Genomic DNA, 52369 nt, shown 5'->3' on the forward strand with positions numbered 1-52369 from the left:
CTTAGAGGATTTACTTTACCTAACAAGAGGCAACCAACTATACACAGAAGATGGAAAAGAGTTGTATATTGATCCAACTTCTCAGAAAAGAACACTTCATACCCAATATGAACCTGGTTTTATTGAAGCAAGAGATAAATCTCCACTAGAGCTCTTAATTGAAAATAAGGAGCTATTAGATTAAATAAAAAAAGCGAGGATATCCTCGCTTTTCTATTGTAAAATCTTATTCTTCATTATCAATCATCAAACACTCTGCCTGTGAGTTGGTACATGAGGTAAATGTGCTCCAAGGTTTTGACAATTCGCGTCACATGAAGTTATTTAAGCATCTCCTTTTCTCTCATTACCATTTTCTGTTATAATAAATTGTACTTCTAGAATAGAAAGGTCTTAAGATGGCAACTCTTATTAAGCATAAACGTGTAGAATTTTCAGAACTATTTTATGACCTAGTGTTTGTTTTTGCAATTTCAAAAGCAACTGCTTTAATTCACCCTATTCATAACGGTGTTTTGGCTTGGGACTCTTTACTTGATTTCTTCATCTCTGTCATGGTTATCATCAATTCCTGGATGATTCAAACCATTTATACCAATCGCTATGGAACAAACTCGTTATTTAACATGGTAATCATGTTTATCAACATGGGACTTATGCTCTTTATATCCAATATGATTGGATACAATTGGCAACAATGGTACTATCATACCTGTTGGGCTGTTGGCACATTAACCCTTACCTTATTTTTTCAATATTTGGTTCAGTTTTTTAGAGGATCAACCGATAGTGCTGATCGGGAAAGTATCAAAGGTTTTCTATGGTTGACAGGTCTACAAAGCTTAGGAGTCTATCTGGCAGCTCTTTTTCCTATTTACGTTGGAGTCTATATCTTTATTGCTAGTATTCTGCTAACATTTATTGTGCCAATTTTCTTGATTACTAAAGATGAGCATTTCCAAGTAAATCTTCCCCATTTAATCGAGCGCGTCTCCCTTCTTGTCATTATTACGTTTGGAGAGATGGTTATTGGGCTAGTTAACTTCTTTACAGTTGAGAATTTCTCGATATATTCGGTTCTTAATTTCGTTATCATGCTTTCTCTGTTCTTGTTTTATTTTGGTGAATTTGACCATGCTATTGACGAAGGATCCAATCAAAAGGGATTATTTATAATTTATAGTCACTATCCTATTTTCATTGGGCTTATGTTGATGACAGTTTCGATGGGTTTTCTTCTGAATCCTGAGGCTAATCTTCTCGTTGCAATCAGCTTCTTTTATATCGGAATTGGCCTCTTCCAAGCTGCTGTCCTAGCAAATGGGCCCTATAACAAAAACTATCTTCGCTATTCGAGAAGTTACTACTGTGCTCAAGCGACACTCTATCTGGCTGCCTTGATTCTCTCTTTGGTTTTCGCTTCGAATCCTACAATAGTGCTGAGTATTGCAACCATCTTCGCTCTAGCTATAGCCATTCATTTTATTTATTTTTATGTGACACAGAATAAAAAATATTCCAAATCTAACTGGGGGTTCTTTTAATGAGTTTATAACATAAAAAAGCTTTGGGAACCAAGGCTTTTTTTTCATTAATTTGTTTTTCCATTTTATCCTCCAATTTGATCTCGCACTGACATTTATTTATAACAAAACTATATATCTAGAATAGCATAATCATTAGGTATTATAGGTTTTCAAACAAAATACGAGTCATTCGTTTTTGCCCCACTTTTGCCCCATTTTTAAATCCTGACATTGAAAACACCTAAAAGTATTTCCCTAAAATCAGCTATATTTCAACATTTTTGTTTATTTTCAATATGAAAAGTTCTTACAAATCCATGCAGGGGGCATCTAAAAAAACCAAAAGAGGATTCCAGACTAAGGAATTCTCTTTTGGTTAAAACACTTCAAAAATTGAGTTATTCAAAAACATAATCTTGATATTATCTTCATTAATTGATTTTTTAAAATTATATTTAAATTCTTCATCAATATCATTCGAAACTACTATTAGACATTTAGTTGCAACTTTTCCAGTATCTCTAAAATACTTTTCAGCATAATTATTTAAGATTTGTAACTTTTTATTAAGTTTTAACTTGTCAATGTACTTCAAAATGCTAATTTCAAATATAATATCTTTTCGATTTGGATTTTTACTAACAGCAAGAATATCCATTACATAATCAAAATTTGGTTTTAGATTTGTATATACATCATAGTCATCAACTAATAATTTTTTTAATAAATCTGTTACCTTTTTTTCAATTTCTATCGCACTACTGTTATATTCTGAATTTATATCATTTATTATTTCAGGATTCAAATTATACTTTTTTATATCTTCTATATTAGCTATAAAACTAGAAAAATCATCTATTTTACTAAATATCTTATTACCACTTTCTGAGTCTAGTAAGTCGCGTGTTATATCTTCTCTCGATACTTCCCCACTGTCAAATTTTGAAACAAAATCAGAATTTGATAGATGTCTAATAGTTGCTTTTCCAGTATAATTAATAAATTCTAATATCATTTGAGGATAAAATGAATTATTAAGAGTTTTATCTATCCAATCTCCCTTCTTTTTATCATCACTTACAATAATAAAATAATTTTTATCTGATATTTTTGCATAGTCCAAGGTTTCCAGCCATAAAAATATATCCCCATAATTAGCTGGAATTATTTTTCCGTTCCAAATTCTATTTCCTTTTGATAAATCTTCATCGGATATCCCAGGAAATTGTTTTTCTTTTATCCTTATTTCTATTTTTTCAGTATATTCTTTTAACTTTTCCTCGCTATATTCGTCTCCAACTATAATTTGATTGCTTTCTATCATATTATTTATGATTTGTAGATGTTCTTTTATTTGAGGGATATAATTGTCAAAAACCTTAAAATTTTCATGTTGTGATTTTTTCCATTCATCAATGTTTTCATCTAAAAACCTATTTATCAATTCTAGACTACTAACAAATTGTTTATTCTTCTTTAAATTGGATAAGATTTTATCTTTTTCATCTTGTAATAACTCTTTACCTAGACTATTGTCACTGTTTAAAATTTTTTTCTTAAAAATACTATCTATCTTGTCCTCAATATCTTTATCGTCAAGGCATATACTATGATTATCATCTAGTTCCGTTAGCATTGCTTTTGTTTGCTTTAAAAAAGTTTCTGTCCGAAAAATGACCCTTTGGAAATTATGTAAAAATTCTATCCATACAATAAAAGGTAAAAATATATTATTCGCATTCTTCTTTAAAGCATTAATATATTTTTTTGAATAATTTGGAGACTTTAAAGAATTTAGTAAAAAATTTGTATCTAAAATATAGATTATATCATCCTCATCAATTTTATCGTTTAATATATTTGTTAAAAGATTTTTACTCATCATTCATCCCTCTTAAACTTCTAAATGATTTTTGAATACATCCAATAAAAGTAGTGTCACTAAAATTTATCATTATAAGTAGTGTTCTCACTGTAATTATTTTGATTATTCCTTTACTTTATTATACCTTATATTAGTACTCAACAGCACATTATAATATATATTTAATTTCGCTTTTTTCAACTCAATCATCTCCTTAAATTCAAAGTAGATTTTCAACAAAAAATCCCCTTCCTTTAGGCACAAGAAAGGAGGGGGCATTGCATGGCAAAAACTACGAGAGAAGACTGAAGCAAAATATGTTTGACGAAAACCTGATAAAGATGGTTACACACCGAGCATATTCCTAAGGATGTCTTATAATTTTTTTGGTTTAGGAATTAAGAAAGATTATATATATCAAGTTTTGATGTACCTCACGCTTGCACATCAAAGCGGTCTTCCCCGTAGTTCTGAGCAACTAATTTGTTCTAGGAAACATCTTAGTTGCTTTTTATTTTAAAACAACTATATTACGGAACATCACAGTCTTGATTAACAAAAGGCTACAAGATAGTGACTGATTGTAAATAAAGCATTTTCTTGCTTTCTAAAAAATGGCTACAGCTAATCCGAGTTTGGAGTAAAAAATCTCTGTCCCTTAAGGGAACAGAGATGAAATTTATTTCTTCTTAGCACGGAAGACAATGAAGCCTACCAAGCCTACTAGAGCTACTCCAGCAGCAATCATGATCCAGCTAGCATTCTCACCTGTTTTAGGAAGAGCCTTCTTGACTACAGTACTACTAGAACTACTGCTTGAACTACTACTTGAACCTGGTGCTTGAGGTTTGCTTGGAATGATTGTATTAATAATATTCATGCCATCTACAGTAGTTGTATAATCATAAACACTATCTTCAGTTACAGAATATACGATATCGGTTCCATCCGCACTACTAGCAGGTAAATCAGTAAATTCATATTTCCATTCACCCTTTTCATTTGGACGAACTTCTTTAGAAGCAACTTCAGTACCATTGGCAAAGAGGTGAACAGTAATCTTATCAGGACGCTTACCAGCTTTATTGTTATCATCAACCCAAGTTTTGGTACCTGAAGCAGTAATCAAAGCTTGACGGTTAGTGAAGTCTTTGTAAATGACACCAGATCCATAAGTGTCAAGCTGAGCAGCATTGACTTGAATAGCTTCATCAGATAGTTGATAACCTGCTGGAGCTTTAGTCTCTTTAATGACATAATGTTCTTTAATCAGATTACTGAAAGAAGCCACGCCATTAGAATCACTCGTAGCTGTCTGAACAACTGTCACACCGTCTGCATCATAGAGCGTAAACTCAGCACCTTCTAAAGGTTTTCCATTTTCATCCTTCTTAGTTACTTGAACCCCATATACATCTCCATTCGCCAATCCATTTGCATGTTGATAACGAACGACTGCAGAAGATTTTTGATCCTCTATATTATCCGCCTTTAAAACAGCATCATTAGGAAATTGTGTTCCATTTAGCGGGGCAGCAGGAAATTTCACTCGATAGCGGATAGAAAAACCTTCATCTGCTGAGATATTACCCAAGTTTAGCTTGAATGAACGTTTATCTTCAGATAGTTCAACTTTATATTGAGCAGTCACATCTTCACGTTCTTTAGCGAGATGAAAAGAATTATCAGATGGGTCTACAATCCAACGACTCTTTATGATTTCAAAGCGATTCATATCAATTTCTCCACCTTCAAATCCAAGAGTGTCAGCAATTTGTACATTCTGTAATTCCTGACCATCTTGGTTGATGTTCAAGCAATAGGTGATAGACTTGATATCATCCGCATTATCCCAGCCAGATTTTATAAAGGTATGAGGCTTTTCTGGCTGGCCAGGAACACCTTTGAAATCAATCTTTCCGAACTCAATAATTACATTTTTTCCAATAGTAAGGTAAAAAGGTATAGAGTTCTTATCTTTGGCAACAGTATGATCTACACGAGCAATAAGATGAACTTTCCCTTCAATCCTAGACTTTGTTAACACATAATCTGTATAGGTCAAAGTTAGTTCCTTGGAATTGCTATTAACCGCTGCAGTTGCAACCAAATTGCCATCTTTATCCTTCACTTCAAAATCAACATCTTCTAAAATGAATTGCGCGGGAAGAGAAATACTCGTTGTATCTCCTGGCTGAACTTTCCCATAATTAAAAGCAAAGTTCGCATCTATTTGGAATCTCTCCCAAAGAGCCAATCCTTCAGTAAGTGCTTCTCCTTTTTCATTATAAACATTAACTGACGTAAAGACGTCATCTACTGTTGCTGCTTTCGCTTCTTTAGCACCTGTAAAAATGGAACCTGTACACAAGAAAACGAGTGATAATAAACTTGCAAATATCTGCGTCATTTTTTTCATTTTTGTCACTCCATAGTCACTTTTTATAGATTATGTAAAAAATATTAAAATTTATTTACATTTCCACTATACTACATATATTAGACTATCATACGCTTGACTATAAGTCAACTATTATACTTTACTAGTTGATAAAAAAGCTACAATCTGTAAACCTAGATTTTTCCCAAAAACCTTGTCATTTAAGACTTGGAAACACTTGCAGCTGTTATTTCTTTGTATTTTTTGAAACAAAAACGTAATATTTGACAACCAAACAAATGAACCAATCTAAACACTTCTCAAGGATATGAACATATATATAAATATATACTTGCTTAAAACAAAATTTTCAAGCACTTCCATATATAGTAATATAATCAAAAAAACTGAACAAATCTGCTCAGTTTTCTAATTAATAAATATAAGATAAAGATTATATCTAATTTATAGAAATATATAATCCCGTTATTTCCTACATCATACCGCCCATCATGCCTGGATCCATAGCTGGAGCTGGGCTTGCTGGTTCTGGTTGATTAGCCACTACTGCTTCGGTTGTCAAGATAAGGCTGGCAACAGAAGCGGCATTTTGCAAGGCTGAACGAGTCACCTTAACTGGGTCAATGATTCCTGCCTCAATCATGTTAACCCATTCGCCAGTCGCGGCATTAAAGCCTGTACCAACTTCAGAGTTTTTCAGACGGTCAATGACGATTGAACCTTCAAAGCCTGCATTCAGAGCGATTTGACGAACAGGCTCTTCCAAGGCGCGAAGAACGATGTTACGTCCAGTACCTTCATCCCCTGCCAACTCAAGACCTGCGACAGCGTCCAGTACATTGATATAGGCCGTACCACCACCTGAGACGATTCCTTCTTCTACCGCTGCACGAGTTGCATTAAGGGCATCTTCGATACGGAGTTTCATTTCTTTGAGTTCTGTTTCGGTTGCAGCTCCAACCTTAATCACAGCTACACCACCGGACAATTTAGCCAGACGTTCTTGCAGTTTTTCACGGTCAAACTCAGAAGTGCTGCTTTCAATCTGTGACTTAATGACTGCCACACGGTTAGAAATAGCTTCTGGATTGCCAGAACCTTCCACAATCACAGTGCTGTCCTTATCAACAGTGACTTTAGAAGCTTGTCCAAGCGCTTCAATCGTAGCGTCCTTGAGCTCTAAACCAAGGTCATCTGTAATCACTGTACCGCCTGTCAAGATAGCGATGTCTTCCAACATAGCCTTACGACGATCACCAAAGCCTGGTGCCTTAACAGCTACGACATTAAAGGTCCCGCGAATCTTGTTAAGAACCAGCGTTGGCAGAGCTTCTCCGTCCACATCATCTGCGACAATCAAGAGCGGACGATTGGTTTTCAAGATGTTTTCCAATAATGGCAGAATCTCTTGAATATTAGAAATTTTCTTGTCAGTAATCAAGATGTAAGGATTGTCCAGTTCAGCTACCATTTTTTCATTGTCGGTTACCATGTACTGAGACAAGTAGCCGCGGTCAAACTGCATTCCCTCAACTACATCCAGTTCCGTTTCCATCCCTTTGGACTCTTCGATAGTAATAACGCCGTCATTTCCAACTTTTTCCATAGCTTCAGAGATGTACTCGCCGACTTTCTCGCTGCGAGAAGAAACGGCAGCAACCTGAGCAATAGCTTCCTTGTTAGAAACTGGCACTGAGTTAGATTTCAGGGCTTCAACAGCTGTCGCAACGGCTGCTTCAATCCCGCGGCGGATGCCGATTGGATTAGCACCAGCTGTAACATTCTTAATTCCCTCGCGAACGATAGCCTGTGTTAAAACAGTTGCTGTTGTTGTTCCGTCACCAGCGATATCGTTAGTCTTTGAAGCAACTTCTGACACCAGCTTAGCGCCCATGTTTTCAAAATGGTCTTCCAGTTCGATTTCCTTGGCAATGGTTACACCGTCATTGGTGATAAGGGGTGAGCCAAAGGATTTTTCCAAAACGACATTGCGGCCTTTAGGACCCAAAGTCACCTTGACAGTATTTGCTAAGATGTCAACTCCACGAACCATACTGCTTCTTGCATCTGCTGAAAATTTAATATCTTTTGCCATTTTATTATTCCTCTCTTCTAATCTTACTCGACAACTGCTAGAATATTGGCTTCACTGACTAAGAGATAAGTTTCATCTCCGTCCTTGACTTCCACGCCTACGTGATTTTCTACGAGAACCTTGTCCCCTTCCTTGACACTCAGGGCTACCAGCTCACCGTTCAAAGTACGAATACCTTGACCGACTGCGACAACTTCAGCTGTCTTAGTCGCTGCTTGGCCGTTGCCTGCAATGACAAATCCGCCAACTTTCTGCTCTTTTTCTTCTACTTTTAAGACCACACGGTCTCCTAATGGTTTTAACATAGTTTTCCTCCAAAGATTGAATTTTTAGCACTCTAAACTATCGAGTGCTAATCTATAGTTATTATTTTATCACTTGGTCAGAAATAGTCAAGAAAAAAACCGACTAGATAAAAGAAAAATTTTATTTTTTTCTTCACTGCCTCCTGAAGTCGAAGAAAAAAACAAGTCCGAGCTAAAATCCTCTCAGACTTGTCTTTAGGGGGAATGTCTATCTTGCAAGTTTTAGTTTTGCTTCAAAATCATCAATCACTTTTTGCAGATTTAGGAGTCCTCTATAGATACCATAGCCAAACAAAAGCATGGCTAAGATTCCTAGTAGAGCTAGGACGATTCCCGCAATCAGCGCTAGGAGATTGGTCTCATGAAAGAGATAAATCAGAACAAGACCGATGCTGGCAATGGCAAAGAAGAGACTGAACCAGCGTCCTAGATTTTCAATCATATGCTTCTGGTAGTGAATTTCTGTTTCATAGCCTTGAATCAATTCTTGTTCTGTCATGATTTTCTCCGTTCTTTCTTTTATTCTGCCTAAGCAAATTTGTATTAGACTAGCAGCAAATCGGACTTACTGCCAGCCTAAAATTGAGTGAGAATTAGTATTTCAGTTGAGGGTCAAAGATGCCAAGCGCTACACCAATCAAAGCAATGACAACCAAGAGGAGCATAACGAGGTTTGGTGATACTTTTTTCTTGGCCATCAGCCACCAGCAAAGGGTGATAAAGCCAGCTGTTAAGAGACCTGGATAAACACCGTCAATCTTTTCTTGCAGCTTCAGGAAGGCTTCGCCATCAGCATTTTTCAACTCTAATGAAGTCGTTACAGATACCCAAGTTGCAGCAACTGCCCCGATAACCATACCACCAATGACACTGATTGCCTTACGAAGCGCCTGTCCTTTAGGTCCTACAAGGAATTCTACCGCCTTGTCCCCTAATTCATAGCCTTTGAAGTAGGCAAAGCGCATACCGCCATAGATGAGAACATTCCAGACAAGGATGTAGAAGAGAGCGCCGATAGGATTTCCACCTTTCGAGAGTCCAAGGGCAATCCCCAGCAGAACTGGAATCAAGGTTCCAACTACCAAAGAGTCACCGATACCCGCGATAGGTCCCATGAGACCGGCACGCATACCATTGATAGTTTCGCCATCAACAGCGTCACCATTGGCACGCGCTTCTTCCAAACCAGCTGTAATCCCCACTACCAAAGCTCCGAGCTGAGGTTCTGTGTTGAAGAAAGCTGTATAGGTCTGCATAGCTTCTTTCTGCTCTGCTTTGTCTTTGTAGAGTTCTTCCACGATTGGCAGCATAGAGGTCAAGTAGCCGAAAGTCTGCATGTGCTCTTGAGAGAAGCAAGTCAAATGACCATAGTACCAATGGTGGAATGATTTCGCTAAAGTCTTTTTAGTTATTTTCTTTCTTTCAGCCATCTTAGATATCCTCCTCATCGTCATCAAAGTCAGCCCCACCAGCTGGCGCAGTTACTCGAGCTGATTTGATTACTTCCAATTCATAGTAAATTACTGCAAAAATCAATGAAACAACTGCACTTGCAACCAAATTAAGACCAAGTGACTTAGCCAAGGTGAAGCCCACAAAGAATGGGATAAAGTCAGCAGCCTTGGTAACGATTTGTTTCAAAAGAATGGCAATACCGACACATGGGAGAAGAGCTCCGACTGTAAAGAGCGATTTCATGATGAAGCCATCCATTGGCAGGTGAGTCTTCATCAGTTCAACCATATTCGGACCAAACTTCGTGATGATCATGGTTGGAAGGAAAGAAAAGACAAAGTGGGAAATCCAAGGATAGACCCAGTCAACAGCGTAAAGCTTTTTGAATTCGCCTTTTTCAACAGCTTTCCAGCCAATGTGCTGCCAAAGCAAGTTTGTAGTGGCTGTTCCATAGAAGAGGACTGTACCGATAGTACCAACTGCTGCTCCGATTGGTGCAGCTGCTGCAGCGATAGCAGATTCAGAGGTGATTCCTTTAGAATGAACAAACAAGATTGCGAGAGGAATCCCAATGTAAGAGATTGCCCGCACGTCAGCGGAAACTGTACCACCTGGTGTTACCAGAGCGATATAGAGGACCTGAAGGGCTACCCCAACCATAATCCCTGTTTTTAAATCTCCAAGAATCAACCCGCTAATCAAACCTCCGACCAGTGGACGTCCCAGAGTGTAGTTACCAATACTAGAACCACCCATACCAGGCATAGAAGCTAAACTAGCAAAAAGACCCAGTAAAGCGGCTTGCAGCCAAGAAATTGTCATAATAGACTCTCCTTTTCATTATTGTAATTAAAAACCAAATTTAGACTTGAAATCGCTCCAGTAACCGATGGAAACATCTGGCAAGAGCTGGAATTTGACTTTGTAGCCAGCTTTTTCAATCGCTTCAATCGCTTCTGCCTCTTCCTGAGTTATGGACTGGTTGTTGCCCAGCTTAACAGCTCCCGGACGGTCATTAGCAGGACCGACGATGATTTCCTTAACATCCCCAGGTACAAAACCTTGATCTACTAGGATTTCCTTCATGTCCACGGGATTTTTTGTAATGAGGAAATAGCGACTGTCTGACTCTGTGACCTTGCCTGATTTTTCCTTGAAGGCTTCCTTGGTCCAAACAAAAGTCTTCTTGTCAGAAGCTCCCTTGTAGGCCTGAATCAAAACCTTGTTTCCTGCCGCAGCATTATTAACTGCAATCAGGCCATCACAAGGGTATTCCTTAGCCCAGCGAGTGACTGTTTGACCGTGGATCATGCGGTCGTCAATCCGTACAAATGATACTGTCATCTTTAAAATCTCCTTTTATCTTTTATAATGTATAGCGGAAGCACTAAATGTCGTCTTCATCTTCGTCAGCTGCATCGCTTACGACTTCAAATTCCTGCAAAGCAGCTGTGGCCTCGGAAAGGATAGCCTGAGCCAGCTCTTTTCCGTCTAAGATGTCTTTCATAACCAAGCCAGTCAGTCCCATGGTCAAGTTCAAACCTCCCAAGATAACTGCTGAGTCGAGCTTACCCATGTCAGCTAAGACGCTAGCTGCTGTCGTCAGAGGACTGCCTCCTACAATATCAGCCAGAACTAAGACACTGTCATCAGCGCTTAAGCCAGACAAGGCCTGAGTAAAATCAACTGCAAAATCATCAACTGACTTGCCCTCCTGAAGACCGACCGCAATCACCTGATCCGTCTTGTCTCCGGCAAACATCTTCAAGGAACTCTGCACGCCTGCAGCCAGTCCCCCATGGCTGACCAGTACAAGGTATTTCATCTTTCCTGCCTCCTTTATCCTTCAATTTCTTAGCCAAGTCAGGCTTTAGATGACGAAGGATTTATTGATGATTTTATTGTACAGAATATGGAACCGGTTTCATACTGTCAAATGTCACTTTGCCCAGATGACATTTGTTAGGAAAAATATGACATTTGTCATATTGGTCTAGTCAGCTGTGCTTTTTCTGGCTTAATTAGCAATAAAAAAGAAAGCAGATTATTTTCCGCTTTCTATTTCTCTTTGAATGCTCGGCAAGGCACTGTCAATCTCTTGATTCTGCATAGCATTTTGAATCAGATAGTCCATCCGGTCCATCGTATGACGGTCCACTTCCAGACTGATGTCAATGATAGAGCGATTCATCATGTGATCTAGCCTCTCAGAAGTCAAGGAATCCAAGCCAAAATCATCAGCTTGTAAGATTTCTCTAGCCTGTTGACTTTTCACTACAGATGGTAAAACTGAGGTCCCCTGCGACTTTTCAAACAAGGCCTGCTGATTTTCTTTGTCCTGTGACAGCAAAAGCATAAATTCCCAAGCCAGCTTCTCTTGCTTGGTATTGAAAGACATGGCAAAGAGCGAGGTCTTAACCTGCGTTCCCATCACCTGGCTATTGGCTGTCGGCATCGGGATACAGGTCCAAGAAAAGCTAGAATACTTGGCAACATGGTAAGGGTAAGGCTTGTAGGTCCGATACTGGGCTAAACTCATAGGATAGAAGGCCACCCGTCCCTCATCAAAATCATTAGAAGTCACCTTATAATGCTGGCTGAGCATGTCTAGCTTGCTCATAAAAGCCAAGGCTTGGTGCATCTCTGAGCTGTCTACATTGATACCGGATTTATCGATAAGATGGCCGCCATAAGCTACCAGAGCCTGCTGCCAAGTGTAATCTGTAATACCGTACTGATCCACCACACCATCGCCATTGGTATCTTTGGTTACTTTCTTGCAAATCTCATAGAAATCCGCCAGGGTCCAACCTGACTCAGGAATGCTAATTCCTTCTTTTTCAAGCAGGTCTTTATTGACACACATCATGATGGGATTGCTCTCAACTGGAAGAGCATAGCTGACTCCCTGATATTGCCCGGCTTCATAAGCCACCGGATAAAAAGCCTTTCGTTCATCATCCGTTAGGAGGGTATCCAAGGATTTAAGCGCGCCAGTCGAAGCCAACATGCTAAAGTCGTTTTCCGGTACCATAAAGAGATCCGGCTGTTCGCCTTTCAAGACTTGCTCTGCCAGCCAGTCAGCGTAATCATCCTTGGGAATACCGCTTTCATAGACGACCTTGACATGAGGATGCGTCTTTTCAAATTTTTTAATCAGGCTGTCCAAGACCTTGTTTTCGCGGCTATTAGGCACATCCCAGCTAGAACCAGCATAGACACCAATACGCAGGACTTTTTCCTGAGCTGAAGCCCAAAAGACAAAAGCCAAAGCAACAGATATGATCAGGACAACCAGCAGGGCCAAATGTCTCAGTCTCCACTTCATTTGTCGCTTTCCTTACTAAAATCTCTCTGGGTGACTCCAGTCTGCACAGCCCAGATAGCCAGCTGGGTTCGGTCGCGCAAGTTGAGCTTGGCTAAGATACCTGACAGGTAATTTCGGACTGTCCCTTCTGATAGAAAGAGCTTGGCAGCAATTTCTTTATTCGAAATCCCGAAGCCAATCTGCTGAATAATCTTCCACTCCGTCCGGCTCATGTCCTCTATATTTTCCTCCGTCACTGTAATAGCAAAATTGGACTGGGCCATCTGTGAAAAGATTTTGAAGACCTTGGTGGCAATATTAGGATTGATCATAGCTCCGCCCCGATAGACTGTCTGAATGGCTTCGTGAAGTTCTTCTGTCGAAACCCCTTTGAGAATGTAACCAGACGCACCGTATTTGAGAGCGGAGAAGATAAATTCATCGTCATCAAAGGTCGTCAGAATGATAATCTTAACATCCGGATACTGCTCTTTGACAGCCTTAGTACAGAGAACACCGTCCATGACTGGCATGCGAATATCCATCAGAATCACATCTGGGCGTACCCGATGAAGCTTTTCCAGCACTTCCTTGCCGTCTCCGACCGTCCCGACCACCTCAATATCTGCGTGGGCTGACAGGATGATTTGCAGAGACTCGCGAATCAAGGCCTGATCGTCTGCTATTAAAACCTTAATCATGTCTTCCTCCTATTTTTGGGATTTCGATATGCGTGTAGAAACCGTCCCGATTTTCAAATCGGACGCTTCCGCCAATAATCATTAGACGCTCCTGCATCTGCTTGAGGCCATAGCCATAGTGGAGTTCATCAAAGCCAATACCATCATCCTGAATGGTCATTACATAGGACTCTTCCTCCAGCAGCTCAATCCAGATAGTCTTGGCATGACCGTGGCGGACAGAGTTTGTAATAGACTCCTGAATCACCCGAAACACAATGTCTTCCTTTGCAATATCCAGGTCAATATTATCCCATTCGTAGCGGAGATGAATCTCCAAATTGGAGATGGCTTCATACTCACGGATAATCTTAATCAGAGCTTCCTTCAAAGTGTTATTTTCCAGAGCTCCCGGCCGCATCTTATTGAGCGAGCCGCGGACATCACGGATACCATCTCGAACGACGACAGAGACATTATTGAGCTGCTCCTTAGCCCGATTGGTATCAATATCAACCAAGACCTTGACCGCATCAATACCCGCTGAAATTCCCGTTAGGGCATGGCCCAATGTATCATGAATTTCTCTGGCAATCCGCTTTCGCTCTCGATCTTCTGCTATTTTTTCGGACAAGGCCAGATAAGAGTTCAACTCGCGATTGGCCTGAGAAGCCATGCGCAGCTCTTCCTCAATCCGATGACGCTCTGTAATAGCCGACAAGATGTAGAAGAGCAAGGAAATCATAAAGACAACGATATTGAGGGAGTAGAGAAAGTTCTTGCCAAAAAGCAGCAACAACCGGACGGACTCTGGGTAAAACCGAATATAGGTATCCAGCGAAGGCAACTTGATAAAGAGCGACATGAGGTCATAGTTGGACAAGAGCAGCATGCCAAAGCTCAAAATAATGAAAGAAAACCAGTACTTCTTGTCCTTGGAAGAATTGAACTCCTTAGAGCCATAGAAAATATCCGCAAACACCAAGAGAATCAAGCCATTGTAGGACGAGTGCAAGACGGAAAAGATGACCAGCATGAGCAGGATTTCAATAATAGTCGCCTTGTCATAGACGGACAGCTGATTGGGGTGGCGCTCCCGGTAGTACATGACCAAAAGCAGACAGGCATAGAGGCTAATTGATACCCAGAAAATCAAGCTGGGAGAGCCCGGAATAGCATCCAAACGCTCCAAAAGCGAATGACTGAAGCCCTTAGCAGCTACATAGTTGGTCGCAAAGAGATAGATGGACGCATTATAGACAATGGCAACCAGATTGATGACCATCAAGGCTATTTTGCTGTAAAATATACTTTTTTGAGGTCTCATTATTGCCACCCTGTAACTGTGTATTGACTGATATTATCCCTGTTGACTAAGTGAACTGGAATCAGGTATTGGCTGTCGTAGGATTTCCCCTCTTGCATCAGCTCAATTACCTGCGCTACCTTGCGTCCCATCTGAATGGGCGATTGGGCCACGGTCCCCTCTATGTCGCTAGTCGTAGCCAGAAAGTTTTTGATATCTGGTGATCCATCCACACCATAGATTGAGATTTTCTTATCAAGACCTTGATTTTTAATAGCAGCCAAGGCTCCGATGGCTGCTCGATCATTGAGCGCCATAACTACATTAAAGTCCAAACCTTCGTCTAGAGCCCCTTTGACCTGTGGCATGGTTTCCTCAGTCTGGCCTAGTGTTTCTTTCTGGGAAATAATCTTGTAGCTAGGCTGTTTTTCAATCGTATCAATAAATCCCTGAATCCGGTCCATAGCAGAGACGGCATTGCGATGCTCTAGAAGGAGAATATTGGCAGAAGGCCGACGCTTCATCATGTCCTGGGCAATCAGGACGCCTGCTTGGTAGTTATCAGACACAATGGTCGTATCCACTTTTACATCCTGACTGATAGGCGCATCCACTACGATAATTTTAATCCCAGCTTTCTTGGCCTTTTGAAGAGAGGAAATGATACTTGGACTATTGCTTTTCACCGGATTGATGACAATGACATCAACCTTTTCTCGGACAAAAAAGTCAATCTGCTGGCTCTGCTTGCCCTCATCCAGCTCAGGATCCCGAACGTAGAGCCTGCTGCCCTGCTGATTGGTTTTCTTCTCCAGCTCCGCATTTAAGGTTTTGTAAAAGTCATTGTTCATGGTCATGTAAGTCACCCCAATCTTGACCTGCCTCTCATCTGGCAAAACGCCCTTGAAATAAACAAAAAGCAAACCCGAGATAAGCAGAATAAAAAGCGGCCAGAGAGCCTTCTTCTGATAATGCTGTATCCTTTTTTTGATCTTAGCTGATACCATTTTTTACCCCCTATGCCGCAAGCGCCTTTATGAAACATATAGGATTATTATATTACAAAGCCGGCAAAAAGCAAAATCTTTCCAGAAATGACTATAATAAAAGAGGCGAGACAGAATCTAAAAAATCCATGATTTTTGATTCTTGGTCCCACCTTGATGATCATAATTAAACTTTTAAAATCTTGATAGAAAGAGACTTTCACTCACACAGATCTTGCATCCTGCAAAACTGAATGATGAAATTTTAGAGCAAGGTCATTTCCCAGTCTTTGCTTCTTGCTTAAAAGGGAAGTTCCTCTTCTTCCAACACTAAATCTGCCAAATCAGCTCCGCTATTATTTTCACGCAGAGCGCGCTGGGCCCGACTTTCCAGCAGCTGGAAGCTATGACAGAGCACTTCTGTCACATAATGAGTCGCCCCCTCCTTCTCATAGCGACGAGTCCGTAGCTCACCATCCAGAGAAATCAAGCTGCCCTTACTTGCATAACTGGCTAAAGTCTCAGCTAGACGCCCCCAGACAACCACATTTACAAAATCCGCCTCACGCTCACCGCTCTGAGATTTATAACGACGATTAACTGCGACCGTTGCACGAGCCACAGATTTTTCATTCGCAGTCTTGTGCAGTTCAGGCGTAGCCGTCAGCCGGCCGATTACAATTACTTTATTATACATTTTATATCCTCCTAACTTATCATTCGTAATAGGAGGCAAAAAGTGAAAAAAATGTGGTATAGTAAAGATAAAAAAGAAAGTTGCAGTTTCTGCCCCTTTTCTACTAGATTTGTACGACGGAGGCTCCGATGACCATTAAACATTCGCCTGTGAAAAATATTCTTTTTATCTTAATCTCTCTGTGGTTCGGAGGTTTTTCTGTCTGGGCTGCCGTAGACTACCTAACTAGCTCCAACCCCTACAAAGACACTAGTTTCTTTGTCCTTAGTCTGCTGGTTGCTGCTTTCTTCTTACTGCTCCTTATCTTTGCTATTCGCAGACTAACCATTCATGCGACTATCCTCTCCTTTGACCACGACTATGTGACCTACCGTTATAGCGGACTCTTATCAGCAGCCACCTACTGCATTCCCATGCAGCAGATTAGTCATGCTCGCTACAGCCGAGACAGTGAAGAATCCGAGATTAGTCTTTGGATGGAGGATGGCCTCCATGACTTTGCAGCCTTTAACCATCCCCGCCACAAGATTTATGCCTATCCTGACAGCCAACTCATCGGCATTGTTTTCAAGAGAAAGCGCCTCAAAGCATTGGAAGACCACAGCCTAAACAGCCTTATCTACCAATACAAATACAGCACTCCGAGCCAAATTCCCACAGCCACTCCTCAGTCGACAATCGACTCGCAAAGCAATAGCGACAGCGTCTTCTTTTGAGACAATGTGGTGATTGGTAAGACAAATCACTTTAGATTACGGAGGATATCTAATGAACTATATAGCTTTTATTTATTCCATTCTTTTATTATTTTCAACCTATTTTGCTTATAAAAAGAAGATTGGCAGCTCCAAAATCTCATTAATCGTAAGTTTATTTTTATTTTTCCTAACTCTTCTGAATCTATTTTTCTTCAATTTTTTACTGAAAACTTTAATATCTATACTTTTAATTTTGACCTCGGTAAGTTTTTTCTATGACAGAAAAATGAGTAAGAAACAAATTCATTATTCTCATCATTGTGTTAGATTGATTTTTCATCTGTTAATCATTTATTTTCTCTACCATTAGCATGAGATAGATTTATAACGCTAAATTTATTGCAACAAAAATAGAGTGAAACGACTTGTATAGTCGTTTCGCTCTATTTTATATTTCGGCTGTTATAGGATACCTCGCCTATTTCTGAGCTTTTTAGAATGTTAAATCCTCTCCCTTATCCCTGCCAATGTTTGGCTGGGTCAAAGGCAGTCCCAACTAATTCGCTATCGGCTAATTCAATGATGCCACGTTTTTGAGGTGCATTAGGCAACTGAAGTTCTCGTGGGCTGCACATCATGCCAAAACTCTTTTCGCCTCGAAGTTCTCCTGGGAAAATCAAATTCCCTTTAGGCATCATGGCACCTGGCAGAGCTACAATTGTTTTGAGGCCAACCTTAGCATTGGGAGCACCAGCCACGATTTGAACAGTCTTATCAGCAGCTACCTGCACTTGGCAGATATTCAGGTGGTCACTATCTGGATGAGCTACCATATCAACGATTTCTCCAACCACAAACTTTGGCTGGCTGTCATTGACCAAGTCCGCTGGGAAGCCTTCCTTGCTCAGCTCCTGATTGAGAATAGCCACTTGCTCATCTGTCAAAAAGACCTGTCCGCGCTCTGCAATTTCAAAAAGGTCAGACTGCTCAAAAATATTCCAAGCAACTGTCTGGCCATTGTCTTCACGGTAAACACGCGCTACCCGTCCCTTGCGCTCAGCTGCCAGTTTAGCTCCTTGATTGTCCGCAGCAATAATCATCAGCACGTCGCCGACATACTCTTTATTATAGGTAAAAATCATTTTACGCTCCCTTTTTCTCTTATACTCGCTAAAAATTCATTGATTTGGCCCTTGGTCTTGCGGTCACGATTGACCAGACGGCCAATTTCCTGTCCCTTTTCCAGCACTACTAAGCTGGGAATCCCGTAAATGTCCCACTCTTTGGCCAGATCCAAATAGGCATCACGGTCCACTTGGATAAAGCGATAGTCAGGATTTTCCCCTTCTATCTCTGGCAGAAAAGGTTTGATAAATCGGCAATCTCCGCACCAGTCAGCCGTGAAAAAGAAGACAGTCTTCTCCCCATCATTGACATAAGAAGCCAATTCCTCTATATTTACAGGAAAAATCATGCTTCTTCCTCGTAGCTTAGCTGACCATTTTCATAGACAAAAGCAAAATGACGGTCGTCCTCTAAGACCAGACCTCCAACCAAGCGGTCATCTGTGGACTCGTAGAGCTTGACATAAAGGCAGGAAATAGTACCCTGACTGGAAAAGAAATCTCGCACAAGCTCGACGATTTCCTCCCGATTACGCAGTCGTTTCTGCTCCTGTACGACTTTGGCTGCCCCAAAAGCCAGCGCTCCAGCCCCCAAAAGGGCGGTTGTGGTTAAAATGATTTTTTTAGCTTTCATGTAGAATATTTTAACACAAAAGAGCAGAGGCGACAAACAATATTCCAGATTTTCCTGGGAGAAGCTGGATTCTTGAATGGGCAGTCCTCTTGATTCATACAAGCCACAAGATTTCTCTACTCATTTACCGTAAAAAGTGATAAAATAGGGGGCAGAAAGAAGGTAAGTTTATGACAACATTATTTTCAAAAATCAAGGAAGTAACAGAGCTTTCTGCTATTTCGGGTCACGAGGTACCTGTTCGCAGCTACCTACGAGAAAAAATCACTCCCCATGTCGATGAGGTTGTCACCGATGGCCTGGGCGGTATCTTTGGGGTACGCCATGCAGAAGCTGAAAATGCTCCCCGTGTATTGGTAGCGGCCCACATGGACGAGGTTGGCTTTATGGTCAGCGAGATCAAAACTGACGGGACCTTCCGCGTAGTGGAAATCGGCGGCTGGAATCCGCTGGTCGTTAGCAGTCAGCGCTTCAAACTCTTTACCCGTGAAGGTCGGGAAATCCCTCTTATCTCAGGCTCTGTCCCTCCTCATCTAACGCGCGGATCTGGCGGACCAGTTATGCCACAGATTGCTGATATTGTCTTTGACGGTGGCTTTACGAATAAGGCGGAAGCCGAAAGCTACGGCATCCGTCCAGGAGACACTATTGTGCCAGACAGCTCTGCTATTCTCACCGCTAACGGTAAAAATATCATCTCCAAAGCCTGGGATAATCGCTACGGCGTCCTTATGGTCAGCGAATTAGCTCAAGCCTTGTCTGGTCAACCACTAGGCAGCCAACTCTATGTCGGCGCCAATGTTCAAGAAGAGGTTGGCCTGCGTGGTGCCCATGCTTCAACGACAAAATTTGCCCCTGAGGCCTTTCTGGCTGTGGACTGCTCCCCAGCGGGCGACATCTATGGCGGTCAAGGAGCCATCGGCGACGGAACGCTGATTCGCTTCTTTGACCCTGGTCATCTCATGCTGCCAGCTATGAAAGACTTCCTCTTGACAACTGCTGAGGAAGCAGGCATCAAGTATCAATATTACTGCGGCAAGGGCGGAACGGATGCTGGTGCTGCCCATCTCCAAAGCGGTGGCGTGCCGTCTACTACCATTGGTGTCTGTGCCCGCTACATTCATTCCCACCAAACTCTCTATGCTATGGACGATTTCCTACAAGCCCAAGCCTTCTTGCAAGCGTTGGTCAAAAAGCTGGATCGCTCAACGGTGAACACGATTACCAACTACTAATTTTAAAAGGCAGCCCGTTCTTCATTCGGGCTGCTATCTCTTTTATCTGACACTTCCCCTTTCAACTTTCCAATTTGAAGAAAATTTTGTTATAATGCTTAGCAGAGGTGAAAATATACATGAAAAAAATTGCTTTTGATTCTGAGAAATACTTAAACCTGCAGCGCGACCATATCTTGGAGCGCATTAATCAATTTGAGGGCAAACTTTACATGGAATTCGGCGGTAAAATGCTGGAAGACTTCCATGCTGCCCGCGTCTTGCCAGGCTATGAGCCGGACAATAAAATCAGACTGCTCAAAGAGCTCAAGGACCAAGTAGAGATTGTCATTGCTATCAATGCCAACAACATTGAGCACTCTAAGGCGCGTGGTGATTTGGGCATTTCCTACGACCAGGAAGTTCTACGACTAATCGATACCTTTAACGAGCTGGATATTTATGTAGGCTCAGTGGTCATCACCCAGTATTCCGGTCAGCCGGCAGCTGATCTCTTCCGCAGCCAGCTGGAAAAGAATGGCATTGCCTCCTATATCCACTACCCAATCAAGGGCTATCCGACCGACATGGACCATATCATCTCACCTGAAGGTATGGGGAAAAACGACTACATCAAAACCAGCCGTAATCTAGTCGTAGTGACCGCACCTGGTCCTGGTTCTGGTAAATTAGCTACTTGCTTGTCCAACATGTATCATGACCAAATCAATGGCATCAAATCAGGCTACGCCAAGTTTGAAACCTTCCCCGTTTGGAATCTGCCCCTACACCATCCGGTCAATTTAGCTTATGAGGCAGCGACGGCAGACCTGGACGATGTCAACATGATTGATCCTTTCCACCTGCAAACTTATGGCAAGACTACAGTCAACTACAATCGTGATATTGAAATTTTCCCAGTCCTCAAACGTATGCTGGAGCGCATCCTTGGAAAATCACCTTATGCTTCTCCAACGGATATGGGCGTCAACATGGTCGGCTTTGCCATTGTAGACAATGATGCAGCTATCGAGGCATCCCAACAGGAAATCATCCGTCGCTACTACCAGACGATTCTGGACTTCAAGGCAGAGCGCGTTCCTGAATCTGCTGTCAAGAAAATCGAACTTTTGATGAACGACTTGGGCATCACACCGCTGGACCGTAAAGTAACAGTTGTTGCGCGCGATAAAGCTGAAAGCACTGGCGAGCCAGCTCTGGCCTTGGAATTGCCAAACGGTGAAATCGTAACTGGTAAAACCTCTGAACTCTTTGGCCCTACGGCTGCTGTATTGATTAATGCCATTAAGAAATTAGCCAATATTGCCAAAGAGACCAAGCTGATCGAGCCTGAGTATGTCAAGCCAATCCAAGGCTTGAAAATCAATCATCTGGGTAGCCGTAATCCGCGCCTCCACTCAAACGAAATCTTAATAGCTCTGGCAATCACAGCCATGGAAAATCAAGATGCGGCAAATGCCATGCAACAACTCGGCAATCTCAAGGGCAGCGAGGCCCACTCCACTGTCACTCTGACTGATGAAGACAAAAACGTCCTGCGTAAGTTGGGCATCCATGTAACCATGGACCCCGTTTACCAGTATGATCGACTCTATAGAAAATAAAAACAAGCTCTGTTAAAATCTTGTTGAGGAAGCTGGCTCTGCCAGCTTTTTTTGTTAATAACGCTTAGACAAGAGAAAACGCAAGAGATAGTAAAGTCCCAAAACCAGGATAATGGTCAAGGTCAGAAACTGATTGAGACTTAAGATGATTGGGAAAATCATGGACAGGACACTCAAGCAGGCTGCCAGCAGCAAAAGGATATTAAAAAGCAAAGTGCGAGTCTTTTCGTCAATCATACGATTGCGCTCATCAGTCACCTGAATGTAGAGCTTCTCAAAATTTTCCTCCCGTCTTAGGACCAGATTATACCGAATGGTCATCAAAGAAAGCCCTAGCAGGATGCCAACCATGACTCCTTCCTGCTGATCATCCAGAGAATGAAAGTGGCTCCAGGCCAGTCCTACCAAGATGATTAAGATTAAGATACGCCCCACGATAACTTTCCTTTGAAGTTTTTTTCGAAATTCTTGTTTAGTTAATGTTTCCATGTCAGCCTCCTATTTTTCATACGCTTGAAAAATTTTCAAAATCACCACAATCAAGATAACTCCCACAAAAGGCAGGATCTCCTTAGGGATAAAATTGGCTTGCAAATGCAGATAAGATAAGCCAACCACCACCAAAATAGCCAATATCCATTTACACAAATAAGTCCATTTCATGATTCATCCTCCTCAAAGAGAAACACTTCTTCAATCCTTAAATTGAAAAAGGATGCAATTTTATGAGCCAAAAGCAGCGAGGCATTGTAGCGGCCCTTTTCCAAAGAAATAATCGTTTGTCTCGTAACCTCTAGCTTCTCAGCCAGCTCCTCCTGGCTGAGCTTTTTTCTTTTTCGTAATTCTTGAATTCGATTTTCCAAGGCTGCCTCCTTTCTATAATGTAAAACAAACTTTACTTTTTAGACATAGTATAGTCTCCTTTACATATTTTGTCAAGAAGAAAGCGGCAAAAAAGAACTGAAAGTTTAAACATTTCAGTCCTTTTATCATCTTGAATTTTCCTTTGTTATTTGCTTTCCAAAGCCACAGTCAACTCGACACAGGCTCCTCCTTGGTCTGGATTGAGCAGGGTCAGACGACCACCGTGCAAGAGAGCTACTTGCTTAGAAAAGGCTAAGCCGATACCATGATGGGGATTAGCTGAATTGCGGCTTTGGTCACTCTGATAAAAGAGCTGTTCCGCTCCCAGCAGCATCTCCTCTGAAAATGCAGGGCCATTGTTCCAGATAGAAAAAACCAACTGGTCCTGCTGCACTGATACCGTTAGCTTGACTTCCTTTTGATTCTGGTCTGCATGTTCAAGCGCATTCAGTAAAATATTGAGCAAAGCCCGTTTGAGATAGTCCAAATGAATTGACAAAATCAGACTAAGATCACAATCTTCTTGGAGATAGAAACGATAGCTTTCCTGTTTGCTGAACAGTGCCCAATCGTCCTGGAGATAAGCCAAAAAGTCCCCTAAGGAAAGCTGACTGAACTGATTAGAATCAATCTGAAAGGTCTTAGCGTAATCAATCAAAGAGCCACAATACTCTTCCATCTTGTGACTAGCCTGCAAAATCTCAGTAGCATAGTCTGCCTGTGGCTGGCCCAACTGCGCCAATTCCAAGAGCTCAGCATTCCCCTTAATCACAGTTAGGGGTGTTTTCAAATCGTGCGATGTCGCTGATAGCTGTAAAATCAACTCCTGATTATGCTGCTGCTCTTTTTCTAGAAGACGAGCATTTTCTTGATGGCTGCTCCGTAAATCGCTATAAACTTCGAGCATTTCCTCGATCCGAAAAAGCTGACTTTGATTTTCTTCTAAAAGCTTCTCGCTTGTTAGCATTTTTATTTCCCGATTGATTTTTCGGAGCAATTTCAAAATATGATAAAAAGTAATCAGCAGCAAGCTCCCCGCCCAAAAGAACAAGGTGAAAAGAACGTGATTACTTCCTTGCGTAAATTCATAGCCTATAAGTACAAAAATCAAAACATGAAAAAAGACGATTTTTAAACTGGTTGTCCAGACTAGGCTTTTGAAATTTCGGGTTCTAATTGCCATCTATAGCCTACTCCTCTCACTGTCGCGATTGCTTGCAGCCCTTCTTGTTTGCATTTTTGACGAATCTGATATACGTATTCTGAGATGGAGCGAAGCTGTGTTTCTGAGCTTTCTGGGTAAAGCAAGGTATGCAGGCGTTCAGCTGAAAAGGTCTGCTTGGGATTGCTAGCAAGTAAATGCAGTAACTTAAACTCTCGCTCTGAAAATTTCAAGACTTTACCAAAACAGGCAACTTCATAACGCTCAGGATAAAATTGACAAGAAGCAATTTCAGAATATCGCTCCTCCCGTCTTTCCTCCCGCCGAAGATGAGCTCTGACACGTGCCAGCAATTCTTTGGTCCCAAAAGGTTTGACAATATAGTCATCTGCTCCGCGAAAGAGGCCTTCCACCTTGTCCGTCTCCAATTCCTTAGCCGTCAGAAAGATGATTGGGCACGAAAGATGAGGACGAATGTAAGAACACAGCTCAAAACCATTAACAGGCTCCATCATCACATCCAGCAGAATCAAGTCATATCCGACAAAATGCGTCAATTCTAGCTCTTCTATCCGATCAAGCGTCGTCACATCATAAGCGTCGAGCTCTAGGACATTTTTCACTAGCTTCAAAATGCTCCGGTCGTCATCAACCACCAAAATACGATACTGTCTCATAATTTCCATTATAGCATACCTCTAGCGAACATCTCGTTTCAAGGTTAAGAATATAGCAGAGCTCCAAACCAAAGCTAGCCAGAACAGCTGTATCCCCAGACCTGATAAATCTATTGAATGCTGAAGCCCTTCATACTCAAAGAGATTTAGGGTAGCCAGATCGGGCAGGTATTTTGCTTCTTTGATAAAAGTTGCCAATAAACGGCTAAGACCAATCAAGAGAGGAAAGAGCACCGACACCGGCACAACCCAAGATTGAAATAGCAAAGCGAGGCCGGCAGTTAAAAAAGCCAGAAAAAGATTGCTGAGAAGACCAAAAAAGCTGTAATAAAGGAATTTCCCCAGTAAGGACCAGCTAAAGTCTAGGTCAAAACGAGCCAGCATAACAAGGAAACAGCTGCCTATCATGATACTATAGAGGATCAAGAGCAGCAAGACCAGAAAAAGGAATTTCCCAGCCAACCAAGCCTTTCTATTTGATACGGTTAGAAAATTCGTTCGCATCCCTGACTTGACAAACTCCTGGGCAAAATAGAGCGAAGTAAAGATGACGATGACAGGCTGCGCCAGATAGAGAGCATGCAAAACCTCGCTCAGAGCCTTCGTCTGGCCAACTGCTGTTTGACTGTAGTCAAGATTCATCAGAAAAAATGGAACGATTACCAGAGCCACCAAGGCTGCACCAAGAGCGAGATAGTAAGAACGGAACTTAATCCATTCACTTCTAAGTAGAGCTTTTATCATCAGTATCGCCCTCCTAAATCCGTCTTCAAAAAGCGCAGAGAGGTCATGCCGCCGATGACTAGTAACCATACGCCAAGTATCAACAGTCCTTGTAAGGGATTGTTGGCATATTGGGAAGTTGGCGTTGCCGCAAACAACTCTCCTGCTGGTTGTGGCAGATAAGCTCCCCAACTCGTGTGAGCAGCTAGGTAGTTTCCTAAATTATAGATTTGGGGTACGAGAAATAGCAGAGGAACTAGCATGGTTCGAGCCAATAAACCTAACAAAAATGAAAGGATTCCCAATAGGGTTAGAGATAAGGTTTTCCACAAAATCAGACTCCAGGCTGTCTGATTGAGCAGAATCGAATCAAGTCCTTCCTTTCCTAAAGCCAGATGCATGACCATATAACTAAAGTAGATTGATAAAAAGCTACTGGCAAGAGAAAAGCAAGCAAAGGTCATGAGTTTCCCCACAAGCAACTTCAGGCGGTTATTACAGGTCAAAAGACTGGTTCTCAAGCTATGAGACTGAAATTCCATAGCTCCCAAAATTCCAGCTAAAATGACCAAAACCATGCCTGCCATAGAGGCACCATTGAGGCCTAGATATTCCAGCGGGTCAATGGCTTCTGCCAGGCCGGGAACCGTCTCAGGCGTGGCATCCAAGCCGACAGATAAATACTGTCGACCCTCCAGCCAGGATACGGCAGGCACCAAGAGCAGCATGAAGGCCATACTCACTTTGAAAGCCTTGGTTGAGCGAATTTTCAACCATTCTGAATGCAATAAAGACATCGTTTCTTTCATCTTAAACCTCCTCTGTCAAATCAAAGAAGATCTCTTCTAGACTGTCTGAATCTTCCAGCACCTCTTCCAATCGTCCCTGCTCAATAATTCGCCCATGATGAATCAAGACTACATCATCTGTCACCATTTGCACCTCTGATAGGATATGAGAAGATAGAAGTACCGTTTTCCCTAAATCAGCCTGCTGACGGATGAACTTTCTAAACCACTTAATCCCACTTGGATCCAGGCCATTAGTCGGCTCATCTAATATAAGAAACTGAGGATCACCCAGCAAAGCTGCGGCCAAACCTAACCGCTGACCTTCTCCCAAAGACAGGCTTGACAAGAGGTCCTTCCTCTTATGAGCGATTCCAGTCATCTCCAAAACCTCATCGATCCGAGACTTGGGAATAGCATTACTCGCCGCAATAATCCTCAGGTGGTCATAAACCTTTCGATTTGGCAGACCGCCAATGCCGTCAAAGGCTGCACCTACCGTTCTGAGCGGATAGGTCATTGACTGATAGGTTTGCCCATCAAAAGTCGCCGTCCCTGCTGTCGCCCGATCTAACCCCAAGAGAATCCTCAAGGTCGAGCTTTTACCAGCACCATTTGGGCCCAGAAAGGCTGTAATCCGCCCGCTTCTAGCTGTAAAAGAAATATCTTCTAAAATCTGCTTGCTGCCATGCTTTTTGCAGACTCCTTCTATTTTCACCATATGTTCCATATTGAACTCCTTTTGATTTTTCTTTAGTATACAGGGGCAAGTTCAGAGAAAGTTCAGACAATAAAAAAACTTGCCTTGCGACAAGTTTCTTTTCTCATTTTTCAACCGCATCCCAGAGCTGACGGATGCTTTTTTTCTGCACGGGATCGACAAAGTGTGGGGCGATTTCTACCAAAGATTGCAAGACAAAAGCTCGCTCAGCCACATAAGGATGAGGAACAATCAAGTCCGGACTGTATAGCTCTTCCTGACCTATGTAAAGAATATCCAGGTCAATCACACGCGGACCCCATTTGATCTCCCGCACGCGCCCTAGATCCGCTTCGATAGCTAGCAGGGTCTGCATTAACTCCTCAGGATTGAGCCAAGTCTCAACTTCAACAACTTGATTGAGAAACGGATCCTGCTCAACGCCACCCCAAGGCTCTGTCTCAATGCGGCTTGATGCCTGCAAAACTCTTATATTTTGCTCTGCTATTTTTTCCAAAGCCGCATCCAGATTGGCAGTTGGGTTGCCTTGATTGCTCCCCAGAGCGATAAAGGCTTTCCGCTTTTGACGTACTAGCTTGACCGAGCAGGTCTCTAAAGGCAGAGGCACCGGTGCCCAAGGCTTCTTGACCTCCAAGCTGACTTTCTGCACCAAAGGATGAGTCAGAAAAATCCGATCAATCAACTTGTAAGCCAGCGTCTCAATCAAGTCCTCCTTGCTTTCCTGACACCAGTGGGTCAAATCCTGAGCTAATTCTCCATAGTGGATAGAAGCTGTTAGGTCGCCTGTTTTGGCAGCCCGAGTCATATCATAGTCCAAAATCAGATCCAGCACAAAACGCTGGCCCAACTCCTTCTCTGCTCCAAACAGACCATGATAAGCATACACTTCCAAATCCTTAATGCGCAGCTGATCCATTTTCTTATCCTTTCTGATTCAAGTTTCTGCATTTTATCCTTGATAAAACTATCTAACCTTTCCTAACATGCTCCACCACTTATAAGATCAATGTCCCATCAGCTTGTAAGCTTCATTTTTCAGATCCTTGTCCGTCGCTAAAACGCCGCGTGCCGCTGTAGTAACCGTTGCAGTGCCAGGCTTTCTGACTCCGCGCATATTCATACACATATGCTCAGCTTCCACCCAGACCAAGGCTCCTTGAGCACCCAGATAGTCCATCAAGGCCTCAGCAATCTCTACGGTCAATCGCTCTTGAATCTGCGGTTTCTTGGCATAGACCTCTACCGTTCGGGCAAGCTTGGACAAGCCTGCTACCCGACCATTAGGCACATAGGCGATATGAACCTTCCCGTAAAATGGCAGGAAATGGTGCTCACACATGGAATGAAAGAAAATATCCTTCTCCACTACCATATTATTGTCAATGATTTCAAAAGACTTGGCCAGATGCTCCTCAGCAGTCTCGCCCAGCCCAGCAAAAATTTCCTGATACATCTTTGCAATGCGCTGTGGCGTCTCCTGCAAGCCTTCGCGGCTTCCGTCTTCTCCAACCGCCTCAATAATCTGGGCAACTGCTACTTCAATTTTCTTCGTGTCCATATATGCTCCTATGTTCATTTTTATTTTTTGATCATTTACTTGACTGAGAAGGACGCTCAGCAAAGTCTAACTCGCGATTCTCAAGGATTGATTTTCTAACCTGAGCCAGAAAATAAAGAGAACCCGTAATCAGCAAAAGCTCATCCGGCTCATGCTCTACTGCTAAATAATCTGATAAATAATCCGGCCATTCTTTGTAAGACAGACCTTGCTGCTCAGCCAAGGCTTGCATGCTCTCTTCAGAAAAACTCCGCGGATCAGCAAAAGCTGTCAAGCTTATAGCAGCTTTGGGAATCTTTTGCAACAGCTCCACCATATCATCCAAGGCTTTGGTTTGGATACAAGCAAATAAAATGTGCTTCTTATAAGTCGGATAATGCTGGTCCAATGTCGCTGCTAGCGACCGCAGGGCATGAGGATTATGGGCTCCATCCAAAAGGATGAGCGGCTGATCCGATATTCTTTCCAAACGCCCTGGCCATACAGCAGCAAGCAAGGCCCTCTCAACCTCTGCTTTTGTCAACAAGGGCAGCGACTGCAACTGGCAGTATAGGTCACACAAGTGCAGAGCCAATCCAGCATTGTCCGCCTGATGCAGTCCCATCAGAGCTGTTTGATACGAGTCTTTGGCCCGATAGACATTCGAAAAGGAAAAGCACTCCCCTTTCTCTGACTCTTGATGTTCCACTTGATAGTCTTGAGACCAAGAAAAGAGCGGAGCATCTTTTTCAGCAGCCTTCTGCTCGACTACTGCCAGAGCCTCTGGCTCTATCCTACCGGTCACAATGGGAACTCCAGGCTTGATAATGCCAGCTTTCTGCTGGGCAATAGCCTCTAGACTGTCCCCCAGCAAGGCCACATGATCCAGACCAACTGTCGTGATAGCAGTCAGTAAGGGCTGACAGACATTGGTACTGTCCAAAAGCCCACCCATGCCGACCTCGATAATAGCCACATCCACCTGCTGCTGGACAAAATAATCATAAGCTAGAGCAGTTACAATCTCAAACTCAGTCACCCCTTGCAAGCTAGAGTCTGTCGCATGCTGGGCCAAAAGCTCTTGGTAAATAGAAAGTAATATCTGAAGGTCTTGGTCGGAGATCGCATTGCCATTAATGGCAATCTGCTCATTGTAGCTGACTAGATAAGGAGAGGTGAAGGTGGCAACCCGCAGGCCGCTCACCTCCAAGAGTTGGCGCAGATGGGCAATGGTTGAGCCCTTGCCATTAGTCCCTGCAATATGAATGACTGGCAGCCGCAAATGTGGATTTCCCCGCAGCTCCAGCAAACGCTCCATCCGCTTCAAGCCAAAATGGGGACTGGCTGTCCGATAGGCTTCCAGCCAGCTTAAATCAGGTAATTCTTGTTTTTTCATCTTACTTGTACTGACCTAGATTGAGATCTTCTGTCTGCTGCGCTAGACGAATCGCATCGCCAACGGCAGCAGCCATCCGGTGCTTAGCCACTTCGTGCACTCTGACAACTTCAACGCCTCTGCTAGCCGCAAGGGTAGTCAGATGGGCTGAAGCTGTATCACGGTTTTCGAAGCCTTCCTGAGTCTCAGGATTGACCTTAAAGCCGTTTTCTTCTAAGATACTAACAAGAAACCGCTTACGAGAAACCCCAAGAAAAATAGGGAAACCAGCCTGATGGAGACTATCCAGCTCCTGCAAAAGGAGAAGATTCTCCCGCTTGGTCAAACCGAAACCAATCCCTGGATCCAGCATGATATTATCACGCGAAAGGCCGGCATGTTCCGCCAACTCCAAAGATTTCTCAAAACACTTCCACATCAGTTCTGTAATTGGCAAGTCTGCAAAAAGAGATAACTCTTCCTTTGCGAAGGCTGGACCAAAGCCAAATTCTGGGAAAATCCTTGAGCTAGCATGTTGAGGACGAGCTATCACCGGATTAAACATGACAATGACTGGCGCGCCATATTTCGCTGCTGTCTCTGCCATCTTTTCATCGCCTAAAAGACCGGTAATATCGTTGATAATATCTGCACCCGCAGCCAAAGCCGCTGCAGCAACTTCCGACTTCCAAGTGTCCACAGAAATCACAATGTCACTTTCCCGACGAATAGCTTCAATGACTGGCACTACCCGCTCTATCTCTTCTTGAATAGCCACAAAATGACTGCCTGGCCGAGTAGACTCACCACCAATATCCAGCATGTGAGCTCCCTCAGCAATCAGCTTTCTAGCCTGAGCCAATGCCGTCTCAACCGTGTTGTAGCGCCCACCATCTGAAAAAGAATCCGGCGTCGCATTAATAATACCACAGAGGCCCGTTCGGCCATCTGGAGCAATTGCTTTTAGATTCACCATTTGACTTTCATCTCATTTCTATTGCTACCCTGCTCTTCAACAAAAAAGGCACACTCATCTAGTGTACCGCAAAGCTCTCAGCAGATGCAGCATTCAGTCCTATGAACTGCACTCGACTTCACAAGAAGACCTTATCTAGTCCCTTGTTTCATTTACCATTTTACCATAATTCTTCTATTTGACAAAACACTTTCTAAAAGCAAAAGGGTAAAAGGCTGAGAATAATCATATTTCGGAGAATATGGGCCAGCATAGACAGCTCCAAACGCTGAAAATAAGGCCTGAGGAGATGGGCAAAGACCAGTCCCAAAACTAGATAGGACAGAAAACACAGAGTTTCCTGAGGATTTTTCGCAAGGGAAAAGCAGAGCAAACCTAGTGCAATCCCCCAGCTCTTCCGATAGCGAAGAGAGGAGCCACTATCAACAAATTTCGGTGCCGCAGGGGATAAAACGGCGATGTCAATCCCCAGAAGCAAAAGAGAAGATGACAGAAAACTCTCCGTCAGCATCTGATCCACCGCCTGGCCCGACTGCACCTCCTTACCACACAGCAGAAGAACCCCCACAGCATTGACCAAAATCATCAAAAAATACAAGAAAAGCAAGTTTCGATAGTTGCTTGACTGACGCAGAGAACCTTTGATTTCCTGCAGTTCTCTGGAAAAATAAAAGGCGCAACAAAAAAGCAACCCCAGCAAGCCCACCATAAAAAGCAGATTAGCCTGACTAAAGACCAAGCGATGAGGCATTGGATGAATCATGAGCAGCAGTCCCGTCTGAGTCAACATAGCCAGTAGTAACAATTGGATGATTTTCTCTAATTTCAGCATATTCTCTCCATTCTTCTCTTATCATTATAGAAGAAGTAAGAGCAAGCTGGGGGAAATCCCCTCAAATGTCCTAATTTGTGCCTCAAATGACAAAAAAGCAGATATTCTCTGCTTTCCTACTTGTTCACCAAACCTGTCAGTATCATGATGAGTACTGCAACTCCATTTCTCAGCATGTGTGCCAAAATAGACATTTCCAAACGCTTAAATATGTAAGCAACCGCGGCTAAAACAGCACCCATACCTGCATAGATAACAAAACTGCCGATATTGGTTGGACCATGAAAAAGACCGAAAAGAATGACTCCTACAACCAATCCCCAAACATAATGCTTGGTAAAAATCTTCTGAGGAATCAAGCCGCGAAAGACTACTTCCTCCAAGATAGGAGCCTGAATCACAGCACCTACCACTAATAGAATCTTGGGTACATGCTGAAATAATTCATTCAAGGCATCCTGATTAGCAGTGGATATGGCCTGACCTTCCAGCAGCATGATAATTGCTCCCAGCATGTTGACGCCAATCATGACAACATTAGAAACAGCTAACCAGCCAAACGAAGACCATTTGAAAAAGCTAAAGTCTAAGCTCAGCAGTTCTTCTTGCTTAGCCATTCTCAGAACAAAAAAGACAATCAAAAGATATACCACCAGCACAAAGATAGTCTGTCCAGCTGAAAAATTCTTCTCAGAAGCAGTCATCTGTCGGATAAATATAAATGGTATCTGGCTGAGAAATAAGACAAACAGAGTCAGTAGAATGTACTCTAATTTTTTTAGAATTGCTTTCATATCTTCCTCCTTTTCCTTCCTAGTATAGCTCAATTTTCTTATTTTGTATAGACAATTCTTAACTGCAAGCATTTCATATATCACGTATTGAGAGCCAATACTGATAGTGACTATGAGAACGAATCGCTCAATGTTTTCAAGGGCAACAACCAAGAAAATCCTTTCTTAAAGCATATAAAAAGCCCAGTCAAACTGAGCTTTTGGATTTATTGATTTTTGAAACGTTCGACATCACGCGCGATGACCAATTCTTCGTCAGTCGGGATAACCAAGACTTTGACCTTGGCATCAGGACTGGAAATCACGCCTTCTGCACCACGCACATTCTTTTCTGGGTCTACATCACAGCCAAACCAAGAAATACCATTAATAACCAATTCACGAATGGTCACAGAATTTTCACCAATTCCTGCGGTAAAGATGATAGCATCAGCTCCATTCAAAACAGCAAGATACTGACCAATGTATTTTTGAATCCGATCGACAAAAATATCGTTGGCTAATTGAGCCTTGGCATCACCTGCCCGCATCGCCTCATGGATATCACGCATATCACTTGACTTCTCAGAAACTCCAAGCAAGCCAGATTCACGATTCAAAACGCGGCTAATATCTTCGGGAGTATTAAAGTCATCTGTGTATTGCATCAGGTAAGGAATGATAGCTGGGTCGATATCCCCAGTCCGCGTTCCCATCATGACACCGCCAAGTGGTGTGAATCCCATAGAAGTATCTACAGAAACGCCCTTGTCTACTGCTGTGATAGAAGCTCCGTTACCAATATGGCAAGTGATAAGTTTGAGTTCTTCAATTGGACGTCCCAAAATTTTAGCAGCTTCCTTGGCTACATACTCATGGCTAGTACCGTGAGCTCCGTACTTGCGGACCTTGTTTTCAGTGTAATATTTAGTCGGAATCGGATAGCGATATGCTTTTTCCGGCATAGTTGTATGGAAAGAGGTGTCAAAGACCACCACGCTGGTAATGTCTGGCAGAATTTCTCTAAAAGCACGGATGCCTGCAGCGTTGGCTGGATTATGCAATGGAGCCAGAAGAGACAACTCCTCTACCTTTTGAATCACTTCTTCATCAACGAGAGCTGAATCCTTAAAGTATTCACCGCCAGCCACAACACGATGGCCCACACCGGTAATTTCATCATAAGATTCAATGATATTAAAGCGTTTCAAATCATCCAGCAAAATTTTTACGGCCTGCGTGTGATCTGCAATATCAAGAACCTGCTTCTCTGACCGACCATCAAACTTCACTGTTGAAATAGAATCCTTGAGACCAATCCGTTCCAGCAAGCCCTTAGCCAAGACCTTTTCTTCCGGCATCAAGTAGAGTTGCCATTTTAAGCTTGAGCTTCCTGCATTAATAGAAATTGTTTTCGACATTTCTTCACCTCTTTAAGCGTTTTCAAAATCATTATATCAAAATTTTGTTTGAATTTCACTATCTTTGTACCAGTTTTGAAAACTTTGACGGAATTTAAACATTTCATCATGATCCTGCAAATCCCGAAGAGGATAGATAAAGGGCTGAATGTTATTCGCTTCTTGCTTCCTCAAGACAAAAAGAGTTTTGGCATGCTTGCTGCTTGAGAAAATAGATTCTGGTAAGGTTATCATCGCAATAAACTGAGCCTTGGCTAGGAGCCATTTTTTCAGAAGAGGAGCTTGAGCGCTGGTCAAGAGATCATTTGGCGCCAGAAATATAGCATAACCACCTGGCTTCAGATATTTGAGCGATTGCTCCATCAGGAGATGATGGGCATAAGTGTGCTCATCCGGACTAGCCACTTCATAGCGAGAGGCGATACTGTCGTCTGGATAATAACCGACCGGTAAATCACTGATAATGATATCACTCTCTTTCAGAACCTGAGGCCGAACCGCATCACCCTGAGCAAAGTGAGCCTTAGAGTTCATAACCTCTGCAATGCTGGCAGAAAGGTCAATTAATAAATCATCTAGCTCCAGACCTAAGTAGTCTATCTTCTTTTGGGTATGATTGAGAATAGTCTCAGCTAAATTTCCTGTTCCGCTGCCGATTTCTAATACATCAACTTCCTCTCCGTGAGCCAGCTGGTCCAGCAGGAAAGTAATCAAAAAACCAATTGTATCAGGTGTGAATTGATGATTGACCTGCATGGGCTCCGTCTGGGCAGCCTTCATCAAGATAAACTGATAAGCTCTCCGCCACTCTTCCTTGGTCAAATGCAGAGCGCGGATTTTTTCATCTTTGGTCAGAACCTCTTGTAAATCAGTATCTCCATCTAGGTAAATGCCATTCTGCTCAATCAGAGCATCGTAAAAATTGGTCGCCAGAGCGTTTTGGATATTCTGGACGTTTTCGAGAATCAGAGTATAAGCTTGTTCTATCTTTTCAAAATTCATGGAATCCTCCGTTCATCCTATCATACCAAAAATAAGGCCCCTTTCCAAGATATATAAAATTACAAAGATTTTACAGTTATATTAGTCCGACTTACCAGCTTTGTCCGAAACCGCTCTCTCCTTTTTGTCAGTTGCTTTCTTGTCTTCCTTAGCTTTATCCTCATCCTTCTTAGAAATGACAAAAGTAAAAGAATAGGAATGACCGCTGCTGAGCCGACTGCTGATTTCCAGTTCCTTCCCTTCCTTACGGTAGGCCGCCTTGCCTTGCTCAAACTCCATCTCACCGCTATCATCCTTGGCTGTAGCTTTTGTCAGAACTGCCATTGCATAGGCTTCCGTCCTTTCCCTGTTGAAAAGCTGCAAACGCTGACTGCTGACTTGACGGTTGAGATAAAACTGCAGGAGCAGGCTAAAGACAGCAGCCATCAATAGCGCATACAGTAAAATACCCGCCTTAACTTTCTTCTTCCACACGATAGACGAACTCCCTCTCTAAGCCTTTTTCAAAGCGAAAATGAAGATGGACAAGCTTACCGTCCTGACGCACATCAGCTGCTTCCAAACCATAAATCATCGGCTGGTAGCCGCGACCACTCTTATCTGTTTTACGGAAATCATCGCCCTTAGATTTACCCAAGGCCAGGTCCCTGCCATCTTGTCTGATGTAGATTTTATTGTCTTCTACCTTGTCAAATTGACTTCGCGAAAGCTCCGTCTCCAGTTGGTCGGTAAACAAAAGCCACTCTTGCTGCTGATTGTTTTCCTGCTGATGCAGTTCTGAAGATAAGAGCTGGGTCATGGCCTGAAAGACTAACACACCGCCACTGAGAACCAGCAAGGCTACTAAAGCCTCCAAGAGAGTAAAGGCCTTGACTTTAAGGTTTTTGGACACGAATAACTACCTCCCCTTCGTGATAGACCAGCAGCTGCTTATCTGTCTTAAGCTGACGCACTGCAATTCCATTGATATGAAGCTCTTCTTGTCCTGTTTGCAGGGCCATACGAGCTACCCGAAGCACCTCTTCCTGCTGCAGAAGGATCTGCTGCTCCTTACGAGACTGGCTAATCTGTCCCAGAAGCAGACTGGCAATAGCCGCAAAAATTGCCATGGCAACCAGAGCTTCCAGCAGAATGCTAGCCTGAAGCCGTTGTCTTTTTAAACTTGCCATTTCCCATATAAAGCTGGTAAACAACTGTCCTGTCCTCCGTCTGAAAAGTAATTTTGCTGAGTGATGAATTCCCACCGGATCGGTCAAACTGAATGACCTGCTGCTCATGTTCCTGCAAAGTTTGTGGAAAGTCCAGCTCTTGATAGCCATTGGAAATCTGACGTCCTGAAATCTTGAGAGAAAGCTTCTCATGACCGGCTAAGCTCAACCTCTGCGTCTCCTGGTAGAGCCTCTCAAACTCTAAAAAGAAGAGTTGCTCTTGAACCTGATTGAAACCAGCCCTGACCGAGCCAGACAAGCCCAGTAAGAGAAAACTCACAACAAAAAGAACGAGGAGACTTTCCAGCAGTGTAAAAGCCTTAATTGGCAACCGCTTGAGTTTCGCCACTGTGTTTTCCATAGTAAGTCTTATAAGAATCTGCCTGTTTCTGGCTGATATTTCCTGCGCTGACTAGCTTGCTCAGACTAGCCTTTTCATTGGTATTCTTCAGTTCATACAGCTCCGCCTGGCTTTCTACTACCTTGACTACCGCTGCAGTTCCTGTATCTGAAACAGCATCTTTTTGCTTGGTCAGATTAGGCACAAAGAGCAGCAAGAGAACGCTGATAACTAGCAAGACAATCAGCATTTCCACAAGGGTAAATGCTTGAACTTTTAAGGTATTAAGTTTTTTCATTACAAATGAACCTCCATATTCTGATAAATGGGCAAGAGCATTGCCGCATAAAGTAAAACAATCACTAAGGCAACAAAAATAAATACTAGGGGCTGAATGAAATTCATGGCTCGATTGATACGTAGGAAAAATTCCTCCCAAGTCTTTTCAGCATAGACTTCCAGTTCACTCCCCAACTTGGACTTGACCTCACCATACTCGATCATCAGGGACAATTCTTTCTTAAAGAAAGGGTAGCTTGCCACCTTGTCCGCATAGCCCTGACCGCCCTGCAAAGCTGCCGCCATATCTTCTCCGATTTCTTTAAAGAGCTGGGAAGGCTGCTCCTGCATAATCGCAAAAATCTGACTCAGTTCCAAGCCCTGGCCAATCATATTTCCCCATTCACGAGCATAATAAGCTGTCAAGTAAGCCTGTACCAAACGTCCAAAAAAGGGCAGAGCTGCTAGTTTGCTGAAAAAACGAATCTTGGAAGACTTTCGATAGTAAAAGAGAGCCACTGAAACCAAGGCGGCCCAAGCAAGGCTGCTCCACAAAAAAATCTGAGGCAGGTGATTAATCAGCTGAGTAGCTAGATTCTGGCTGTCTAATTGAGGCAGAAGATAGTTGCGTAATCCCAACATGATAAGGACCAAAAAGCCCAGCAGCATGAGAGGATAGGTCCCTACCTCTATCAATTTTTTCTTAACCTTGGACAGATTTTCCAGATAGGTCTCAATCTTGCCCAGACTAAGTGTCAGATTGCCATGTAGCTCAGATAAGGACAGCTGGGTTACAACGCTGTCGGAAAATCCCAGTCGACTGACAATCTCTGAAAAGGACTGACCAGCTGACAAGCCTGCCCGCATTTCAGTGACATATACTTCCTCCAGCAAGGCACTTCGTCTCAGAAAGTCTACAATCTCTGTTAAGTGAAAACCGCTGCTAAAGAGATTATGAAAGAGCTCAATAATCTTTTTCTGCTTAGGCGTAGACAATTTTTTCGGTCTGCCTTTGCTCAGCACTGATATGTCCTTCTGCAAAAAGCTGATCAATCTGCTGATTCCAGACTTCGGCTTCGTGCTCTTGATAGTTTTGACTGACAAAATCAACGACACCTCCTCCCCCAATTAAACGCTGGTAACAAACACCTTGCAGCACCATTCTTAGCTCATCCTCGCTAACGCCCAATTCCAAAAGCCGCTCATAGACACCGCGAACACTCTTGGCATGAATCGTTGAAAAGACCGTAGCTCCGGTCAGACTTGCCCGAACCACTGCCCTAGCTGTCTCTCGATCACGGATTTCCCCGATAATCAAGAGATCAGGACGATGTCGCAGAGACAGCTTAATCAGACTGTCATAAGTCATGCCAATGGTTTCGTTCAGCTGCAGCTGCAGCATAGCCTCTTGCTTAATCTCAACCGGATCTTCAATCGACATAACCTGCTGACCAGAAAATTTGAGCTGAGCCAAATGGTACATCAAGGTCGTCTTGCCGCTGCCGACCGGACCCGAGAAAAGATAGAGACCGCGAGCCTGAATTTTCTTTCGCAGCTCCGGCAATTGCTCAAACCAAAAGCGCAGCTCCCTGTCTTCGTCATGAAGGAGTCGGATAACCAGACTTTCAAAACCACGGTAATCCCCAACTGTCGACAGCCGGATTGAAACCTTGGCTTCCTCACAGTCATAATCGCAAGACCCCAGCTGACTGCGGCGCTTCTCTCCAACATTCATACCTGCGACAAACTTAAAATGGCTGATAACAGCTGACAGAATCTCAAAATCATAAGTCTTTATAAAGCGGCGTTCATCACCGATTCTCATATAAAGCTCATAGCAAGTAGTCTTAGGAATGAGGTAAATATCCTGCGCTCCTTCTTGCCGAGCCTGCCTAATCATTTCTTTTGCAATTTCTTGAACCATACATCCTCCTCACCTTACTATTCGCAAAAAATCCAGAAAAAGAAAAAACAGCGGAAGAAACTTAACTTCTAACAAGTTAGGTCTCTTCTGCTGCTCTATTATCAGATTTGCAAAATATATTCTATCGATTTAAAGAGGCTTAGCGGATTTTAGTTTGACTGAGCAAGCTCGGTGCTTTTCAAGGCCGTTCTGCTTAGTATAGCCTGGCCGATACTTGCTCTTAGGAATCTTGCATTCATTCTCCAGCAAAAACAGCGAATGATACTGCTGAACATCCTCATCGCACTCCTCGCACCATCGCTGATCCTCCGGATCCCAAAAAATTGTCATTAAATCACTGCGGCTCTTATACAAAGGTGACTGCTCTTCCATTTGCAGCCAGCGGCTTTTATAATACTTAAGGGCTTCATAATAATCATCAAACTGCTTCTTTGCAACGATATCATCTTCCCAGCCATCTAGGAACCACCACGGTTCATAGTCCCCGTACATCTCAATTACACAATACATACTCGTCCTCTCTTTGTACCGTATATTATATATAAATTCCTTTGATAACAAAACTATTTTGCTCAAAATCAGAAAACAAGAATTTTATTGGAACGGAAGCAAGCAGATTACTCTTCATAATATGAAGAGTAATCTCATGGATAGTGTTCTTAACCATGCAAACAAATAGTGTCAGACCATTTATACATAAGACAGATTTATCAGCATCTTTCATATTATAGGCTATATTAAGGTTAATTGATTCAACTCTATTCTTTAAGTTTTTACGAAGTCAAAATGCACTTCATAAAAAAGTCCTATCTTCACCTGGAGATAGGACTTTTTTATTAGTTCATATTAGTAGATGTAATATCTACATTTTCCTCTATATAAGGAGCTTCGTCGATAATTTCAACTTCATTGACAGCCTGAGGCTCCAGATTGCGGTAGCGGGCCATACCTGTACCGGCCGGGATAATCTTACCGATGATAACATTTTCCTTAAGGCCAAGGAGATGATCTTTCTTACCACGGATAGCAGCATCTGTCAGGACACGAGTTGTTTCCTGGAAGGAAGCTGCAGACAGGAAGCTGTTGGTTTCAAGGGAAGCTTTGGTAATTCCCATGAGGACTGGACGAGCTGTCGCAGGTACACCACCTGAGATAACCACATCACGGTTAGCATCTGTAAAGTCTGTAATATCCATGAGAGTTCCCATGAGGAGATCTGTATCACCTGGATCCATGACGCGCACCTTGCGAATCATCTGACGAACCATTACCTCGATATGTTTGTCGCCGATTTCTACCCCTTGGCTGCGGTAAACTTTTTGTACCTCAGCAAGCAGGTAAGTTTCAACAGACAAGACATCGCGGACAGCCAGCAAGTGTTTAGGCTGGATAGAACCTTCAGTCAAGGCAGCACCACGAGAAACTTGGTCACCCACTTCAACCTTCATGCGGGCTGTAAATGGTACCACATATTCACCTTCGCCAGTTTGGCCTTTAACAAAGACCTTCTTGGTACGAGTAGATGCATCTTCTTCGATAGCAGTAACTTCACCCTTGACTTCAGTGATGACCGCTTCCCCTTTCGGATTACGGGCTTCAAAGATTTCTTGGACACGAGGAAGACCTTGCGTGATATCGGTATTAGAGGCAACACCACCCGTGTGGAAGGTACGCATGGTCAGCTGTGTACCAGGTTCCCCGATAGATTGAGCAGCGATGGTTCCGACTGCTTCACCGACTTCAACCGCATCACCAGTTGCCAAGTTGATACCGTAACAATGACGGCAGACACCGTGGCGGGTGTTACATGTAAAGACAGAGCGGATTGTCACTTCTTCAACACCAGCATTAACGATTTCACGTGCCTTATCTTCTGTGATCAATTCATTTGGACCAATGATAACCGCACCAGTTTCTGGATGTTTAACCGTCTTCTTAGTGTAACGACCATTGAGACGCTCTTCCAGAGACTCAATCATTTCCTTGCCTTCTGTGATAGAAGTGATGAGCAAGCCGCGATCTGTACCACAGTCATCTTCACGGATAATCACATCTTGGGCAACGTCAACCAGACGACGAGTCAGGTAACCTGAGTCGGCAGTCTTAAGGGCCGTATCTGTCATACCCTTACGAGCACCGTGGGTTGAGAAGAACATTTCCAGAACGGACAGACCTTCACGGAAGTTAGACAAGATTGGCAATTCCATGATACGTCCATTTGGCGCAGCCATCAGACCACGCATACCGGCCAACTGGGAGAAGTTAGAGATGTTACCCCGCGCTCCAGAGTCCATCATCATAACGATAGGGTTCTTCGGATCCTGGTTGGCAACCAGACGTTTTTCCAATTTCTCACGAGCTGCCCGCCACTCAGCAGTAACTGCATTGTAGCGTTCATCGTCAGTGATCATACCACGGCGGAATTGTTTAGTAATTTGTTCAACACGCTTGTGGGATTCTTCAATAATCTCAGCCTTGTCTTCGACAACTGGGATATCAGCGATACCCACTGTCAGACCAGCCAAAGTAGAATGGTGATAACCCAAGTTCTTCAAGCGGTCAAGAAGAGCAGATGTTTCTGTTGTACGGAAGCGTTTGAAGATTTCTGCGATAATGTTCCCCAGATTTTTCTTCTTAAACGGAACATTGATCTCAAGCTGTTCAATGACTTCCTTGATGTCTTGTCCTGACTCCAAGAAGTACTTAGCTGGCACACCTTCTGTCAAGTTAGCATTAGTTGGCTCTTGCAGATAAGGCAATTCCTCTGGCATGATTGCGTTAAAGAGAATTTTACCAACAGTTGTAATCAAAATCTTATGCTTCTGGTCTTCTGTCCAAGGCTTATTAAGACTATCGGTTGCAATACCAACACGAGTATGCAAGTGAACATAGCCGTTACGGAGAGCCATCACCGCTTCATCCATATCCTTGAAAATCATGCCTTCGCCTTCGCGGCCAGCCTCTTCCATGGTTAGGTAGTAGTTCCCCAAGACCATATCCTGAGATGGTGTTACAACTGGTTTACCATCTTTCGGATTCAAGATGTGCTCAGCAGCCAGCATGAGGATACGAGCTTCAGCTTGGGCTTCCTCTGACAATGGTACGTGGATGGCCATTTGGTCACCGTCAAAGTCGGCATTGTAGGCTTCACAGACCAGCGGATGCAAACGCAAAGCTTTACCGTCAATCAGCACTGGCTCGAAGGCCTGAATTCCCAAACGGTGAAGGGTCGGTGCGCGGTTGAGAAGCACTGGGTGTTCCTTGATCACTTCTTCCAGAATATCCCAGATACGCTCATCTCCACGCTCTACCAAGCGTTTGGCAGCTTTAACGTTCTGCACGATATCGCGAGCAACGATTTCCCGCATGACAAACGGCTTGAAGAGCTCAATCGCCATTTCACGCGGCACACCACATTGATACATTTTCAATGTAGGACCAACGGCAATAACGGAACGACCTGAGAAGTCAACCCGTTTACCCAGCAAGTTTTGACGGAAGCGGCCTTGCTTCCCTTTGAGCATGTGGCTCAGAGACTTGAGTGGTCGGCTGCCTGGTCCCGTGATTGGACGACCACGACGACCGTTATCAATCAAAGCGTCAACCGCTTCTTGAAGCATCCGCTTCTCGTTTTGAACGATAATACCAGGGGCGTTGAGTTCCAGCAAGCGAGCCAAACGGTTGTTCCGGTTGATAACACGGCGATAGAGATCATTAAGGTCAGAAGCCGCAAAACGACCACCGTCCAGCTGAACCATTGGACGCAAATCTGGCGGAATAACCGGCAGGATATTGAGGACCATCCATTCTGGCTTATTGCCAGACTTGTAGAAGGCGTCCAAAACATCCAAGCGACGGACAGCCTTGATCCGTTTTTGACCTGAAGCAGTTTTCAATTCTTCTTTGAGGACAGCAATCTCAGCTTCCAAGTCCACTTGTTTCAAGAGGTCTTGAATAGCTTCGGCTCCCATTTTGGCTACAAATGAGCCTGCGCCGTACTCGCGTAAACGCTCACGGTACTCACGCTCCGTCATGATGGACTTGTGCTCTAGCGGTGTATCCTTAGGGTCAATCACCACATAAGCCGCAAAATAAATGACTTCTTCCAAGGCACGTGGGCTCATATCCAAAGTGAGCCCCATGCGGCTTGGAATTCCTTTAAAGTACCAAATATGTGAAACAGGAGCCTTCAATTCGATGTGGCCCATACGCTCACGGCGAACCTTGGCGCGGGTTACTTCAACACCACAGCGGTCACAGACGATTCCTTTGTAACGAATCCGTTTGTATTTACCACAGGCACATTCCCAGTCCTTGGTTGGACCGAAGATCACTTCGTCAAAAAGACCTTCGCGTTCTGGTTTCAGGGTTCGGTAATTGATTGTTTCAGGTTTCTTCACTTCCCCATAAGACCATGAACGGACCTTATTTGGAGAAGCTAGGGTGATTTGCATACTTTTAAAACGATTTACATCAACCACTATTTCTTACCTTTCTTCATTTTCTAATCAGTGTGTATTCTTATTCTTTTCCTTCAGCCTCAAAAGCTGCTTTCGCTTCTTGAGCTGCTTTTTCACGCGCTTTTTCAAGATCGTCAACGTGAATCACATCATCATCTTCACCTTCGTCTAGGTCACGCAGTTCTACTTCATTGTCATCTTCATCGAGAACGCGCATATCCAGACCAAGAGACTGCAATTCTTTGACAAGAACGCGGAAGGATTCTGGCACACCTGGTTTTGGAATTGGTTTTCCTTTGGTAATAGCTTCATAAGCCTTCAAACGTCCATTGACATCATCTGACTTGTAAGTCAGGATTTCTTGCAGAACGTTAGAAGCACCGTAAGCTTCCAAGGCCCAAACTTCCATCTCACCAAAACGTTGTCCACCAAACTGAGCTTTACCTCCGAGCGGCTGTTGGGTAACCATTGAGTAAGGTCCTACTGAGCGGGCATGGAGTTTGTCATCTACCATGTGGTGGAGCTTGATCATGTACATGACACCGACAGATACACGGTTGTCAAACGGCTCACCGGTACGTCCATCGTAGAGAATGGTTTTAGCATCACTATCCATACCAGCTTCGCGCACTGTATCCCAGAGGTCTTCTGAGCTTGCTCCATCAAAGACTGGTGTCGCAATATGGATGCCCAAGTTACGTGCTGCCATACCAAGGTGAAGCTCCATAACCTGACCAATGTTCATACGAGATGGTACCCCGAGTGGATTCAACATGATATCAACTGGTGTTCCGTCTGGCAAGTAAGGCATGTCTTCCACAGGAACGATACGGGATACAACCCCCTTGTTTCCGTGACGACCGGCCATCTTATCTCCGACCTTGATCTTACGTTTTTGAGCGATGTAGACGCGAACCAGCATATTAACGCCAGATTGTAATTCATCACCATTAGCACGGGTAAAGATCTTCACATCACGAACCACTCCGTCGGCACCGTGTGGCACACGCAGAGAGGTATCGCGGACTTCACGAGACTTGTCTCCGAAGATAGCGTGCAAGAGACGTTCCTCAGCAGAAAGGTCTTTTTCACCCTTAGGGGTCACTTTACCTACAAGAATGTCGCCTTCTTTAACTTCCGCCCCGATGCGGATAATACCCATTTCGTCCAGATTGCGTAGGGCATCTTCCCCTACGTTTGGAATTTCGCGGGTAATTTCTTCTGGGCCAAGCTTAGTGTCGCGCGTTTCTGATTCGTATTCTTCCAAGTGAACTGAGGTGTAGACATCGTCTTTCACCAGACGCTCACTCATGATAACCGCATCCTCGAAGTTGTAACCTTCCCATGTCATGTAGGCAACGATTGGGTTTTGTCCCAGAGCCATTTCTCCATTTTCCATAGAAGGTCCGTCAGCGATAAAGTCGCCTTTTTCAACGACATCGCCAACTTTTACCAAGGTACGTTGGTTGTAAGCAGTTCCTGAGTTGGAACGGCGGAATTTTTGAATTTGGTAAACATCAAGAGAACCATCTTCACGGCGGACTTCAACCTTGTCTGCATCCGCATAGGTAACCTTACCATCATGCTGGGCAATGACCGCTGCACCAGAGTCGTGGGCAGCCTGGTATTCCATACCAGTACCAACATAAGGTGCTTTTGGATCAATCAAAGGCACAGCCTGACGCTGCATGTTGGCACCCATGAGGGCACGGTTAGAGTCGTCATTTTCCAAGAAAGGAATACATGCTGTCGCTACGGCAACTACCTGCTTAGGTGACACATCCATGTAATCTACTTGATCTGATGGGAATTCTTGGTTATTACCTTGGTGGCGTCCCATAACGATAGGCTCAGCAAAGCCGCCTTTTTCATTCAGCTTAGAGTTGGCCTGCGCTACGATAAATTCATCTTCCTCGTCAGCTGTCAGCCAAACGATTTCGTTGGTTACCACGCCAGCTTCACGGTCTACCTTACGGTAAGGCGTTTGAATAAATCCGTATTTATTAAGGTGTCCATAAGAAGACAAGTTATTGATCAAACCAATGTTTGGTCCTTCAGGCGTTTCAATCGGACACATACGACCGTAGTGAGTATAGTGCACGTCCCGCACTTCATAACCAGCACGGTCACGTGTCAAACCGCCAGGTCCCAAGGCAGACAGACGGCGCTTGTGAGAAAGCTCAGACAGCGGATTGTGTTGATCCATGAACTGTGACAATTGTGAAGAACCAAAGAATTCTTTAATAGCTGCAGTCACTGGACGGATGTTGATGATTTGCTGTGGAGTTAGTACTTCGTTATCCTGAACAGACATCCGTTCACGAACATTACGTTCCATCCGAGAAAGTCCCAAACGGACTTGGTTGGCCAAAAGCTCGCCAACCGCACGAATACGACGGTTCCCCAAGTGGTCAATATCATCTACACGACCAATACCTTCAGCCAAGTTGAGGAAGTAGCTCATCTCAGCCAAGATGTCAGCTGGTGTTACAATCCGTACCTTGTCAGAAGGATTTGCGTTACCAATGATGGTCACAACGCGGTCTGGATCAGTCGGTGCCACAACCTTGAACTTCTGCAATTCTACAGGATCTGTCAAAACAGCTGAGTCGTTTGGAATATAAGTGATTTTGTTCAAACCATTGTCCAACTGCTCTGCAATGCTGTCAATGACACTGCGAGTCATAACTGTACCAGCTTCAACCAAGATTTCCCCTGTTTCAGCATCTACCAATGGCTCAGCAATTGTTTGGTTCAGCAAGCGTGTCTTGACATTGAGTTTCTTATTAATCTTGTAGCGACCAACTGCTGCCAAGTCATAACGATGCGGATCAAAGAAACGCGCTTCAAGAAGGGAACGAGAACTTTCAGCCGTCTTAGGCTCGCCTGGACGAAGACGCTCATAGATTTCTTTCAGGGCTTCATCTGTACGAGAGTCCATTGGGTTCTTGTGGATATCTTTTTCAATGGTATTGCGCACCAAGTCGCTGTCACCAAAGATGTCCAAGATCTCATCATCACCTGAGAAACCAAGCGCACGCACCAAAGTGGTAAATGGAATCTTCCGTGTCCGGTCAATACGAGTGTAGGCAATGTCTTTTGAGTCTGTTTCCAACTCTAACCAAGCTCCGCGGTTAGGAATAACCGTTGAACCGTAGCCAACTTTTCCATTTTTGTCAACTTTATCGTTAAAGTAAACCCCTGGAGAACGCACCAACTGGGATACGATAATCCGCTCACCACCATTGATAATGAAGGTTCCCATTTCAGTCATGATTGGGAAATCACCAAAGAAGACTTCCTGAGTCTTGATTTCACCAGTTTCCTTGTTAATCAGACGGAAAGTCACAAAGATTGGCGCTGAATAGCTGGCATCGTGGATACGTGCTTCTTCCAGCGTATATTTAGGCTCACGGATTTCATAGCCGACAAATTCCAATTCCATGGTGTCGGTAAAGTTTGAAATAGGAAGTACATCTTCAAAGACTTCCTTCAGACCATGATCCAAGAAATCTTGGAACGAATCCGTTTGGATTTCAATCAAATTTGGTAAATCAAGAACTTCCTTAATTCTTGAAAAACTACGACGGGTACGGTGTTTACCGTATCGAACTTCATGTCCTGCCAAGTTTTTACTCCTTTATGATAAGATACTAAGCCCTTGATAAAGCGAGAAGAAGCGTATCTTTACCTCACGCTTTTTAGAGCGAGTTCTGTGAAATGTTTTCAGAGGAAAATCCTCTGTCATTTACAATGCTGCAAAACAGCCACAATCAGTCCCTTTTGTTTAATTTTCAGAAAAATTAAATTATGATTACATAATTCGTTTTTCCTAAAAATAGGCACAAAAAGAGCAGCTAAATCTGACTTATTCAAGTTTGATTTAACTGCTGTAAGCTTCTATTTGGACAATATTTCAAATAAAGCACACGACAAATTATTGTTATCATTATACCTTATTTAGCTAGAAATTGCAAGGATTTCATCCGCTTTCTGAAAAGTTAAAAACTGTTCCGGATGAGCTAGTTCCTCATCGATTAATTCTAGAATTTGAACCAGAATTAGAACCACCCAAAATAACTGACCAAGCCTTCTGATAATCCGCATCTGACGCCCCAATACCAAAACGGTAGGTCGTGGTTGGAGCACCGTTTTTAGCCCAATAGCTAGGCACTGTAGGACCACTGAGATTAACAGATCTGCCGTTTACCGTTACTGTACCTGGCTTTTCTCCTGTAGACTTGAGTACATCAGACTTAATCACACTCGGATCAAGAGTGAACTTATCACCAACACCCCAGGCATTTGGATCTGCCTGATAGATGGCATCTACCATATAAGCCATGTAGGAGGCGTTATTGTTATAACCAGTCAACGCCGCCATAGAACTATTATCATCATGACCAATCCAGCCTCCCAAAGTCATCTTTGGAGTAGAAAGCATCAGCCACATATCACCATTACTATTAGTCGTCCCAGTCTTACCAATCCAGTCGGCTCCAGCCAAGGTTCCGTTGACCTGACTGATTCTGGATTTATAGGTCGTAGTCGCTCCAGAATTGATAACCCCCCGCATGAGGTCCTGCATAATCGTAGCTGCTGCCGGGCTGTATACCTGAACAGGATTGGCCTTATGCTGGTAAATCACCTTGCCGTCTCTGTCTGTGATTTTTTCAACCATGTATTTTTTCTGGTAGGTTCCATTATTAGCCAAGGTTTGGAAGCCATTGGTATGCTGAGCTACAGATACTTCGATTCCGCCGCCCATCGGGAGACTCTCAATGCTGTAGTCATCGATGTAATAGCCCATTTTTTCCATATAGCCACGGACATTGACACCTTTTTCGCGTAATCCGCGGTAAGTCCAATAAGCCGGGATATTCCAAGAAGTATTAAGCGCTTCTTGCAGGTCCATCATGGCTGTACCACGGCTGTCTACGTGCATGATTGGATCGCCGCTTGAAAAGTTAGTTGGATAATTAGAAAGAACGCTGGCGCTGCCCATCAGACCTTGGTCAATAGCAATCCCATAAGCCAGAATCGGCTTAATAGTCGAACCTGGTGAGCGCTCCGTATCAAAGGCGTGATTATTCTGATTGGAAGCATAGTCTCTGCCTCCTACAAAGCCAATCACAGCACCTGTCTTATTATCCAAGAGGACATTTCCCACTTCAACTGCACCAGTCCCGTCATCCAAGACGCCACCATAGTTGGCTACTGCATTTTGCATAGCGTTATGGATTTTTTTATTGATAGTAGTGGTAACTGTGTAGCCACCTTCACGTAATTCCTTATCTGCTAACTCCTTATAAGATTTAACTGTAGCATTATTCTTCAATTCTTGTTGAGAAACATTATCTCGTTGAACCAGATAATCGTACATAACAGACTGGGCTTCTTCCAAAGCTGTGAAATACAGATAATTATGTGTGTTTTTTTCCGAACCTTCAGAAGGCTTGAAATCCTTAGTCAGATCGTACTCTTTATATTCCTTGTACTCTTTCTCACTTAGATGGCCTGTCCGATACATATTATAGAGTACATCCTTGGCACGTTCCAATCCCAAAGCCATATCCCCAGCACTCTTGAGACTACCATCGGCTGCATAAGGCGAATAAACAATCGGACTCTGTGGCAAGCCGGCAATAAAAGCAGACTGGGGCACAGTCAAATCCTTAGCAGAAACACCAAAAATCCCTTGAGCAGCTTCTTCCACACCGGCGATATTCTGCCCCTTATTGTTGCGCCCAAAAGGCGAAACGTTCAAGTAGGTGGTCAAAATATCATCCTTGGACATGTAGCGCTCCAAAGCCAGCGCATCAACAATCTCCGCTGCTTTCCGCTTGAAAGTCGGTGCATCGCCCACCACCTGCTGTTTGATCAACTGCTGGGTAATGGTTGACCCCCCGCTAGAAGAACCAACTCCGACAACAGATCCGAGCGTAGCCCGAAGCACAGCCTTGGGCACCACTCCGTTATGCGTTTCAAAGTTCTCATCCTCTGTAGCGATAACGGCTTTTTTTACATTTTCAGAGATGGCGTCACTCTTAACTGGGATGCGGAGTAAATCATTATCCACTTCTGCAATCAAACTGCCATCGGCATAGGTAAGCTTAGAAATACCAGAAATATTATTCACCTGCTTGACCAACTCTTCCTGCTTGGGCACTTCCACCTTACTGAAAAGACTAGCTGCATAGCCTATCCCAATCCCAGCACCGATTACGCCACCGAAGAAGATAAACACAAAAGCCATATTCATCAGAAGTTTAAAAGTCCGCAAGAAAACAGCAAAAACATCACCGATAGACCAGCCGTTGTTGCTACTAGCGATTTTCTTGCTCCATTCTGGAAGATGTATTTTTTTGGTAAACTGCTGGGTTTTTCCCCAGAACTCTTTTAATTTCTCTATTAATTGTTCCAAGTTTGATTCTCCTTGTTATCTTCCCATTATACCAAATATCTATGATTTATTTCAAGGAAACATTGCTATTTAAAAGCTTTATGATACAATAGAGTAACATAAATTTAAAATATAGATAAGCCAATTTCTTGGCTTTTAGAATAGGAGAGACATGATGCACATTTTTGATGAGCTAAAAGAACGTGGCTTGGTATTCCAAACTACTGATGAAGCAGCTTTACGCAAGGCCTTAGAAGAAGGACAAGTCTCTTATTATAGTGGATACGATCCGACCGCTGACAGCCTGCACCTTGGCCACTTGGTAGCCATTCTGACCAGCCGTCGCTTGCAACTAGCCGGACACAAACCCTACGCTCTGGTCGGAGGAGCAACTGGATTGATTGGCGATCCATCCTTTAGGGATGCAGAACGCAGCCTCCAAACCAAGGAAACTGTGGAAGGCTGGGTGAAATCTATCCAAGATCAGCTTTCTCGCTTTCTGGACTTTGAAAAGGGTGATAATAAGGCCGAAATGGTCAACAACTATGACTGGTTTAGCAGCATCAGCTTTATCGACTTCCTGCGTGACGTCGGCAAATACTTCACTGTCAACTACATGATGAGTAAAGATTCCGTCAAGAGCCGGATTGAGACAGGGATTTCCTATACAGAATTCGCCTACCAGATCATGCAAGGATATGACTTCTATATCCTCAATCAAAACCATGGCGTAACCCTGCAAATCGGTGGTTCTGACCAATGGGGCAATATGACAGCAGGTACAGAGCTCCTGCGCCGCAAGGCTGACAAGACTGGCCATGTAATAACCGTTCCGCTCATTACCGACGCTACTGGCAAAAAATTTGGTAAATCAGAAGGCAATGCTGTCTGGCTCAATCCTGACAAGACTTCTCCTTATGAAATGTACCAATTCTGGATGAATGTCATGGACGCAGACGCTATCCGCTTCTTGAAAATCTTCACCTTCCTATCCTTGGATGAGATCGAAGAGATTCGCCAACAGTTTGAAGCAGCACCACACGAACGCTTGGCGCAGAAAGTCCTAGCACGCGAAGTGGTCAGTCTGGTTCACGGTCAAGAAGCATACCAGGAAGCTCTCAATATCACTGAGCAGCTCTTTGCCGGAAATATCAAGAACCTATCTGTCAAGGAACTCAAACAAGGTTTGCGCGGTGTGCCTAACTATCAGGTCCAAGCAGAAGACAACCTCAATATTGTAGAACTGCTTGTGACAGCCGGTGTGGTAAACTCCAAACGTCAAGCTCGCGAGGACGTCCAAAACGGTGCTATCTACCTCAATGGCGAGCGCATCCAAGATTTAGACTATGTTCTCAGCGCCTCAGATAAACTGGAAGACGAGCTGACAGTTATCCGCCGTGGTAAAAAGAAATACTTTGTCCTTACCTACTAAAGATAAAAATCCGATTACCTGAATCGGATTTTTCTATGTCTTACCAAGGAAAGGACATTCAACTTTATAAAAACAGATAGAAAGAGAGTTCTCATGAAACCAAAACTCGCCCGCTTTGCCCAAGCTTCGGCTCTGGCCTGCCCACTTTGCCAGCAAAGCTTGGCTATGGAAGAAAGCAGCCTCAAGTGTCTTAATCGCCATTCCTACGACATCGCCAAATTCGGTTATGTCAATCTAGCTCCCCAGGTCAAACAAGCTAAAGACTATGACAAAACAAGCTTTCAAAATAGGCAAGTCATCTTGGAAGCCGGCTTTTATCAGCATATTCTAGATGAGTTGCAGGATCTGCTGCAGACCCTGCCTAAAGAACAGACCATTCTAGACGTCGCTTGCGGAGAGGGCTACTATGCTCGAAAAATTCAGGAAAAATTCCCCAACAAAGAAATTTACGCTTTTGATCTATCCAAAGATTCTATCCAACTAGCTGCCAAAAGTGATCAGAGCCTGACTGTAAAATGGTTCGTCGGGGATTTGGCACACTTACCCGTTCAGGATCAAAGCATGGATGTCTTACTGGACATCTTCTCACCAGCCAACTATCATGAATTTCAACGAGTATTGAAAAAAGAGGGACTTATCATTAAAGTCATCCCAACAGAGAATCATCTGAAAGAAATTCGTCAAAAAGCTGCTCAGTATCTGGACAGGAAAGATTATTCTAATCAAGATATCATCCAGCATTTCCAGAAGCACTTTACCATCCTATCTAGAAAGACCGTAGAATCAACCCATACTCTGCATTCTGAGGAGAAAACTGCCCTGCTGCAGATGACTCCTTTACTCTTTCATGTTGAAAAAAATCTAATCAATTGGGAGCAGCTTACAAATGCTACTATTTCAGCCGATATTCTTATCGGAAAACTAAAACAAGAAAAAATCTAAGCTTCTTTCAGTAAAAAACGCTGTTATAACAGCCATTTTAAAAACGCAGACAGGACTGTCTGCGTTATTTATTTATCAACTGATTAATAGACTGTCTTCTCTGTCTCTGGATCAAAGAAGTGCGCTTTATTAAGGTCAAAGCCTAGGTCAATACCTGCACCAGTTTCTAGGTAATCCCGTGAATCCACACGCGCCACAAACTCACTAGAACCCACTTGGCAGTAGAGGTGGGACTCTGCTCCCAGCAATTCTGAAACAGAAATCTTGGCATGCACAACTGAATTCGGGAAAGTTTCCAAGAAAGCAGCTTCCGCATTGATATCTTCCGGACGAATACCGAAGATCAGCTCCTTGCCCTCGTAACCTTTCTCCCGCAGAACTTTGAGAGCTCCTTCTGGCACAGTCAAGCGCAGACCTTCTGCGACAATCTCATTCCCTTCAAGCTTAACTGGGATGAAGTTCATAGCTGGGCTGCCAATGAAGCCAGCAACGAACTTATTAACTGGGTTGTTATAGACTTCCTGCGGCGTACCAATCTGCTCCACCCGTCCAATCGTTCCAGTTCCAGCAGGATTCTTGGTCGCTGACATGATAACGATACGATCCGCCAAGG

General features: G+C 43.4%; 51 protein-coding genes and 1 pseudogene. 7 read left to right on the top strand and 45 right to left on the bottom strand.

Going from position 1 to position 52369, the window contains the following annotated elements; genetic code table 11:
* Both AX677_RS03735 and AX677_RS03740 read left to right on the top strand, forming a co-directional pair.
* Positions 1 to 184, top strand: a pseudogene (locus AX677_RS03735) (hypothetical protein); the annotation flags it as partial.
* 214 nt (positions 185 to 398) lie between these two features.
* Entirely contained in the window at positions 399 to 1544 is a 1146-nt protein-coding gene (locus AX677_RS03740) for a low temperature requirement protein A (RefSeq protein ID WP_021152654.1), read from the top strand.
* A gap of 358 nt (positions 1545 to 1902) precedes the next feature.
* Here AX677_RS03740 and AX677_RS03745 read toward each other — a convergent pair whose 3' ends face one another.
* From AX677_RS03745 to AX677_RS03810, 14 genes are all read right to left on the bottom strand, one after another.
* The gene (locus AX677_RS03745; RefSeq protein WP_060976215.1) at positions 1903 to 3411 is read right to left on the bottom strand and encodes a PIN-like domain-containing protein; all 1509 of its coding nucleotides are present in this window, start codon (positions 3409 to 3411) and stop codon (positions 1903 to 1905) included.
* A 658-nt stretch (positions 3412 to 4069) separates the two neighbouring features.
* Complete coding sequence (locus tag AX677_RS03750; RefSeq protein WP_060976216.1) at positions 4070 to 5809, bottom strand: Cna B-type domain-containing protein; 1740 nt, start codon at positions 5807 to 5809, stop codon at positions 4070 to 4072.
* A gap of 454 nt (positions 5810 to 6263) precedes the next feature.
* Entirely contained in the window at positions 6264 to 7886 is a 1623-nt protein-coding gene (gene groL, locus AX677_RS03755) for a chaperonin GroEL (protein WP_002903466.1), read from the bottom strand.
* 23 nt (positions 7887 to 7909) lie between these two features.
* A complete protein-coding gene (groES, locus tag AX677_RS03760; RefSeq protein WP_060976217.1) occupies positions 7910 to 8191 on the bottom strand; it encodes a co-chaperone GroES in 282 nt (93 codons plus the stop codon).
* Between the two features lie 208 nt (positions 8192 to 8399).
* Positions 8400 to 8690: a hypothetical protein gene (locus tag AX677_RS03765; RefSeq protein ID WP_060976218.1), complete on the bottom strand. Its 291-nt coding sequence runs from the start codon at positions 8688 to 8690 to the stop codon at positions 8400 to 8402.
* Positions 8691 to 8784: 94 nt separating this feature from the next.
* The gene (locus AX677_RS03770; RefSeq protein WP_002896727.1) at positions 8785 to 9639 is read right to left on the bottom strand and encodes a PTS system mannose/fructose/sorbose family transporter subunit IID; all 855 of its coding nucleotides are present in this window, start codon (positions 9637 to 9639) and stop codon (positions 8785 to 8787) included.
* Positions 9623 to 10468 carry a PTS sugar transporter subunit IIC gene (locus AX677_RS03775; RefSeq protein ID WP_002896728.1) on the bottom strand — a complete coding sequence of 282 codons (846 nt, stop codon included), beginning with the start codon at positions 10466 to 10468 and terminating at the stop codon, positions 9623 to 9625. The genes AX677_RS03770 and AX677_RS03775 overlap by 17 nt, the downstream gene beginning before the upstream one ends.
* Before the next feature lie 27 nt (positions 10469 to 10495).
* Positions 10496 to 10990: a PTS sugar transporter subunit IIB gene (locus AX677_RS03780; RefSeq protein WP_002896729.1), complete on the bottom strand. Its 495-nt coding sequence runs from the start codon at positions 10988 to 10990 to the stop codon at positions 10496 to 10498.
* A 43-nt stretch (positions 10991 to 11033) separates the two neighbouring features.
* Complete coding sequence (locus AX677_RS03785; RefSeq protein ID WP_002919851.1) at positions 11034 to 11471, bottom strand: PTS sugar transporter subunit IIA; 438 nt, start codon at positions 11469 to 11471, stop codon at positions 11034 to 11036.
* A 219-nt stretch (positions 11472 to 11690) separates the two neighbouring features.
* Complete coding sequence (locus tag AX677_RS03790; protein ID WP_060976219.1) at positions 11691 to 12974, bottom strand: ABC transporter substrate-binding protein; 1284 nt, start codon at positions 12972 to 12974, stop codon at positions 11691 to 11693.
* Complete coding sequence (locus tag AX677_RS03795) at positions 12971 to 13654, bottom strand: response regulator transcription factor (RefSeq protein WP_002896732.1); 684 nt, start codon at positions 13652 to 13654, stop codon at positions 12971 to 12973. Before AX677_RS03795 ends, AX677_RS03790 begins: the two co-directional genes overlap by 4 nt.
* Positions 13647 to 14960 (bottom strand): sensor histidine kinase, encoded by a 1314-nt coding sequence (locus AX677_RS03800; RefSeq protein ID WP_060976220.1) that lies wholly within the window; start codon positions 14958 to 14960, stop codon positions 13647 to 13649. The genes AX677_RS03795 and AX677_RS03800 overlap by 8 nt, the downstream gene beginning before the upstream one ends.
* Positions 14960 to 15946, bottom strand: a complete 987-nt coding sequence (locus AX677_RS03805; RefSeq protein ID WP_060976221.1) for a substrate-binding domain-containing protein — start codon at positions 15944 to 15946, stop codon at positions 14960 to 14962. The genes AX677_RS03800 and AX677_RS03805 overlap by 1 nt, the downstream gene beginning before the upstream one ends.
* Positions 15947 to 16226: 280 nt before the next feature.
* Positions 16227 to 16622 carry a single-stranded DNA-binding protein gene (locus AX677_RS03810; protein ID WP_002896737.1) on the bottom strand — a complete coding sequence of 132 codons (396 nt, stop codon included), beginning with the start codon at positions 16620 to 16622 and terminating at the stop codon, positions 16227 to 16229.
* Between the two features lie 128 nt (positions 16623 to 16750).
* Between AX677_RS03810 and AX677_RS03815 the strand changes: the two genes are divergently transcribed.
* Positions 16751 to 17338, top strand: a complete 588-nt coding sequence (locus AX677_RS03815; RefSeq protein WP_060976222.1) for a hypothetical protein — start codon at positions 16751 to 16753, stop codon at positions 17336 to 17338.
* A 497-nt stretch (positions 17339 to 17835) separates the two neighbouring features.
* On the opposite strand, the gene ytpR is transcribed toward AX677_RS03815, so the two are convergent.
* The 3 genes from ytpR to AX677_RS03830 are packed head-to-tail and all read right to left on the bottom strand — an operon-like array spanning position 17836 to position 19078.
* On the bottom strand, positions 17836 to 18462 hold the full coding sequence (gene ytpR, locus AX677_RS03820) for a YtpR family tRNA-binding protein (protein ID WP_060976223.1): 627 nt from the start codon (positions 18460 to 18462) through the stop codon (positions 17836 to 17838).
* The gene (locus AX677_RS03825; RefSeq protein ID WP_060976224.1) at positions 18459 to 18794 is read right to left on the bottom strand and encodes a thioredoxin family protein; all 336 of its coding nucleotides are present in this window, start codon (positions 18792 to 18794) and stop codon (positions 18459 to 18461) included. Before AX677_RS03825 ends, ytpR begins: the two co-directional genes overlap by 4 nt.
* The gene (locus AX677_RS03830) at positions 18791 to 19078 is read right to left on the bottom strand and encodes a DUF4651 domain-containing protein (protein WP_002903480.1); all 288 of its coding nucleotides are present in this window, start codon (positions 19076 to 19078) and stop codon (positions 18791 to 18793) included. Before AX677_RS03830 ends, AX677_RS03825 begins: the two co-directional genes overlap by 4 nt.
* 170 nt (positions 19079 to 19248) lie before the next feature.
* Between AX677_RS03830 and pepA the strand changes: the two genes are divergently transcribed.
* Both pepA and AX677_RS03840 read left to right on the top strand, forming a co-directional pair.
* Positions 19249 to 20313 carry a glutamyl aminopeptidase gene (gene pepA / locus AX677_RS03835; RefSeq protein WP_060976225.1) on the top strand — a complete coding sequence of 355 codons (1065 nt, stop codon included), beginning with the start codon at positions 19249 to 19251 and terminating at the stop codon, positions 20311 to 20313.
* A 119-nt stretch (positions 20314 to 20432) separates the two neighbouring features.
* Positions 20433 to 21917, top strand: coding sequence for a DUF1846 domain-containing protein (locus tag AX677_RS03840; protein WP_060976226.1), 1485 nt, complete (start codon positions 20433 to 20435; stop codon positions 21915 to 21917).
* Positions 21918 to 21971: 54 nt separating this feature from the next.
* Here AX677_RS03840 and AX677_RS03845 read toward each other — a convergent pair whose 3' ends face one another.
* From AX677_RS03845 to pbp1b, 27 genes are all read right to left on the bottom strand, one after another.
* Positions 21972 to 22406: a hypothetical protein gene (locus AX677_RS03845; protein ID WP_060976227.1), complete on the bottom strand. Its 435-nt coding sequence runs from the start codon at positions 22404 to 22406 to the stop codon at positions 21972 to 21974.
* 9 nt (positions 22407 to 22415) lie between these two features.
* Positions 22416 to 22580, bottom strand: coding sequence for a hypothetical protein (locus tag AX677_RS09025; RefSeq protein WP_082730221.1), 165 nt, complete (start codon positions 22578 to 22580; stop codon positions 22416 to 22418).
* Positions 22577 to 22780: a helix-turn-helix transcriptional regulator gene (locus AX677_RS03850; RefSeq protein ID WP_002896748.1), complete on the bottom strand. Its 204-nt coding sequence runs from the start codon at positions 22778 to 22780 to the stop codon at positions 22577 to 22579. The genes AX677_RS09025 and AX677_RS03850 overlap by 4 nt, the downstream gene beginning before the upstream one ends.
* A gap of 146 nt (positions 22781 to 22926) precedes the next feature.
* Positions 22927 to 23964, bottom strand: coding sequence for a sensor histidine kinase KdpD (locus AX677_RS03855; RefSeq protein WP_060976228.1), 1038 nt, complete (start codon positions 23962 to 23964; stop codon positions 22927 to 22929).
* Positions 23931 to 24629 carry a response regulator transcription factor gene (locus AX677_RS03860; protein ID WP_060976229.1) on the bottom strand — a complete coding sequence of 233 codons (699 nt, stop codon included), beginning with the start codon at positions 24627 to 24629 and terminating at the stop codon, positions 23931 to 23933. Before AX677_RS03860 ends, AX677_RS03855 begins: the two co-directional genes overlap by 34 nt.
* A gap of 12 nt (positions 24630 to 24641) precedes the next feature.
* Positions 24642 to 25364, bottom strand: a complete 723-nt coding sequence (locus tag AX677_RS03865; RefSeq protein WP_060976230.1) for a lantibiotic ABC transporter permease — start codon at positions 25362 to 25364, stop codon at positions 24642 to 24644.
* Complete coding sequence (locus AX677_RS03870) at positions 25364 to 26152, bottom strand: lantibiotic ABC transporter permease (protein ID WP_060976231.1); 789 nt, start codon at positions 26150 to 26152, stop codon at positions 25364 to 25366. The genes AX677_RS03865 and AX677_RS03870 overlap by 1 nt, the downstream gene beginning before the upstream one ends.
* Position 26153: 1 nt before the next feature.
* Positions 26154 to 26861 carry an ABC transporter ATP-binding protein gene (locus tag AX677_RS03875; protein ID WP_060976232.1) on the bottom strand — a complete coding sequence of 236 codons (708 nt, stop codon included), beginning with the start codon at positions 26859 to 26861 and terminating at the stop codon, positions 26154 to 26156.
* Between the two features lie 94 nt (positions 26862 to 26955).
* Positions 26956 to 27768: a 2-amino-4-hydroxy-6-hydroxymethyldihydropteridine diphosphokinase gene (folK, locus tag AX677_RS03880; RefSeq protein WP_060976233.1), complete on the bottom strand. Its 813-nt coding sequence runs from the start codon at positions 27766 to 27768 to the stop codon at positions 26956 to 26958.
* Between the two features lie 87 nt (positions 27769 to 27855).
* Complete coding sequence (gene folE, locus AX677_RS03885) at positions 27856 to 28410, bottom strand: GTP cyclohydrolase I FolE (protein ID WP_032913027.1); 555 nt, start codon at positions 28408 to 28410, stop codon at positions 27856 to 27858.
* 31 nt (positions 28411 to 28441) lie between these two features.
* Positions 28442 to 29785 (bottom strand): folylpolyglutamate synthase/dihydrofolate synthase family protein, encoded by a 1344-nt coding sequence (locus AX677_RS03890; protein ID WP_060976234.1) that lies wholly within the window; start codon positions 29783 to 29785, stop codon positions 28442 to 28444.
* A gap of 1 nt (position 29786) precedes the next feature.
* Complete coding sequence (folP, locus tag AX677_RS03895) at positions 29787 to 30740, bottom strand: dihydropteroate synthase (protein WP_060976235.1); 954 nt, start codon at positions 30738 to 30740, stop codon at positions 29787 to 29789.
* A gap of 193 nt (positions 30741 to 30933) precedes the next feature.
* Entirely contained in the window at positions 30934 to 31572 is a 639-nt protein-coding gene (locus tag AX677_RS03900) for a CPBP family glutamic-type intramembrane protease (protein ID WP_060976236.1), read from the bottom strand.
* Between the two features lie 116 nt (positions 31573 to 31688).
* Positions 31689 to 32438, bottom strand: a complete 750-nt coding sequence (locus tag AX677_RS03905; protein WP_060976248.1) for a CPBP family intramembrane glutamic endopeptidase — start codon at positions 32436 to 32438, stop codon at positions 31689 to 31691.
* A 134-nt stretch (positions 32439 to 32572) separates the two neighbouring features.
* Positions 32573 to 33766: an acetate kinase gene (locus AX677_RS03910; protein WP_060976237.1), complete on the bottom strand. Its 1194-nt coding sequence runs from the start codon at positions 33764 to 33766 to the stop codon at positions 32573 to 32575.
* Between the two features lie 36 nt (positions 33767 to 33802).
* Positions 33803 to 34768, bottom strand: a complete 966-nt coding sequence (locus tag AX677_RS03915; protein ID WP_060976238.1) for a class I SAM-dependent methyltransferase — start codon at positions 34766 to 34768, stop codon at positions 33803 to 33805.
* Positions 34769 to 34849: 81 nt separating this feature from the next.
* On the bottom strand, positions 34850 to 35242 hold the full coding sequence (comGG, locus tag AX677_RS03920; protein ID WP_060976239.1) for a competence type IV pilus minor pilin ComGG: 393 nt from the start codon (positions 35240 to 35242) through the stop codon (positions 34850 to 34852).
* Positions 35223 to 35660, bottom strand: a complete 438-nt coding sequence (comGF, locus tag AX677_RS03925; RefSeq protein ID WP_002927109.1) for a competence type IV pilus minor pilin ComGF — start codon at positions 35658 to 35660, stop codon at positions 35223 to 35225. Before comGF ends, comGG begins: the two co-directional genes overlap by 20 nt.
* Entirely contained in the window at positions 35644 to 35937 is a 294-nt protein-coding gene (gene comGE / locus AX677_RS03930; protein WP_002898637.1) for a competence type IV pilus minor pilin ComGE, read from the bottom strand. The genes comGF and comGE overlap by 17 nt, the downstream gene beginning before the upstream one ends.
* Entirely contained in the window at positions 35903 to 36337 is a 435-nt protein-coding gene (gene comGD, locus AX677_RS03935; protein WP_060976240.1) for a competence type IV pilus minor pilin ComGD, read from the bottom strand. The genes comGE and comGD overlap by 35 nt, the downstream gene beginning before the upstream one ends.
* Entirely contained in the window at positions 36297 to 36614 is a 318-nt protein-coding gene (gene comGC, locus AX677_RS03940) for a competence type IV pilus major pilin ComGC (RefSeq protein ID WP_060976241.1), read from the bottom strand. Before comGC ends, comGD begins: the two co-directional genes overlap by 41 nt.
* Positions 36614 to 37648 (bottom strand): competence type IV pilus assembly protein ComGB, encoded by a 1035-nt coding sequence (comGB, locus tag AX677_RS03945; RefSeq protein ID WP_269450183.1) that lies wholly within the window; start codon positions 37646 to 37648, stop codon positions 36614 to 36616. The genes comGC and comGB overlap by 1 nt, the downstream gene beginning before the upstream one ends.
* Positions 37578 to 38519 carry a competence type IV pilus ATPase ComGA gene (gene comGA / locus AX677_RS03950; RefSeq protein WP_060976242.1) on the bottom strand — a complete coding sequence of 314 codons (942 nt, stop codon included), beginning with the start codon at positions 38517 to 38519 and terminating at the stop codon, positions 37578 to 37580. Before comGA ends, comGB begins: the two co-directional genes overlap by 71 nt.
* A 129-nt stretch (positions 38520 to 38648) precedes the next feature.
* Complete coding sequence (locus AX677_RS03955; RefSeq protein ID WP_060976243.1) at positions 38649 to 39029, bottom strand: DUF1033 family protein; 381 nt, start codon at positions 39027 to 39029, stop codon at positions 38649 to 38651.
* Positions 39030 to 39355: 326 nt separating this feature from the next.
* The gene (gene rpoC, locus AX677_RS03960; protein ID WP_082730225.1) at positions 39356 to 43000 is read right to left on the bottom strand and encodes a DNA-directed RNA polymerase subunit beta'; all 3645 of its coding nucleotides are present in this window, start codon (positions 42998 to 43000) and stop codon (positions 39356 to 39358) included.
* 40 nt (positions 43001 to 43040) lie between these two features.
* Positions 43041 to 46607: a DNA-directed RNA polymerase subunit beta gene (gene rpoB / locus AX677_RS03965; RefSeq protein ID WP_002903503.1), complete on the bottom strand. Its 3567-nt coding sequence runs from the start codon at positions 46605 to 46607 to the stop codon at positions 43041 to 43043.
* A 402-nt stretch (positions 46608 to 47009) separates the two neighbouring features.
* On the bottom strand, positions 47010 to 49403 hold the full coding sequence (gene pbp1b / locus AX677_RS03970; protein WP_060976245.1) for a penicillin-binding protein PBP1B: 2394 nt from the start codon (positions 49401 to 49403) through the stop codon (positions 47010 to 47012).
* Positions 49404 to 49557: 154 nt separating this feature from the next.
* Here pbp1b and tyrS point away from each other — a divergent pair, with 154 nt between their 5' ends.
* On the top strand, positions 49558 to 50814 hold the full coding sequence (tyrS, locus tag AX677_RS03975; protein WP_060976246.1) for a tyrosine--tRNA ligase: 1257 nt from the start codon (positions 49558 to 49560) through the stop codon (positions 50812 to 50814).
* 93 nt (positions 50815 to 50907) lie between these two features.
* Positions 50908 to 51756, top strand: a complete 849-nt coding sequence (locus AX677_RS03980) for a putative RNA methyltransferase (RefSeq protein ID WP_060976247.1) — start codon at positions 50908 to 50910, stop codon at positions 51754 to 51756.
* A gap of 83 nt (positions 51757 to 51839) precedes the next feature.
* On the opposite strand, the gene AX677_RS03985 is transcribed toward AX677_RS03980, so the two are convergent.
* Positions 51840 to 52369, bottom strand: a 530-nt coding sequence (locus tag AX677_RS03985) for a TOBE domain-containing protein (protein WP_156445981.1), incomplete at its 5' end; no start/stop codon positions are given.

The sequence above is a fragment of the Streptococcus sp. CCH8-C6 genome, from assembly GCF_001557225.1.
Taxonomy (GTDB): domain Bacteria; phylum Bacillota; class Bacilli; order Lactobacillales; family Streptococcaceae; genus Streptococcus; species Streptococcus sanguinis_C.

What these genes read in the sequence shown, in the direction of transcription:
- AX677_RS03845 (WP_060976227.1), bottom strand. Translation starts at nt 22,406, where the DNA reads ATGGAAACATTAACTAAACAAGAATTTCGAAAAAAACTTCAAAGGAAA.
- AX677_RS03805 (WP_060976221.1), bottom strand. Translation starts at nt 15,946, where the DNA reads ATGGTATCAGCTAAGATCAAAAAAAGGATACAGCATTATCAGAAGAAG.
- AX677_RS03955 (WP_060976243.1), bottom strand. Translation starts at nt 39,029, where the DNA reads ATGTATTGTGTAATTGAGATGTACGGGGACTATGAACCGTGGTGGTTC.
- AX677_RS03905 (WP_060976248.1), bottom strand. Translation starts at nt 32,438, where the DNA reads ATGCTTGCAGTTAAGAATTGTCTATACAAAATAAGAAAATTGAGCTAT.
- AX677_RS03865 (WP_060976230.1), bottom strand. Translation starts at nt 25,364, where the DNA reads ATGATAAAAGCTCTACTTAGAAGTGAATGGATTAAGTTCCGTTCTTAC.
- AX677_RS03810 (WP_002896737.1), bottom strand. Translation starts at nt 16,622, where the DNA reads ATGTATAATAAAGTAATTGTAATCGGCCGGCTGACGGCTACGCCTGAA.
- AX677_RS03795 (WP_002896732.1), bottom strand. Translation starts at nt 13,654, where the DNA reads ATGATTAAGGTTTTAATAGCAGACGATCAGGCCTTGATTCGCGAGTCT.
- AX677_RS03765 (WP_060976218.1), bottom strand. Translation starts at nt 8,690, where the DNA reads ATGACAGAACAAGAATTGATTCAAGGCTATGAAACAGAAATTCACTAC.
- AX677_RS03890 (WP_060976234.1), bottom strand. Translation starts at nt 29,785, where the DNA reads ATGAAAAAACAAGAATTACCTGATTTAAGCTGGCTGGAAGCCTATCGG.
- AX677_RS03815 (WP_060976222.1), top strand. Translation starts at nt 16,751, where the DNA reads ATGACCATTAAACATTCGCCTGTGAAAAATATTCTTTTTATCTTAATC.
- AX677_RS03870 (WP_060976231.1), bottom strand. Translation starts at nt 26,152, where the DNA reads ATGAAAGAAACGATGTCTTTATTGCATTCAGAATGGTTGAAAATTCGC.
- AX677_RS03775 (WP_002896728.1), bottom strand. Translation starts at nt 10,468, where the DNA reads ATGACAATTTCTTGGCTGCAAGCCGCTTTACTGGGTCTTTTTGCTAGT.
- AX677_RS03800 (WP_060976220.1), bottom strand. Translation starts at nt 14,960, where the DNA reads ATGAGACCTCAAAAAAGTATATTTTACAGCAAAATAGCCTTGATGGTC.
- AX677_RS03785 (WP_002919851.1), bottom strand. Translation starts at nt 11,471, where the DNA reads ATGAAATACCTTGTACTGGTCAGCCATGGGGGACTGGCTGCAGGCGTG.
- AX677_RS03825 (WP_060976224.1), bottom strand. Translation starts at nt 18,794, where the DNA reads ATGATTTTTCCTGTAAATATAGAGGAATTGGCTTCTTATGTCAATGAT.
- AX677_RS03745 (WP_060976215.1), bottom strand. Translation starts at nt 3,411, where the DNA reads ATGATGAGTAAAAATCTTTTAACAAATATATTAAACGATAAAATTGAT.
- AX677_RS03875 (WP_060976232.1), bottom strand. Translation starts at nt 26,861, where the DNA reads ATGGAACATATGGTGAAAATAGAAGGAGTCTGCAAAAAGCATGGCAGC.
- AX677_RS03780 (WP_002896729.1), bottom strand. Translation starts at nt 10,990, where the DNA reads ATGACAGTATCATTTGTACGGATTGACGACCGCATGATCCACGGTCAA.
- AX677_RS03840 (WP_060976226.1), top strand. Translation starts at nt 20,433, where the DNA reads ATGAAAAAAATTGCTTTTGATTCTGAGAAATACTTAAACCTGCAGCGC.
- comGE (WP_002898637.1), bottom strand. Translation starts at nt 35,937, where the DNA reads ATGGCAAGTTTAAAAAGACAACGGCTTCAGGCTAGCATTCTGCTGGAA.
- AX677_RS03790 (WP_060976219.1), bottom strand. Translation starts at nt 12,974, where the DNA reads ATGAAGTGGAGACTGAGACATTTGGCCCTGCTGGTTGTCCTGATCATA.
- AX677_RS03915 (WP_060976238.1), bottom strand. Translation starts at nt 34,768, where the DNA reads ATGAATTTTGAAAAGATAGAACAAGCTTATACTCTGATTCTCGAAAAC.
- pepA (WP_060976225.1), top strand. Translation starts at nt 19,249, where the DNA reads ATGACAACATTATTTTCAAAAATCAAGGAAGTAACAGAGCTTTCTGCT.
- folP (WP_060976235.1), bottom strand. Translation starts at nt 30,740, where the DNA reads ATGGTGAATCTAAAAGCAATTGCTCCAGATGGCCGAACGGGCCTCTGT.
- AX677_RS09025 (WP_082730221.1), bottom strand. Translation starts at nt 22,580, where the DNA reads ATGAAATGGACTTATTTGTGTAAATGGATATTGGCTATTTTGGTGGTG.
- comGC (WP_060976241.1), bottom strand. Translation starts at nt 36,614, where the DNA reads ATGAAAAAACTTAATACCTTAAAAGTTCAAGCATTTACCCTTGTGGAA.
- AX677_RS03770 (WP_002896727.1), bottom strand. Translation starts at nt 9,639, where the DNA reads ATGAGGAGGATATCTAAGATGGCTGAAAGAAAGAAAATAACTAAAAAG.
- folK (WP_060976233.1), bottom strand. Translation starts at nt 27,768, where the DNA reads ATGGATCAGCTGCGCATTAAGGATTTGGAAGTGTATGCTTATCATGGT.
- folE (WP_032913027.1), bottom strand. Translation starts at nt 28,410, where the DNA reads ATGGACACGAAGAAAATTGAAGTAGCAGTTGCCCAGATTATTGAGGCG.
- AX677_RS03855 (WP_060976228.1), bottom strand. Translation starts at nt 23,964, where the DNA reads ATGGCAATTAGAACCCGAAATTTCAAAAGCCTAGTCTGGACAACCAGT.
- comGA (WP_060976242.1), bottom strand. Translation starts at nt 38,519, where the DNA reads ATGGTTCAAGAAATTGCAAAAGAAATGATTAGGCAGGCTCGGCAAGAA.
- groES (WP_060976217.1), bottom strand. Translation starts at nt 8,191, where the DNA reads ATGTTAAAACCATTAGGAGACCGTGTGGTCTTAAAAGTAGAAGAAAAA.
- tyrS (WP_060976246.1), top strand. Translation starts at nt 49,558, where the DNA reads ATGCACATTTTTGATGAGCTAAAAGAACGTGGCTTGGTATTCCAAACT.
- AX677_RS03860 (WP_060976229.1), bottom strand. Translation starts at nt 24,629, where the DNA reads ATGGAAATTATGAGACAGTATCGTATTTTGGTGGTTGATGACGACCGG.
- AX677_RS03740 (WP_021152654.1), top strand. Translation starts at nt 399, where the DNA reads ATGGCAACTCTTATTAAGCATAAACGTGTAGAATTTTCAGAACTATTT.
- groL (WP_002903466.1), bottom strand. Translation starts at nt 7,886, where the DNA reads ATGGCAAAAGATATTAAATTTTCAGCAGATGCAAGAAGCAGTATGGTT.
- AX677_RS03900 (WP_060976236.1), bottom strand. Translation starts at nt 31,572, where the DNA reads ATGCTGAAATTAGAGAAAATCATCCAATTGTTACTACTGGCTATGTTG.
- comGD (WP_060976240.1), bottom strand. Translation starts at nt 36,337, where the DNA reads ATGGAAAACACAGTGGCGAAACTCAAGCGGTTGCCAATTAAGGCTTTT.
- AX677_RS03750 (WP_060976216.1), bottom strand. Translation starts at nt 5,809, where the DNA reads ATGAAAAAAATGACGCAGATATTTGCAAGTTTATTATCACTCGTTTTC.
- AX677_RS03910 (WP_060976237.1), bottom strand. Translation starts at nt 33,766, where the DNA reads ATGTCGAAAACAATTTCTATTAATGCAGGAAGCTCAAGCTTAAAATGG.
- AX677_RS03980 (WP_060976247.1), top strand. Translation starts at nt 50,908, where the DNA reads ATGAAACCAAAACTCGCCCGCTTTGCCCAAGCTTCGGCTCTGGCCTGC.
- AX677_RS03830 (WP_002903480.1), bottom strand. Translation starts at nt 19,078, where the DNA reads ATGAAAGCTAAAAAAATCATTTTAACCACAACCGCCCTTTTGGGGGCT.
- ytpR (WP_060976223.1), bottom strand. Translation starts at nt 18,462, where the DNA reads ATGATTTTTACCTATAATAAAGAGTATGTCGGCGACGTGCTGATGATT.